Origin of the sequence: Arthrobacter sp. 9MFCol3.1 (assembly GCF_000620385.1) — a bacterium.
In the GTDB taxonomy this organism is placed as follows: Bacteria; Actinomycetota; Actinomycetes; order Actinomycetales; family Micrococcaceae; genus Arthrobacter.
This window is the reverse complement of record NZ_JIBJ01000005.1, coordinates 112,880-168,832: the sequence shown is the minus strand read 5'-3', so window position 1 is coordinate 168,832 and position 55,953 is coordinate 112,880. Positions and strand designations below refer to the sequence as shown.

Genomic DNA, 55,953 nt, shown 5'->3' with positions numbered 1-55,953 from the left:
CGATGGTCTCCCCCGCCGCGACCGGGGTCCAGCCCCGGCGGCGCATCTTTTTCCAGGTGCCGCTGCGGGCCATGAGGTCGAAGCGCCCGAGGTCCATGAGCGAGAAGTACATGCCGTTGTTGACGTGCATGGCGATGTCGATGTCCGTGGGCAGGACCCGCAGCGGCAGCGAGGAGCTGTCCCAGATGCTCAGCGGTGGGCGGCGTGAGGACGTGAACAGCAGCAGGAGGGTCCGGAACAGGAGATGCATGAATCACATGTTACCCGCGAGTAACAAGCGTGCCAAGGGGTCGTGCCGGAACCTAGCTGTGCGCTGACAGAACCGAGACGGTGGCTTTGGCGCCGGCGCCGCGAATCGTCCAGCAGTTCCCGGTGCCGATCACGTCCAGCTCCTCCAGGTCCGCCTGGTGCAGGACCAGGGCCGTGTTCTCATCCACGGCGACCGCGCGGTCCACGAGACCTTTTGCCACCGCCCCAACGGCCCGGCCGAGGGTCCCCGCCTGCGCGGCGTGCACGTCGACGGCGAAGGGCACCAGGCCCAGCCCGTCGCGGATCTCCACTTCATCCAGCCCCTCCGACCAATCCGCTGGGCAGACCTCGGTGCCGCGGATTCGGTAGCCGCCCACGATCGCCCGTACGGGCGCCACCATCGCGCCGGCTGAGAATCCCATATACGGCACACCGTCAGAGACCAGACTGCGGATGGGCTGCGCGGACAGCAGCAGGCCTTCCAGATAGCCCGGCGTCGGCCCGCCCCCGACGACGATGCCGTCGACGTCGTCGAACGCGGCGGGGTCCGCGCCCCGGTTGAAGCCGAGGAGGACCGGGACGACCTCGCAGGCTGTCCGGGACTCCAGCGGCTCCACATAGGCAGGCAGGAAATATTCCGAGCTGCCCTCATGGTCAAAGAGAACCACAGCGACGCGGGAAATCCTGCCGGGGGCGCGGCGCCGGAGTTCCTTGACGAACCGGTCAAAGACGGCAGGAACGGTCACGGTGTCGGGGCCGCCGCCAACAAGCAGGATGGTCATGCTTCAACGTACCCGGATCCGGGGCAATCGCCATCAGTGTCTGCACCAGTCTCCGCGGCGGCGCCAAAGTTCCTGTGCCGATTGACCGCCGCGGAGGCTGAGGAACATAATCGGAATCGGTACTAGTTTCACGACACGACTGCGCCGACCATGAGGCCGACGGCAGAGCATTCAACGGAAAGCGGTCGGCACTATGACTACTGCCCATCATCCTGTTGCTTCGACTGGCTGGACCGGCTGGGTCCGTTTCGCCGGAGTGATTCTGATCATCAACGGCGTTTTCAGCGGCCTTCAGGGCCTCGTCGCTCTCACCGGTCCCGACACCTACTATTTGTCGACCCCGGGAACCCTGTTCCTCTTCGATGCGAAGGGCTGGGGCTGGTGGAATGTCGCCCTCGGGGTTCTCTTGATCCTCACCGCCGTCGGGCTCTTCTCCGGTGCAACGTGGGCTCGAGTCGTCGGTGTCGTCGTTGCCGGCTTCAGCGCGGTCGTTCAACTGATGCTCATTCCGGCGCAGCCGTGGTGGTCCGTCATCGTCATCGCCATGGACGTGCTGATCATCTACGCGATCATCGCCCACGGCGAGGAACTCAAGGCTGAACAGGCACCGCCGACAACCAACCCGTAGGGCACCGACGCGATCAGGCGGCCGCGATCAGCTCCACTTCATAGCCATCTGCATTCACGAGGTAGGCGGCGAAGTGATCGGGGCCGCCCGCGTGCGGATACTTGTCCGGAAATAACTCCGCCCAACCGTGGCTCGGGCCCTCCGCCGCTATGGCGTCCACGTCTGCCCGGGTCCCCGCGCTGAACGCGAGGTGGTTCAGGCCCGGGGCTTTGCGGTCGTGCGCGGTTCCGGTGAGCGCCGGGGACTGCTCGACGACGATGTACGTCGGCCCGCGGCGCCAGCTGCACCCGTGGGCCCAGTCCTGGTAGGCCTCGTAGCCCAGCCGGACCAGCAGCCAGCCCCACTGGTCCCTGGCCCGCTGCAGGTCCGGCACCCAGAGCTCTACATGGTGCAGGGCACCAAAGTCCGCCGGCACAATTGGAACTGGTGCAACCGGACCAGGTGCAACCGGACCGGGTGTAACCGGAATTTCAGCCATCAGAACAGTATCCGCTGGAACAGGACGTGGTCCTGCCAGGATCCGGCGATCCGCAGGTACTGGGCTGCCAAACCGATCTCCTCAAAGCCAGCCCGCTTCAGGATCCGCTGGGACGCGGCGTTGTGCGGGAGGGTTGAGGCCTGCAGCCGGTGCAGTCCCAGTTCGTTGCGCGCGGTTTGGAGGGCGAACTCCACCGCGGCCGAGCCAATTCCCCGCCCCGTCATGTCCTTGTCCACCCAGTAGCCGAGGTGGGCGCTGAGGAATGGCCCCCGGACAATCCCGCTGAGGTTGATCACCCCGATGATGCGGGAACCTTCCACGAGGACCCAGGGCACGTCCGTTCCCGCGATGAACAACCCGAGCTTGGATTCAATGCTGGCCGCCTGTCCCCCGGCGGTGAAGAATTCCTCAAACCGCAGCGGTTCCCAGGGCGCCAGGTGCTCCCGGTTCCGCGAGTAGGCGTCGGCCAAGGGCCCGGCGTCGGACCTGCGCAGCACCCGCACGCCTACGGTATCCGTCAAAGCGACGGTGTTCTCGGTCATCCGCAGACTCTAACGGTCATCCCCGATCGGCTTCAATCAGCGTGCGGCAGTCACGGGAGTTTCGGTGGTGTGCGTCGCGCATGGTTCTCAAGCGCTGGCGTCGTCGTCGTCCTCGTTCGGGTCGGTGTCGCGAACGTTCACACTCTGCACGCCGGGCACATCCAGGAGGTAGGGGACGAGTTCCCGCAGCGGAAGATGACCATGGAAGCGGATGTCCATGAGGACGATCGGCTTTTGTTCATCGCCCGCCTTATTGATGCTCAGGATTGAGGAGCTGAACCCCATGTTGGTGGCGATCTCCAGCACTTGCCGCAGCACGCCCTTGTTGTCGGCATAGCCCAGGTGCAGGACCCGGTGCGCGTCAGGGGTCGGGATCTTCCTGATCACGGGAGAGACGACGTACAACGTGATGAGGTGGAAAGCGGTCAGCGAAACAGCCAGGGACAGCATTCCGGCGCCGCACGCCATGCCGACGGCGGCAGAAACCCAAATGCTGGCGGCCGTCGTCAGGCCGCGGACAACGTTCCGTCCCTTGAAAATCACCCCGGCGCCGAGGAAACCGATGCCACTGACGATTTGGGCTGCAATACGGGACGGGTCCACGGTGCCCCCGGTCTGGACGGCGGCGAAGCCGTAGGCGGAGATCAGGGTGAACGTGCACGATCCGAGCCCGACCAGGACGTGGGTACGGTAGCCGGCGACCTTTTGCCGGACCTGCCGCTCGGTGCCGATCAGGGAGCAGAGGATAAATGTCGCCAGCAGAAGCCCGATTTCCACCAGCGTGGTCGGGGTGTATAGCCCGTATGCGTCCTGCATCCCGCCCTCCGACCCGGCCCGAGAGTGGCGTCCGGTCAGTGCCGGAATGCGCCAGGAACTCTCGAATCTGATATTACCGCTGCCCCCTATTGGCGAGTAGTGGCTGTTCTGGCCCGCTCACGGGGCCAGATCCCGGCGGCGCCAGCCGGCGTATCCCAGCGCAGCGAGCGCAGCGGCCGCCACAGTGAGTCCCAGCAACGGGCCGACTGCGCCGGAATCCAAGGGCAGCAGCGGCGAATGCCGGAACGGGGAGAGCTCCATCAGCCACTCCGGGGCGTTCCACAGCACGCCGAACTCTCCCAGGGCAACAAACAGCAGCAGCAGAGCCCAGACCGTCCCCGTGAGCCGGGGCGCCCAGCCGAACACCGCCAGCACCACTGCGGTCATGACCCAGGCAGCGGGGATCTGGGCGGCAGCGGCCAGGGTGACACGGCCGAGTTGGCTGGCATCGGCCAGGACGGTGGCTGCGCCGGCCCCGACGGACACTCCGGCCAGCAGCATGAGCACGGCGACGCCGGCCAGCGCCAGGGCGAAATGGCTGGTGGCCCACCGCGGCCGGGTGGTGGCGGTGCCCAGCAGCGCCTCGACGTGGCCGTCCGTCTCCTCGTCACGGAGCCGGCTGGCCGCGGACAGTCCGTAGGCAGCGGCCAGCAGTCCCATGATGCTGATCTCCGCGGCAATGAAGGCATCCGTCATGGCCTGGGTTCCGCCCAGCATCCTGATCAGGTCCTGAGCGTTGGGCGAACTCAGCAAATCCGTGACGTTGCCGGCCAGCGATCCGATCACCACGCCGAACACCACGAAGGCGACCGCCCAGGCCGCCAACAGCCGGAACTGGAGCCGCACGGCGAGGTCCCCGACCCCGCGGAGCGAGCCGAGTGCCGGGCCGGGGCGCTCCTGGCGCAGGCCGGAGCCGAGGTCCCGGCGGGCGCGGAGGGCCAGAGCCACGGGCACGAGTGCGGCGCACAGTGCCAGTGGCAGGGCGAGCACCCACCACTGGTCCCCGGCGAAGGCCCGGATCTGCTGGTTCCAGCCGATCGGCGAAAGCCAGGACAGGGCGGAGGGCCCCGGTTCGGCGAGGTCCCCCACCGCCCGCAGCGCATAGGTCACGGCAACGACGCCGAGGCTCATTCCCGTGGCCGCCCGCGCGCTGGCCGTCAGCTGGGCGGTGACCCCGGCCACGGCGCTGAACGCCATGCCGGTGGCGGCCCAGCCCAGTCCGAACGCGATCGAGCCGGCGGCCGGAAGCCCGCCGGCTGCCAAAGACACCGCCGTGACCAGCCCCAGGACAATGCTGGCTCCGAAGCTGATGGTGAGGGCGGCCGCCAGCGGCGCGTCCCGGCCCAGCCGGCCGCCGCCCAGGAGCTCGAGCCGCCCGGACTCTTCGTCGCTACGGGTATGGCGGACGGTGATGAACACCATGAGGACGGCCAGGATGGCAGCCATGAACGCCGTGTACTTGATGAGGGACAGGGCACCGAGGGATGTGGGGTCGTAGACCCTGCCGAAGAGGGCCACGAGCGAGGCCGTGGCATTCAGGGCCGTCGCGGCCTCGACCCGGCTCCCGACATCGGGGTAGAGCTCGGCGCCGGCCACCGCGGTTGAATACGTTGTCGCGGCGAATCCGGCGATCCAGGCCGGCAACAGCCATCGGTCGCGCCGGAGCCCGAGCCTGATCAGGACTCCGGTCCCCGCCAGCGTTTCAAGCATCTGCGGTGCCCCCGCTGCTCGACCCTGCCGCGGCCACGGGCACCGCCGCGCCGTAGTGGCGCAGGAAGAGATCCTCCAGGGTGGGCGGCTGGCTGGTCAGCGCGACGAGTCCCGCGTCGGTCAGCGCCCGCATGAACGGGGCCAGGCCGGACGGTTCCACTTGGGCGCTGACGCGGTGGTTCGTGACGATCACGTCGTGGACGCCTGGCAGGGTATCCAGGCCTGCCGGTACCACCGCGAGATCGGCAGTGATGGACGTACGGGTCAGGTGCCTGAGTTCATCAAGCCGCCCGGTCTCCACCACCCGGCCTTCACGGATGATGCTCACGCGGTCCGAAAGCGCCTCGGCCTCGCTGAGGATATGGCTGCTGAGCAGTACCGTGCGGCCCTGGTTCCGCAGTTCCCGGACACAGCCGCGGAAGGCCTCCTCCATCAGGGGGTCCAGGCCGCTGGTGGGCTCGTCCAGCAGGAACAGCTCAGCGTCGGTGGCCAGCGCAGCGACCAGGGCCACCTTCTGCCGGTTGCCTTTGGAGTAGGCCCGGGACTTCTTCGTGGGATCGAGGTCGAAGAGGTCCAACAGCTGGGCCCGCCGGGCCAGGTCCTGGCCGCCCTGGAGGCGGCCGAGAAGGTCGATGACCTCCCCTCCGGTCAGGTTGGGCCACAACGCCACATCCCCCGGGACGTAGGCCAGGCGCCGGTGGAGGCTCGCGACGTCGTGCCACGGGTCCAGGCCCAGCACCCGGATGGAGCCCGCGCTGGCGCGAAGCATGCCCAGCAGCAGGCGAATCGTTGTCGACTTACCCGAACCGTTCGGTCCAAGGAAGCCGTGGACCTCGCCCGCCTCGACTGAAAAATCCAACCCGTTCAGGGCGACCACGGGCCCGAACCGCTTCACAACGCCGACCATCTCCAAGACATTCGCCATGGGGGACACGATACGCCCGGGACCGGCACTTTAGGCCCGGCCGAATGACCCCTTCGCCCGCGGGCGGCCTGTCGCGGTGCTGTCCCTCCGGCACCGGGGGACGTAGCCTAGCGGGCATGGAAGACCCCTACGATCTTGAACGGTTCGTGGCGGCCCAGGACGCCGGCGGAACCTACGGGCACGCCCTGGCGGAGTTGCGGTCGGGCATGAAGAGGAGTCACTGGATGTGGTTCGTTTTCCCCCAGCTCGCGGGCCTGGGCCGCAGCGAAACCGCCCGGAGGTACGCCATCTCCTCCCTGGCCGAGGCCCGTGCCTATTGCCGGCACGGCGTCCTTGGCCCGCGGCTGCGGGAGGCTGCCGCCGCAGTGGCCGACCTTCAGGGGCGGTCCGCGGTGCAAATTTTCGGCGGCATCGACGCCCGGAAGCTGCACTCGTCCATGACGCTGTTCCGGCGCGCCGCGCCCGGCGAACCCGTGTTCCGGGACGTCCTGGACCGCTACTTCGATGGCCTGCCCGATCCCGCCACAGACCAGCTGCTGGAATACCAGCCGCTGGAAGGAGAACCCGGCGGTCCGGACCCGGCGGGCTAGCTGTGAGCTGCCAGCGCCGTAATCATCCGTTCCATGCGCGCGACGCCGGCAAAGCGGCCGGCGTTGTCGGTCACCAGTAGGGGGTCAAACCGGCTGGCCTGGGTCCGCGTCATGGAACGCGCCAGGGCCTCGCTGAGCGGCGTGTCCAGGTTGACCCGCATTCCCGGGCTCACCACGCCCAGGGCCGCCGCGGAGGGGTCGAGCACCGCAACGGGCCGCAAATGCTCGCCCATCAGCACCACCGACTGCAGGGCGGGGTTGTCATCAAACGCGGCCGCCGCCGTCGCAGTGGTGGCGGCCGTCGTCGCGGGTTCCACGATGTCCCGGATGATGCTCTGCTGCGTGGCCGGGGATTTGGACGCCAGACGGTGGGCAACGTCAAGATCGATCTGTTCCCACGCCGGACCGGGACGGGCCAGGCAGTACCCCTGCACCAGGGGCACGCCGAGGGCGACGAGGGCGTCCAGTTCCTCCACGCGCTCCACTCCCTCGGCCAGAATCCAGGCATCGACGCGGCTGGCGAAGGTTCCGAGCATGGAGATCAGGGCACGCTTGGCCTCGTCCCGGTCAACATCCTGGATCAGTTCACGATCGAGCTTGATCAACGAGGGCCGCAAGGCCAGGAGGTGCCGGAGCCCGGCATAGCCGGCACCGGCGTCGTCGACGGCGATCAGCGCGCCGGCGGCCCGCAGCTGGTTGAGGTCGGGCTCGAGCTCCAGATAGGAGTCGATCGGGGTCTGCTCCGTCAGCTCGACCACCAGCCCGCCGAGATTGCCCTGGCCGCGCCAGATGCCACGGATCTCCTCCGTCAGCAGCAGCTCCGGTGAGACGTTGAGGGTCAGGAAGCAGTTCGGCGGCAGGGTGGGGCGCGCCGCGAGCGCCGCCCGCAAGGCTGCGGCCTCGAGCTCGGCCGCCAGGCCATGCGTGTGCGCGGCGGCGAACCACACCTCAGGATTTTTTTCGGCGAAACCCGGGAACCGGGCGAGGGCCTCATAGCCCACCACGGTGCCGCGGGCGGTATCAACAATGGGCTGGTAGGCCGCGGAAAGGCCAACACCCCGGCAGGCGGCCGCCAGCTGCTCCTCCCAGTCCGGGCCCGGTGCGGCCCCGGCGTCGGGCGGGAGGCCGCCTGCCTCGTGAATCAACTAACGGGAACGATGGCTCTGTGGATCGACTGCACGACGTCGGCCGGCAGCTCCTCCAGCCCATGTGCGGACGCCGCGTGGGCGGCCACATTGACCAGAATTTCATCGTCGGTACTGCACACCCAGCGGGCGTCACAACCGGGAACCACATCACCACAGGCAAACGACTTCACGAATGCTCCTTCTTCTTCAACAGCGGACCGGACTACCCTACGATGGCTCCGCATCGAAAACTGAGATTTTGCTTGCAGAAACGATGCGGCGTCGGCGGCAATCCGTCGCGGCAGTGTTCGCCGGCTGCTGTTGGCTGCCGCTACGTGCCCGTCCTAGCGGCCTGCCGCCCCCGCTTCGGCAGCGACGGCGGCTGCCTCGATGCGGGCCCGGTGCACGGCCCACCCCTCGGCGGTGCGCGGCGAAAGGTTCGGATCCCCCGGACGCTGGCCTGCGCTGCCGTCGATGAGTTCGCGCAGGATGTCGGCGTGTCCAAGGTGGTGGGCGGTCTCCACGCACATGTGCACGAGGATCTGCTGCAGGGTCACGTGCTTGCGCTCGTCCGGCCACCAGGGAACCACACCGGGCGCGTCGAGCGGAAGGTCCTCGATGGTGGCATCGCTGTGGGCCGCCGAGAGCCGGTGCAGCTCAGTGATCTGCTCCCGCGTCTCGCCGGGGGCTGCCCACATGTCCGCATCCGGCTCCGCGTCGTCGGCGAACCACGGCAGCTTCAGCTCGCTGGGACGGCCGAAGACCTCGCCAAAGTAGCCGAGTTCGACGCTGGCCACGTGCTTGACCAGTCCCAGCAGGTTGGTTCCCGTGGGTGTGAGGGGCCGGCGCACGTCGTACTCGCTGAGGCCTTCGAGCTTCCCGAGGAGGTCTTGGCGCCGGCTGCGCAGGTAGGTGTGCAAGATCGCTTTGTCGTCCATGACCGGCACTATACCGAACGTGCGGGCGCTGCCTGCCGGTACGCAAGGTTTCATAAAACGTATGGAATAATTGGCGGAACGGGCCTCGGGGGGAGGCCCCGAGCGACAGGACACCCAGGGTGAATCTCGATTCCGGTGCACATCGGGTCCGGCCCGCCGCCGCAGTTCTTCTTGCCGCGGTTCTCGCGGCGGCTCTCGCCATTCTGTTGGCAGCCTGTTCTTCCGGCACGGATGCCCCGGGCGGAGTGCCGGCGGGGCGGCCGGCGGTGTCCGCCCCCGCAACATCCCCGGCGGCCGGAGGCCTCCAGGGGACGACCGAAGTGAACGGGTTCCTCCAGCCGATGCGCTACACGGCCGTCGACGGCGACACCTGGGAGGGCATCGCCGCCCACTTCCGGATGACGCCGGAGATCCTCAAGAGCTTCAACGAAGCCGAGTCTGTTGCCGCCGGAGAGATCATCGACCTCAGAGGGGTGGACGTGCCCCAGTTGGGGGCCGGCGGCAGCGTGACCGGGCACGACGGACAGGGACGGCTCCTGTACCGGGCGAGCGCCGGAGACACTCCCGCGGGCATCGCGAGCCGCTACGGCGTCCCGCTCTATGCCCTGCGGATAGCCAACCTGAACCTGTTGACGGGCGGCGAATGGATTCCGCCCGCCGGCGCCACGGTGGCCATTCCAAATCCACCGGTCGACTGAGCGGGGCCATTGAGCGGGGCCTTTGAGCGGGGGACAAAGAAAAAGCCTCCGGAACCTAATGGTTCCGGAGGCTTTCCAAGGGTGGCAGATGAGGGATTCGAACCCCCGTAGGCGTTGCCAGCTGATTTACAGTCAGCCCCCTTTGGCCGCTCGGGTAATCTGCCGAACTTCAAAAGAAGATCACTCGCGGTTTCCAGTCCCGGAACGCCTGTTTCCAGTCCGTTCCGCTTCCAGCACCCGCGGGCAAGACAACTTTACAGAACTTCCGCCGAAGAATCGAATCGGCGCTTCAGCGGGTCAAAAATGGGCCAAAAAAGGGCCAAAATCCGCGGAATTTCAGGCCTCGCCGAGAATCCGCCCCGCCAGCCTTGCCTCGAATCGGGCCGCCTGCTCGGCGGTGACCTGGTTCAACTGGACGGCACGGGCCAGGTCCGTGTGGACCCCGTCCATGCGGACTGATGCGTCGGCGGCCGGGCTCAGGATGATGGACGCCGCCAGCGCGGCGGCGGCAACGGAGCTCGCCGTCGCGGCCAGGGTGCTGGCAGCGGCGGCGGTGGTGCGGTTGACGTAGCGGACGGCTTTATGGTGCATGTTCTTGCCTTTCAGCAGCGGTTCCAACTCTTGCAACTCTGGCCAGCCCGGCTTCGTTCCCGCCGTGATTGAGCTATGAGCGGACTGTGAAACCCGGGACGCAAGGCCGGCCGCCACTTCGGGGGCATCCGTACTAGTCTGGAATGCAGACATCCCGGCCCCACGCAGGCACCCGGCAACCATCAGGAGGAAAGTCATGGCAGGCGAATCCACGTTCGACGTCGTCAGCAAGGTAGACAAGCAGGAAGTCGCCAACGCGCTGAACCAGGCGCAGAAGGAAATTGCCCAGCGCTACGACTTCAAGGGCGTCGGCGCCGAGGTCGATTTCAGCGGTGAGAAGATCCTGATGAAGGCCAACTCCGAGGAACGCGTGCTCGCGGTGCTCGATGTGCTGCAGTCCAAGCTCATCCGCCGCGGCATCTCGCTCAAATCCCTCGACACCGGCGAGCCCTACGCCTCCGGCAAGGAATTCCGGCTCGAGGCCTCCATCAAGGAGGGCATCGCCCAGGACCTCGCCAAGAAGATCAACAAGCTGATCCGGGACGAGGCCCCCAAGTCCGTCAAGTCACAGATCCAGGGCGACGAGCTCCGCGTGACGTCGAAGTCCCGTGATGACCTGCAGGAGACCATGAACCTGCTGAAGGGCTTCGACGAGGCCGACCTGCAGTTCGTGAACTTCCGCAGCTAGCGGCCCGTCCGCGGCGCAAAGTTCCGCACGACGCGCAAAAGGCTGGCGACACCGGTATTCCGGTGTCGCCAGCCTTTTTGCGTTTCACGGAATTATTCGCGCATCGCCAGACCCGCAGCCAGCTTCAGTGGAGCTGCCGGCCGGCCATCCGCTCCAGCCGCCCGATCCGTTCGGCCATCGGCGGGTGGGTGGAGAACATCTTGGCCACGCCTCCGCCTTTGAACGGATTGGCGATCATCATGTGCGAGGCGTTGACCAGCCGCTGATCCTGCGGCAGCGGGGCCAGCTGCACGCCCTGCTCGATCTTGCGCAGGGCGGAGGCGAGCGCCAGCGGATCTCCGGTCAGCGACGAGCCGTCCTCGTCGGCGTCGTACTCCCGTGTACGCGAGATGGCCATCTGGATCAGGGACGCGGCGAACGGGGCCAGCAGCGCCATGGCGATGGCGGCGAAGGGGTTCGCATTGCGGCGGTCCCCGCCGCCGAACAGCAGCATCATCTGCGCCACCGAGGTGATGACGCCGGCGACGGCGGCGGCCACCGACGCCGTCAGGATGTCCCGGTTGTAGACGTGCATCAGTTCATGGCCGAGGACGCCGCGCAGTTCGCGGGCATCCAGCAGCCGCATGATGCCTTCGGTGCAGCAGACGGCCGCGTTCTGCGGGTTCCGTCCGGTGGCGAAGGCATTCGGCGCCATGGTGGGCGAGACGTAGATGCGCGGCATCGGCTGGTTGGCCCGGCCGGACAGCTCCCGGACGATCTGGTACAGCTGGGGCGCCTCGGCCTCCGTGACGGGGTAGGCGTGCATGGCACGGATGGCGAGCTTGTCGCTGTTCCAGTACCCGTAGGCCGTGGTGGCGACGCCGATCAGGGCCATGATCCAGATCGGCGCGGCACTGCGGGTCCCCGCGGCGATGAACGCCCCCAGGCCCAGCAGGACCGCCCACAGCACGCCGAACAGCGCCGCGGTCTTCAGTCCGTTGTGATGCTTGTGCACTGGTCCTCCTGATCCGTGTACTGCAAGCTGATGCCCTGTATTTCACTGACCTACCAAGGAAAACGAACCGCTACGGTACCGGGTTCCGCGCGTCGTACCGCAGGAATCCGCACTGCTGGCGGGCCAATGTCCAGGCCACGGCGATGCACAACAGGCCGCCGAGCAGCAGGACCCAGCCCTCGTTCAAAAGTTTAGTCGCGCCGCCTGCCAGCATGTCCCCGATCCGGGGTCCGCCGGCAACCACCACCACAAACACGCCCTGCAGCCGCCCGCGCAGGTGGTCCGGGGTGGAGGCCTGCAGGATGGTGGTCCGGAACACTGCGCTCACGGAATCCGCGATGCCGGCCAGCGCGCAGCACAGGGCGGCCGGCAAAAGCCACACGCCCACGCCGTCGTCGCCGGAATGACCGGCCAGGACCACCACCAGGCCGAAGGCCGCCACCGAGCCGCCCCAGCCCATCACGGACCACACCACCGCGGCGCCCTGCCAGCGGACGCCGCCCAGAGGCCCCGAGAACAGGCCGGCCAGGAACGCCCCCACGGCCATCGAGGCCAACAGGATCCCCACCGTGGCCTCACCGCCGCCGATCATCAACGCGCCGATGGCCGGCAGGAGCGCCCGGGGCTGGGCAAAGACCATGGCCACGAGGTCGATCACGAACGTCATGCGGAGGTTGGGCCGGGTGCCAAGGAAACGGAAACCCTCCACCACGGAACGCAGCCCGGCCGGCCTCGCGTGCTCGCCCGGCGGCATGGAAGGCAGTTTCAGGAGAGCCCAGAACGCAAACGCAAAGCTGACGACGTCGATCGTGTACGTCCAGCCGAACCCGACCGACGCCACGAGCACGCCGGCCAGCAGCGGGCCGGCGGTCATGGTCAGCCCGAAAATCATCATGCTCAGGGCATTCGCCGCCGGCAGCAACTCCTTGCGCACCAGCACCGGGATGATGGCGCTGCGGGCCGGCTGGTTGATGGCCTGGGCACCGCTCTGCACCGCCACGAGCGCATAGAGCAGCCACACGTTGCCCAGCTGCAGCCATGCCTGGAGGGCCAGCGCGGCGGTGGTCAGCCAGAGGACGGACGAGGCCAGGAGGGCTACCGTGCGGCGGTCATGGGCGTCGGCGATCGAACCGCCCAGGAGGCCTCCAAAGACCAGCGGCACCAGGGCGAAGAGGCTCAGCAGCCCCACGTACAGGCTGTCCTGGGTCAGCCGGTAGACCTCCAGGCTGACCGCCACCAGGGTCAGCTGGCTGCCCAGGGCGGAGACGGCGGACCCCAGCCACAGACGGCGGAAGGCCGGACTTTCACGCAACGGCGTGATGTCCGCCAACAATGTCCCCACCGGGCAACTCTAGTGGCGAACCGGGAGTACCTTGTGACACGGCCGGACATTATTAGCCCCGCCTTATTGTGAGGCAGTCATAATAAGTGCTTGAATGAGGGTATGACGGATTCCTCGGGCACCCACGACGCATGGGCAGCCGCCCTGCGTGCCCACGGCCGCCGGGTGACCAAGCAGCGCCTGGCAGTGCTGGCCGCCGTCGAACATCACCCACATTCGCCGGCGGAGGCAATCCTTGCCGCCGCCCGGCAGGAATTGCCGGACCTGACCGCCCAGTCGGTCTATGTGGTCCTCGGTGATCTCACCGATCTGCACATGTTGCGCCGTTTTGAGCCCCCGCACTCGCCCGCGCTGTACGAGACACGGGTCGGGGACAATCACCACCATGCCGTGTGCATCAGCTGCGGCCGGGTGGAGGATGTCGAATGCGCCGTGGGCCACGCGCCCTGCCTGACCCCGCACTGGAACGCGGACGCCAAACCGATGACCATCCAGATAGCGGACGTGCTGTACCAGGGCATCTGCCAGGACTGCCAGCGCACCCAACAGCTTCCCTCCGAACGAAACTAAGAAACCCAACCCAAGGAGAACTATGACTGAGATCATCTCTGCGCCCGCCGTGTCCACGACACAGTCCGGGGCTCCCGTCACTTCCGACGCCCACTCCAAGTCCGTCGGCGCCGACGGCGCGATCATCCTGACCGATCACTACCTGATCGAGAAGCTCGCACAGTTCAACCGCGAGCGCGTCCCGGAGCGCGTCGTGCACGCCAAGGGCGGTGGCGCCTTCGGTACCTTCAGGACCACAGAGGACGTCTCGAAGTACACCAAGGCCGCACTGTTCCAGCCCGGTGTTGAGACGGACATGCTCATCCGTTTCTCCTCCGTTGCCGGCGAGGCAGGCTCCCCCGACACCTGGCGCGACCCCCGCGGTTTCGCCGTGAAGTTCTACACCACCGAGGGCAACTACGACCTCGTCGGCAACAACACTCCGGTGTTCTTCATCCGCGACGGCATCAAGTTCCCGGACTTCATCCACTCCCAGAAGCGCCTCCCCGGCAGCCACCTCCGCGACGCCGACATGCAGTGGGACTTCTGGACCCTCTCCCCCGAGTCCGCCCACCAGGTCACCTGGCTCATGGGTGACCGCGGCCTGCCGGCGTCCTGGCGTGAAATGCAGGGCTACGGCTCGCACACCTACCAGTGGATCAACGCCGAGGGCGAGCGGTTCTGGGTCAAGTACCACTTCAAGTCCAACCAGGGCGTCAAGTCCATGACCGGTGACGAGGCCGAGGCCCTCGCCGGCGCCGACGGCGACTTCTACATCCGCGACCTCCAGGAAAACATTGCCGCCGGCAACTTCCCCTCCTGGGACCTCCACGTCCAGGTCATGCCGTACGAGGACGCCAAGACGTACCGCTTCAACCCCTTCGACCTCACCAAGGTGTGGCCGCACGGGGACTACCCGCTGATCAAGGTCGGCACCATGGAGCTGAACAAGAACCCGGAGAACTACTTCGCGCAGATCGAGCAGGCCACCTTCGCGCCGTCGAACTTCGTGCCCGGCATCGCCGCATCCCCGGACAAGATGCTGCAGGCCCGCATCTTCTCCTACGCGGACGCGCACCGCTACCGCGTCGGCACCAACCACGCCCAGCTCCCGGTGAACCTGCCCAAGAGCCAGGTCAACAACTACAGCCAGGACGGCGCCGGGCGTTACCACTTCAACGCCCCGTCCGTTCCCGTGTACGCACCGAACTCCGTGGGCGGCCCGGCTGCCGTTGAGCCCGGCGTTGCAGGTGGCGGCTGGGAGAACGACGGCGAGCTCACGCTCTCCGCGCACTCCCTGCACGCCGAGGACGGCGACTTCGGCCAGGCCGGCACGCTGTACCGCGAGGTGTACAACGACGGCGAGAAGGCCCGCCTTCTGGAGACCGTCACCGGCGCCGTCAGCGGCGTCAAGAACGCCGACATCAAGGAACGCGCCATCGCGTACTGGACCAACGTCGACGCCGAATTCGGCGCCAAGCTGCGCGCCAACCTCGGTGCCGGCCAGGTTGAGTCCGACGCCGAGGCCGCCAACAAGGTCTGACAGCTGCGTCGAAGCCTGCCTGGGCGCCGGCTCGGACGGCTGCTTTGGCAGCGGTTTGGCGGCCAGTGACCGGCCTTCAGTGACCGGCCTTCGGTGACCGGCCGTCAGCGACCGGCTTTCGGTGACCGGCCTTCGGTGACCGGCCGTCAGCGACCGCTGGAGCCAACAGGACGCCCCGCCACGGATTTCCGTGGCGGGGCGTTTTGCGTTATCCACATGGGTGCTCGTGCCCCTCGCCACCGTGTGCGGCGGCTCCGTAGGATTTGGGCATGACCGCATTCGCAGGCATTCCATCCGCAGGCATTCCATTCGCAGGCATTCCAAGTGACGCCTTCCGGTTCTACGCCGATCTTGAACAGAACAACAACCGGGACTGGTGGCTGGAGCACAAGCCGGTCTACGATGCCGCGGTGAAGGGGCCGCTGACCCAGCTCCTGGCCGAGCTGGAGCCACGCTTCGGCCCGGCCAAGCTCTTTCGCCCCAACCGGGATGTCCGGTTCTCGCCGGACAAGTCACCCTATAAGACCGCGCAGGGGGCCTTCGCTGCGGTGGACGAGGGCGTGGGCTTCTATATCCAGCTCAGCGCCGACGGCCTCCTGATCGGCGGCGGCTGCCACACCCACACTCCGGCCCAGCTGGCACGCTTTCGCGGTGCCGTGGACGATCCCGACAGCGGCGATGCCCTGCAGGAGATCGTGCGGAACGTCGAGGCGGCAGGGTTCGCGGTGGAGGGCGAACTGCTGAAGACGGTGCCGCGGGGCTTCAACAAGGACCATCCGAGGGCCGAGCTGCTCAAGCACAAATCCCTCACGGCCGGGGTCAACGTGGGCCAGCCCGGCTGGCTTGCCGGGCCCGGGGCGGTTGAGGAAATAGCCCGGCGCTGGGAGGAGCTGCGTCCCCTTGTGGAATGGGAGGGCCGCTACGCCGCTCCCTGAGGTTCAACTCAGATGTGCTGGCCGTCGGTGGCGAGGCGCCTGTCGAGGTTGTTGAAGAAGACCAGCATCATCAGCTCAAAGGCCTTGCTGGCTTCCTCGGGCTGGTTGTTGACGACGAAATCGAACTGCAGCCCGTAGAACGCGGCCGTGAATAGGCGGGCGTCGGTGTCGGCGAATTCCGGCCGGATGCCCTGGATGACCAGCCAGTCCCGGGCCTTCTCGTGCAGCATCCGGAAGTGCTCCTGCGCTGTTCCGCGCGGCACCGCCGCCACAATGTCCTGCGCCGTGGCCTCAAATTCAAGCCGGGCCAGGTGCCGGTTGCGCTGCGCCATGGTCCACTGCCAGGACTCAAGCAGGAAGGCCCGCCACGCTTCCCGGTCGATGTCCCTGACGTCGGTGGCGCGGATGCTGTCGAGCCGGGATTCGATGCCGCGGATGATCTCGTTGATCAGCTGTTCGCGGTGCCCGAAGTGGTACACCAGGACGTAGCTGCTGACGCCCAGCCCGTCGGCAAGGCTCCGAAAGGTCAGCTCCGCCAAGGTCTTGTCCATGAGGTAATCGAGAATTGCCGACAGCAACTCCGCTTTGCGTTCCGGTCTTGCTGGGCGGGCCATGTGTCCATCTTAGGGAGCGCCGCCCGAACGCCGAAGTCGCCGGAGCCGTGCGACTACGCCGGAAATTTCCAGCGAATCCGCACTGCTCCGGCGACTTCGATGTGGCGGGGCCGCTCGCTGGCCGGTCAGGCGCGGGTGAACGCGTCCTCGTCGTCCTCCGCGGACTGTGCGGCCGGGTTGACTGCGCTTGCCGTGCCCGGGCCGTTCACCGAGGCGCGCGCCTCCGCGAACTTTTCGTTCAGCCGGGAGTGGCGCTGGCCGTACGCGAAGTAGATCGCAATACCGATTACGAGCCAGATGGCGAAGAAGATCCAGGTCTCCACGGCCAGGTTCGTCATGAGGTAGAGGCACAGGACGGCGGAGACGATCGGGAGCACCTTGCCGAACGGGACACGGAAGGCCGGCTTCAGGTCCGGGCGCTTCTTGCGCAGCACCAGGATGCCCAGGCTCACCATGACGAAGGCGGACAGGGTCCCGATGTTGATCATTTCCTCGAGCAGGTCCACGTTGGTCAGGCCGGCGACGAGGGCCACTCCGGCACCGCAGATGATCTGCAGGCGGGCCGGCGTCGCACGAATGGTGCTGGTCTTGGACAGGGAGCGCGGCAGCAGCCCGTCGCGGCTCATCGCGAGGACCACGCGGGAGAGGCCCATGAGGAGCACCATGATCACGGTGGTAAGGCCCACGAGGGAGCCGAAGGCGATGACCTTGGCGGCGTCGGTGTTGCCGACGGCCTCGAAGGCGGTGGTGAGGGTCGGGTTCTTGGCCTCGGCCAGCTGGGTGTAGGACACCATGCCGGTCAACGCCAGGGACACCAGGATGTAGAGCACGGTGACGATTGCCAGGCCGCCGAAGATGCCGCGGGGCAGCGTCTTCTGCGGGTTCTTGACCTCTTCGGCGGAGGTGGCGACGACGTCGAAGCCGATGAAGGCGAAGAAGACCAGGGCGGCGCCGGCGAAGATCCCGAGGGTTCCGTACTGGGCCGGGGCCGCGCCGGTCAGGAAGCCGAAGAAGGACTGCTTGAGGACATCCGCGGTTCCGGTGCCTCCGGTCGGCTCGGAGGCCGGGACGAACGGGGCGTAGTTCTCGAACTTCACGTACGTGAAGCCGACGACGATCACGAAGAGGACCACTGCGATCTTGATGAGCGTGAAGATGTTGCCGACACGGGCGGAAAGCTTGGTCCCCAGGACCAGCAGCACGGTGAAGATGGCAACAATCAGGAAGGCGCCCCAGTAGAGGTCCACGCCGCCCAGGGAAATCGACGGCGGGATGTCCACGCCCATGAGCGCAAAGACTTTGCTGAGGTAGATGCCCCAATATTTCGCGATCACGGCGCCGGCCGTGAAGAGTTCGAGGATCAGGTTCCAGCCGATGATCCACGCCAGGATCTCACCCATGGTCGCGTACGTGAAGACGTAGGCGGACCCTGCCACCGGGATGGCCGTGGCGAACTCGGCGTAGCACATGATGGCGAGCGCGCAGGTGACGGCAGCAATCGCGAAGGAGATGGTGACGGCGGGGCCGGCGAAGTTCGCGGCGGCCTTGGCACCGACCGAGAAGATCCCGGCGCCCACGGCTACCGCGACCCCCATGATCATGAGGTCCCACGTGCTTAGCGAGCGCTTCAGCTTGCGTCCGGGTTCATCGGCGTCGGACATGGACTGCTCGATGGATTTGGTCCGGAAAAGGTTCATTAGGAAAGTCCGCAATCTCGATAACTGGTTTGGAAACAGACCTATCCATTGTAGTGTCCATCCACTGGACGGCCATTTTTATCCCACATAGTGAGACGCAAAAGCGGGCCGTGCAGGTTTCCCCTGCACGGCCCGCTTGCGCGCAGCTGCTCCGTATCAGAGCATCCGGGCCGTCTAGACTGGCCAGTTTTCCATCAGGGTCGAGCGGATCAGGAACCGCTTGCCTTCCGGCGCTTCCACCGAGAAACCACTCCCCCGGCCGGGAACGACGTCGACGGTCAGGTGCGTGTGGCTCCAGTAGTTGAATTGTTCCTTGGACATCCAGAAGTCGATCGGCTGCGGCTGCAGGCCGTCGGAGATGTCGAACAGGCCCAGCTGCACGTCCGAGTCCCCGGTGATGAACTCCCCCGCCGGATAACACATGGGCGAGGAACCGTCGCAGCAACCGCCGGACTGATGAAACATCAGCGGTCCGTGCTGGAGCCAGAGCTTGCGCAGCAGCTCCACCGCTTCCGGGGTGAGCGCCACCCGGGAGAAATCCTCGCCCGGGCGGGTCACTGCCGCATGGAGCTTGGTGTCAGGCATCAGCGTCCTTCCTTGTCAGTACTTGATGACCACACGGCCGTCGATCTTGGCGTGCTTCATCTCGTCGAGGACGGCATTGACTTCGGAGAGTTCCCTCGTGGACACCGTGGGGTGGATCTTGCCCTGGGCGTAGAACTCGAGCGCTTCCTCCAGGTCCTGCCGGGTTCCGACGATAGAGCCGCGGACCGTCAGGCCCTTGAGCACAATCTCGAAGATCGGCGCCGGGAAGTCCCCCGGCGGCAGGCCATTGAACACGATCGTTCCGCCCCGCCGCGCCATCCCGATGGCCTGCCCGAACGCTGACGGGTGCACTGCCGTGACCAGGACTCCATGGCAACCTCCGGTTTCGCGCTGGATGACTTCGGCCGGATCCTCGTGCAGGGCGTTGACCGTCAGCTCGGCGCCGTGTTTCTTGGCCAGGGCGAGCTTGTCATCTGCGATGTCCACCGCCGCGACCCGCAGCCCCATCGCCACGGCGTACTGGACAGCGATATGGCCGAGTCCGCCGATCCCGGAGATGGTGACCCACTGGCCGGGCCGGGCCTCGGTCATCTTCAGGCCCTTGTAGACGGTCACACCAGCGCAGAGCACAGGAGCCACCTCCACGGGGTCCGATCCGGCCGGGATCCTGGCCGCGAAGCGGCTGTCGACCAGCATGTACTCGCCGAAGGAGCCGTCGACGCTGTAGCCGGCATTTTGCTGCGCCTCGCACAGGGTTTCCCAGCCGGTCCGGCAGTACTGGCAGTCGCCGCAGGCCGACCAGAGCCACGCATTGCCGACAAGGTCGCCAACGGCCAGGTCAGTGACGCCCTCGCCGAGGGCAACGACCTCGCCGACGCCTTCGTGGCCGGGAATGAACGGCGGGGAGGGCTTGACCGGCCAGTCTCCCTCCGCGGCGTGCAGGTCGGTGTGGCAGACCCCGGTGGTCAGTACCTTGACCAGTGCCTCACCGCGGCCCGGCACGGGAACGGGGAGGGTCTGGATCTGAAGGTCCTTGCCGAATTCGGTCACTACCGCGGCTTGCATTGTCGTCGTCGTCGTTGTCGTCGTCATAGCGAAATCCTTGCGTCATCAAACTTGGGTGTGGCTTAAGGGCATGTGCAGTGAGCCGGCGTCCCTCCGTGTAGGTGCACAAGTGGTGCGTGCGGGGCGGATCACTGCCGATCCGCCCCGCCGTGGTCAGTGCGGCTTAGAAGAAGCCGAGCTTGTTCTCGTTGTAGCTGACCAGGAGGTTCTTGGTCTGCTGGTAGTGGTCCAGCATCATCGAGTGGTTCTCGCGGCCGATGCCGGAGGACTTGTACCCGCCGAACGCGGCACCCGCCGGGTAGGCGTGGTAGTTGTTGACCCACACGCGGCCGGCCTGGATCTCCCGGCCTGCGCGGTAGGCGACGTTGCCGTTGCGGGACCAGACGCCGGCACCGAGGCCGTACAGGGTGTCGTTGGCGATGCCCATGGCGTCGTTGTAGTCGCTGAAACGGGTCACGGACACCACCGGGCCGAAGATTTCCTCCTGGAAGATCCGCATCTTGTTGTGGCCCTCGAAGATGGTCGGCTGGACGTAATAGCCGCCGGCCAGGTCTCCGGGCATTTCGGCCCGGCCGCCGCCGGTGAGCACCTTGGCGCCCTCCTGCTTGCCGATGTCGATATAGGAGAGGATCTTTTCCAGCTGGTCGTTGGAGGCCTGGGCGCCGAGCTGGGTTTCGGTGTCCAGCGGATTGCCCTGGATGATTTTCTCCACCCGGGCCACGGCGTCGGCCATGAAGGAATCGTAGATGTCGTCCTGGACCAGGGCGCGGGACGGGCAGGTGCAGACTTCGCCCTGGTTGAAGGCAAAGAGCGTGAAGCCTTCCTGGGCCTTGTCGTAGAACGCGTCATTGGAGTCGGCAACGTCGTTGAAGAAGATGTTGGGGCTCTTGCCGCCGAGCTCCAGGGTGACCGGGATCAGGTTCTGGCTGGCGTACTGGCTGATCAGACGCCCGGTGGAGGTTTCGCCGGTGAAGGCGATTTTGCGGATCCGGGGGCTGGAGGCCAGCGGCTTGCCGGCCTCGACGCCGAAACCGTTGACCACATTGAGGACACCGGCCGGCAGCAGGTCGCCGATGAGCTCCATCAGGACCATGATCGAGGACGGGGTCTGCTCGGCGGGCTTCAGGACGACGGCGTTGCCTGCGGCGAGCGCCGGGGCGAGCTTCCAGACGGCCATCAGGATCGGGAAGTTCCAGGGAATGATCTGGCCGACGACGCCGAGGGGCTCGTGGTAGTGGTAGGCGGTGGTGTCGTCGTCGAGCTGGGACAAGCGGCCTTCCTGCGCGCGGACGGCGGACGCGAAGTAGCGGAAGTGGTCGGCGGCGAGCGGAATGTCGGCGTTGAGGGTTTCGCGGATCGGCTTGCCGTTGTCCCAGGATTCGGCGACGGCGAGCATCTCGAGGTTCTCATCGATCCGGTCGGCAATCTTGTTCAGGATCGCGGCGCGCTCGGCCACGGAGGTCTTGCCCCAGGACGGTGCGACTTTGTGGGCGGCGTCCAGCGCCAATTCGATGTCCTCGGCGGTGCCGCGCGCCACCTCGCAGAAGGCCTTGCCGGTCACGGGGGTGATGTTCTCGAAGTACTGGCCCTTGACCGGGGCAACCCATTCGCCGCCGATCCAGTTTTCGTAGCGGTCCTTGAAGGTGACCTTCGAGCCCTCGGTTCCGGGCTGGGCGTAAACAGTCATTGCTAGCTCCTTTGCTGTGCAAGATGGGGGGCAGCAAGGCGCTTCCGGCCCCCGTTGCACCCAGCGTAGGCGCGCGAAGGTTGCAGTCAGGTTGCAACCGAAGTGAGCCAGGTCACTGGCGGGGCATTCCGGCAGCTCCGCGCCGGTCAGGCGCTCAGCTCGCGGTCCAGCCGTTCCAGGTCGGCGACGACGGCGGCACGCTTGGGCGAGCGCGGCGCCAGCAGCTTCAACGCGGCGCTGCGGACCTCGACGTCGTCCTTTGCTTCGGGTAGAGCGGCGTACTTCAACAGCGATTCGGCGCTGCCGTCTGTCAGCAGTGCCTCGCGCATCAGCGCGGAGACCCTGTCCCGCAGCTCCACGATGCCGGGCGCCTCGGAGCGGGGCAGCACGGCGCCGCGGTAGATTTCCAGCGCTATCCGGTGGGCGCCGCGCTGCAGGCAGTCCAGCACCTGGCCGGCGTCGGGGACCAGGTCCAGCGGCAGCCGGTAAGGGCGTGATTGCGGGACGGCGCCGGGGTTGAGCTGCTGAAGTACCTTGCGCAGCCGCACCATCTCCGCGCGCAGCGTCATGGTGGAGGCATCCCCGGGGTACAGGAGGGCGCAGAGCTCCTCGGCATTCAGCCCCGCGGGGTGGGTGCTGAGCAGGGCCAGGATCTCGCTGTGCCGGGCGGACAGGGCCACGGTGCGCCCGTCGATGCTGAGCAGCGCCTGGTCGCGGCCGAGCAGCTGGAGGCTGTTGCGGTAGAGGCTGTTGGAGCCTGGGCCTCCAGCCGTTTTCGGCCCCGAGTTCCGCCGCCGGGACGGCGCGGACTGGCCCGCGGCAGCCAACTGCAGCCGCTCCACCCGCAAATGCGCCTGGGCCGCGGCGACCGTCGCCTCTACGAGCGACAACGTATGCGGGGCCACGGCCGACTCGGTGCCGGTGATGTCCACGACCCCCAGCAGGGCACCGGAATCAGGATCGTGGAACGGCACGGCCGTGCAGCTCCACGGATGCACGGAGCGCTTGTAGTGCTCGGCGCCGGAGATCTGGATTCCCCGGCCCAGGGCCAGCGCGGTGCCGGGGGCGCTGGTGCCGACCGTCGCTTCGGACCAGTCAGCGCCCGGGACGAACATCATGCCCTCGGCCCGGCGCTGCAGGGCGGCATCCCCTTCCACCCAGAGCAGCCTGCCGACCTCGTCCCCCACGGCTACCAGCATTCCGCTGTCGTGGCTGGGCAGGACCAGGAGCTTGTGGATCACGGGCATGATGGCGGCCAGCGGATGCTGGCGCCGGTATTCTTCGAGTTCCTCGCGGTCCATGGCCAGCGGCGCCTCGGGGTTGTCCGGGTTGGCGCGCAGCTGCGCTGAACGCCGCCACGACTCCTGGATCAGGCTGCTAAGCCCGGGCAGGCGCAGGTCTTCCGGGGAAACGAGCCCCTGCGAGTCGAGTTCCTCGTGCCCGGCGCTGGCATGCTGCTGGCGCAGCGCTGCGGTGACCCCGCCTGCCGGCGGGAACAGTGCTGCGGGATGGACCAGTTTCCTCATTGAACTCCCACCGGACGGGCTCGACGGCGTGCCAGAGGCCGCCTCGTCCGGCCCAGTCTAGTTCCGAGCGGGGCGTTTGGATACGCACCGGCCTGCCGCTTCCGGCGGTCACAGCCTACCCGCGGGAAATCTCGATCATGTCCTCGCGCGGCACCACCTTGATGCGCTCCCGTTCGATCCCGTTGGCGGACTCCGCCGCGGACCACTCGGCGCCGAGGGCGAGCTCGTGGGCATCGAGCTTGATCCACCCTTCCCACGTGGTGTACTCGATGCCGCGCTCCTCGAGCAGGTCGATGATGGCCTGCGGGTCCGGGTTCTGCGCCGGCGGAAGCGTCAGCCGGTCCTCCAGCAGGAAGCCGATGGTCTCCAGCGCGTCGCCCTTGGTGTGGCCGATCAGCCCGACGGGGCCGCGCTTGATCCAGCCCGTCGCGTAGATTCCGGGCACGGCGTTCCCCTCGGCGTCGAGCACGCGGCCGCCTTCATTCGGGACGACGCCGCGGCGGGCATCGTATTCCAGCTCATCCAGCGGCGACCCGTGGTAGCCGATCGCGCGGTAGACGGCCTGGACCGGGTAGTCGAGGAACTCACCGGTGCCCTTGACGTTCCCGGTGCCGTCCAGCTGCATGCGTTCGAACTTGATGCCGGCGACCTTGCCGGGGTTCGCGGCGTCGTCTGTTGTTCCATAGATTTCGACGGGACTGTGCAGGAAGTGCAGGTGCAGCCGGCGCGAGGACGGTTCCTCGGCCTCGGCGTGCTCCTCGACGAGCCAGTTCGTCAGGGTGTTCACCATGGTCCGGATCTGGTTGTTGCTGCGAATGGCCTCGTCCGAGGCCTCGTCGAAATCGAAGTCCTCCGGATACAGGACGATGTCCACGTCCTTGGCGTGGCTGAGTTCGCGCAGCTCCAGCGGCGTGAACTTCACCTGGGCCGGGCCGCGGCGGCCAAACACGTGGACGTCGGTGACCGGCGAATCCTTGAGCGCCCGGTAGACGTTGTCCGGGATTTCGGTGACCAGGAGTTCATCGGCGTGCTTGACCAGCATGCGGGCCACGTCGAGGGCCACGTTGCCGTTGCCGATCACGGCGATCTCCTTGGCCTCCAGCGGCCAGTCGCGCGGCACGTCCGGGTGGCCGTCGTACCAGGAGACGAAGTCGGCCCCGCCGAAGGAACCCTCCAGGCCGATCCCGGGAATATCCAGGTCCGCGTCCTTGATGGCGCCGGTGGAGAAGATGACGGCGTCATAGAACGCACGGAAGTCATGCAGCGTCAGGTCCCGGCCATAAGTGACGTTGCCGAGGAACCGGATGTCGCCGCGGTCCAGGACCTTGTGGAGCGCGTTGACAATCCCCTTGATCCGCGGATGGTCAGGAGCCACCCCGTAGCGGATGAGGCCGTAGGGCGCCGGATATGCCTCGAAGAGGTCGATGCTGACCTGGAAGTCGCCGTCCTTGACCTCATTGGACTTCGTCAGGATGTCCGCGGCGTAGACGCCGGCCGGGCCGGCGCCGACAATCGCGACACGGAGGGGACGAGAGGATGTGGATTCGGCCGAGTTGGACACCGGGAGCCCTTCTGAGTCTTAGGGACAGCGCCAGTAGATACAGCGCGCAGGCCCCTATTCTAAATGTGCCCCGCCCGCTCGTGCTCCGATTGGCAGGAATAGGCGCCGCGCAGGTGGTGTTATTGGTCTTGTGCCTAAGCCCGAAGGATCCTTCTCCCCCGTCCCACTGACAGCGCCGCCCGGCCCAGCAGTTGAAGCCGGGCCGGCGCCGGGCCGGCCGGCCGGACCGGCACCGGTGGACAAGGACACGACGGCGGGAATCCTGTTCGGTATCGGCGCCTACGGGCTCTGGGGGCTGCTGCCCCTGTACTTCTACGTTCTGCAGCCGGCCGGCGCGGTCGAAATCGTCGCCAACCGGGTGGTCTGGTCGCTCCTGTTCTGCGTCCTGCTCATCACCGTCACGCGGTCCTGGCGGGTCTTGGCTGCTGCTTTCCGGGACCGCACGGTGATTGGGCCGCTGTCCATCGCCGCTGCCCTGATCGCGGTGAACTGGCTGACGTACACCTACGGCGTGACCACCGGCCAGGCCGTCGAGGCCTCCCTGGGCTACTTCATCAACCCGCTGGTCTCTGTATTGCTGGGGGTCTTCGTCCTGAAGGAGAAGCTGCGGCCGCTCCAGTGGGCCGCCGTTGGCATCGGCTTCGTGGCCGTCGGGGTGCTGACGGTCTCCTACGGCAAGCTCCCCTGGATCGCGCTGACGCTCGCGCTGAGCTTTGGCCTGTACGGATTCGTCAAGAAGCGCGTGGGCCCGCGTGCGGAGGCGATCACGAGCCTCACCGTGGAGACGATCGTGCTGGCGCCCGTAGCTGCCGCGACCATGATCTTCCTCGCGGTCAGCGGGGCGGCAACTCTGGCTGCCAACGGTGCGGGACATTTCTGGCTGTTGGTGGCATCAGGGGTCATCACGGCGGTGCCGCTGCTGTTCTTCGGCGCGTCAGCCCGCCGTCTGCCGATGACCACGATCGGCCTGCTGCAGTACTTCGCGCCCGTCCTGCAGTTCATTGTGGCGCTCGTGGTGTTCAAGGAAACCATGACACCGGACCGCTGGGCCGGTTTCGGCGTCGTGTGGCTGGCGCTGCTGGTGCTGACCGTGGACATGCTGCACACGGCCCGGAAGAACTCCGTGACCCGGAAACGGGCCCGCGCCGCCGTCTAGCCCTGCCGCCGCGCGGGTCAGCGGCCTGCGCACCTCTGCCGCTGTGCGTTAGTGTCATCATGAAGGGGACACGTTGGGGCGAAATTGAGGATTGCTGGTGCCACAAGAGGATCGTGAAACTCCGGGCGGGCGCGACATCTCGTCCCTGGACTTCGACAGCAGCGGCATCTTGCGCCTTCAGTGGGCCCGCGGCGTGGCCATTGATGCCCCCAGCGCCCAGCTGGCCATGGATCGCGTCAATGAGTTGTGCGGCGGCCGGCCCACGCCGTTGCTGATCGACATGGCCACCACGGAGTCCGTCAGCCGGGCCGCCCGGGCCGTGTTTGCCAAACGCTGCGACGCCTCGGCAATCGCGCTCCTCGGCTCATCCGCCGTGGACCGGGTCCTCGCCAACTTCTTCCTCGGCGTCAATTCCGCGCCGGTTCCAACACGCTTTTTCACCAACGGCGATGAGGCGGTCCGCTGGCTGACCTCGCAGGGCCATGACGGGGCGTGATGATGACCGCCGCCTCGAGGAACTCGTGGACGGCATCGTCGTACTGTCCTCGGGTGATCTGTCGAACCGGCTGCCGGTCTCACCGGCCCGGGACGGGATTGACGCAGTCACCACCGGCATCAACCTGCTGGCCGAAGAGCTCCAGAGCATGTACGAGGACCTGGAAGTCCGGGTCGCCGAGCGGACCGCGCTCCTCGAGGCGGCCAAAGCCGAACTCCGGCGCGTCATCGACACAGATGAGCTGACGGGCCTGGCCAGCCGCTCGCTCCTGCAGGAAAAAGTGGCCGCAGCCGTCGCCGGGGCCGGCGCGGGACGCCAGCCGGCGCTGATCCTGCTGGATCTTGATTCCTTCCGGCTCATCAACGACAGTCTCGGCCACGCCGCGGGCGATGCCGTGCTGCGCGAGACGGCCCTGCGGCTCAGCGCGGCGGCCGGACCCGGCCACGTGATCGCACGCCTCAGCGGCGATGAATTCGCGGTGCTCGTCGCGGACCAGGACACGGAGGCGGTGCTGCAGACCGCGGCCCGGCTCGGTGAATCACTGAAGGACAGGATCGTCGCCGGCGGAGTGGCGGTCACCCTCACGGCGGGTATCGGTGTCCGGCTGGGGGAACCGGGCCTGCGGGGCGAGGAACTCATCCGCGATGCCGACATCGCCATGCACGAGGCCAAGAAACGCGGACGGGACACGCTCCTGGTGTTTTCCGCGGCCATGCACGAGGCCGCCAAGCAGCGGGTCCACCAGGTGGCGGAGCTGCGGACGGCGCTGGCGATGGATCAGCTCGAGCTGGAGTACCAGCCCATCATGGACCTGCGCACCGGAGCGATTGCCGGTGCCGAGGCCTTGATCCGTTGGCGCCACCCCGCCCTGGGCCTGCTGGGCCCGGATACCTTCCTCGACGCCGCCGACGACGCCGGGCTCACCGTGGAAATCGGCCACTGGGTGCTCCGGAACGCCATCGCGCAAACCGGCCGCTGGAAGTCCCTTCCGGGGCTCACCGCGGACTTCAGCACGCACATCAACCTCTCCCCCGCGGACCTGCACCACGTCGATCTGGCGCCCTATGTCGAAGGCCTGCTGGCCGAGCACGGCGTCGATCCCTGCCATGTCTCGATTGAAATCACCGAAACCGCGATCATGCGCGGCGGCCCGGAAGTGGCCGCCACCATGCAGTCGCTCAATGACCTCGGCGTCCGGATCGAGATCGACGACTTCGGCACCGGCTATTCCTCCATCAGCTACCTGCGCACGCTCCCGGCCGCGCAGGCGAAGATCGATAAGTCCCTGCTCGACGGGCTGACTACGGACCGGCAGCAGGAAACGTTCGTCGCCGCTATCCTGCAGCTGATCCATTCGGCCGGGCTGGGTGCCGTCGCCGAAGGCATCGAGGACAGGGAGCAAGCAGACAGGCTGCGGCAGCTGAACTGCGAATTCGGCCAGGGGTACTTCTTCAGCCGGCCGCTCCCGGTGGCGGACATGACGGACCTGCTCGCGCACAGAAACGGCGCGGTCGCGTGAGCGGACCCGTTCCGGCGGGCACACGCGAGACAGGTCCACGCAAAACAGGCACACGGAAGGCAGGCACACGCGTGCACAGGGCGGCAGACACTATCCGGCTCGCAGCCAGGGTCGCCGCACTCTCCCTGCACCGTCCCAGCCCCCCGGACCGGCGCTGGGATGCCTTCTGGCGCGGCGTGTCACAGGGATCCCTCAGGGAACCGATCATCTGGGACGCCGCCCCGGGCGCCGGGAACGAAGAGATCCGGCACCACCTGCAGGCGATGGCCGGTGCGATGGACACCAGTCTTCCGGTGATCGATCTCGGCTGCGGGAACGGCACCATCACGCGACGGCTCACCGGCATCTTCCCCTCGGTCCTGGGCGTCGACGTCTCACCCCAGGCCGTGGCAGCCGCGCATTCCGCGCAGCCGCCGGTCCCCGGCCTCAGTTTCCGGAGCCTGGATGCGACACAGCCGGCCGCGGCGGCTGCGCTGGCACGCGAACTCGGCGACGCCAACGTCTTTGTCCGCGGCGTTCTCCATGTCCTCAGCCGGCGACGGCAGGCGCGCCTCGCCGGCTCCATCGAGGCCCTCCTTGGCACCCGGGGCAGGATCTACCTCGTCGAGACGAACGTCCCGGGCGGCGCCCTGAGCTACCTGCGGGAACTGGGCGCCACCGGTAGACGGATCCCGGGACCGCTCCGCCAGGCCATTGCCGCCCTGCCGAAACCAGGCCACTTCGGCCCCGGGCAACGCTCGCGCGTGTTTCCCCCGGACCGCTGGACCCTTATCGCGGAGGGCCCCACCGTCCTGGAGACCGTGCCGATGGAGGCCGGCGGACCGCCCTGCAGCATTCCCGCGTACTGGGCGGTCCTGGCCCCGGGGCCTCAAACCTCCGGGAGGGAGTCCACGCGCTGGTAGTCGCGCGGGACCACGATCATGGGAACGGGGAGCGCCCGCAGCACCTTGAAGGCCGTGCTGCCGATGAACAGCTTGTACTTCTCCGCCAGGCGGGAGGACCCGACGATCATCACCTCGCCGTCGTCCCATTCCAGGTCGTCGATCGCTTCCTCGATCGTGCGCCCGTGGGCGACCTCCACACTGACGTGGTGGCCCTCCGGGAGGCGCTGCGCCGCGGCGGCCAGGATGGTGTTGGCGTGGATGTGGGCAGCGTTGACGTTTTCCCCGCCGTCCCCCTCGACGTCCAGTTCCACGAGGGAAACCAGCCGCAGCGGCACCCCGCGGCGCTCGGCGGATTCGATCGCGACGTCGATCGCCGCCTCCGCTCCGACCCGCTGGCCCACGGCGAGGGTCAGGCGCGTGACGGCTTCGGTGCGGCGGTAGCCGCGCGGCGCCAGGGCCACCGGGACCGGGGCCGCGTGCAGCAGGGCGTTGGCCACGTTGCCCACGGTATGGCGCTTGAACAGGCCGCTGCTGGCGGCACCCACAACGATCAGGCCGGCCCTGTACTCGAGTGCGGCCTCGATGAGGCCAGCCGCGAAAGATTCCGCCTGGCGGACATGGAAGTGTGCCTCCAGTCCTTCAGGGACCAGTTCCATTCCCTGGCGTTCCGCCGAGCGGATTTTCTGCTCCGCGGCGCTGACTTGGTTTCCCTCCGGATTCATCGCCACATAAGGCGTGTGCCGATCCACCACATAGACCAGGTCGAGATGGGCTCCCTGTGCCCGAGCCATGGCCGAGGCCAGGGCAACGGCGTCCGCACCGCGTTCGGTGGGTGTATAGCCGACTACGTATCGCATGTATGAACCCCTTTTGGGTCTGGGGCAGATGCCAGCTGCGCCCCGGGGGTTCCGGGCGACGTCGGCCGGTCTGCGTTCCTGCAGTGGATAGGAACGACTCTAGTCCAGCGGGCCCTCAAAGGTGGTGACTTATGACCCTGAACAGCACAATCTTCCGGGCCTACGCTGGGGTGGTCGAGGGGAGCGCATCATGGACGCCATTCGCAACCGCAGGACCCGGTCGCGGACCGCGGGGCTGGGAACCCTGACGCTCCTGCTGGTCATGACAGCCTGCACGCCGCCGGCACCGCAGCCCTCCGCCGGCAGCCAGCCGGCGTCGCAGTCCCCGACCGCCTCCGCCAGCCCGACCGCCAGCCCGTTGCCGTCCGCAACCGGGGATGCCGACGAAACGGCACCGCCGCAACCGGGCGACAAGGTGATCTCCTCCACGGTCACGCACGACTGGTCGGTGCCGGGGCCGACCACCCCGTTCCACACCGACCATGAGAATCCCGTGCCCATTGCGCCGCCGCCGGCGGCGCCGCTGCCGACGCTGTCCGCCATCGGCGCGGGCCAGCACCCCTCCGATGCCCCGCCGTATGACCAGTTGAGCTTCCGGTTCGCCGGCGGGTTCCCCAGCTACGACGTCGAAATGGTCCCCGATCTCGTCGACGACGGCAGCGGCCAGCCCATCCCGATGCCCGGCACGGGAACCCTCCTCGAGGTGACGTTCCGTGGGGCCCAGGCGCACACCGCGGACGGCACGGCCAGCACCGTGACCAGTGCGCCGCCACCGGCAATCGGATACACGGCACTCACCAGCTACGCGCCCGCCGGGGACTTTGAGGGCGTGCTGAGCTACGGAATCGGCGTCGGACGTCCGATGGGAACCGTTCCGGAGACCAAGGTACGCGTCATTGAGGTGGAGAAGATTGAGCAGGGCCAGCACCTGTACGTGGTGGCGATCCAGCTGGACGCGACCGCCTGGAAGTAGGGCCGGGTGCGGGGCCGAAACAGAAATCAGGACGGAAACAGCGGAGGAGCCGCGGACAAGATGTCCGCGGCTCCTCCGCTGAGTCGCCCGCTTTCGGGTAGCGCCGGGCATGCCGGGCCTCCCGCGTCTGCCGGGAAAGGATCGCCTTCCCGGCAGCTCATGGGGCCTTAGCCCATGGTGCCTGGAGTCAGGCGTTGGCCTTGATGGCCGCGGCCAGGACCCCGAGGCCGTCCAGCAGCAGCTCGTCGCTGATGACCAGCGGCGGCAGCAGCCGGATGACGTTGCCGTAGGTGCCGCAGGTGAGGATGATGACACCCTCCTTGAGGCAGGCTGCGGCGACGGCCTTGGTCAGTTCCGGGTTCGGCTCCTTGGAACCGGCCTGGACGAGTTCAATGGCCAGCATGGCGCCGCGGCCGCGGATGTCGCCGATCACGGAACTCTCAGCAAGCTCGGCGGCGAGTTCGCGCAGCTTGCCGAGGGCAATCTCTTCGATGTGCTTGGCGCGGCCGTTGAGGTCGTACTGTTCCATCGAGCCGATCGAGGCCAGCGCTGCAGCGCAGGCCACCGGGTTGCCGCCGTAGGTGCCGCCGAGGCCGCCCGGGTGGACGGCGTCGAGCAGGTCGGCGCGGCCCGTGATGGCGGAGAGCGGCATGCCGCCGGCGATGCCCTTGGCCATGGTGATGATGTCCGGGACAACACCTTCGTGGTTCACGGCGAACCACTCGCCGGTGCGGCAGAAGCCGGACTGGACCTCGTCGGCGATGAACACGATGCCCTTGTCCTTGGCCCAGTCCGCCAGCGCGGGCAGGAACCCGTCGGCGGGGACAATGAAGCCGCCCTCGCCCTGGATGGGTTCGATGATGATCGCGGCAACCTGCTCGCCGCCAATCTGCTTCTCGATCATGGTGATGGCGCGCTTGGCGGCCTCGGCACCGGTGATCTCCGGGTTTTCCTCGCGGAACGGGTAGCTCATCGGCATGCGGTAGACCTCGGGGGCGAACGGGCCGAAGTTGGTCTTGTACGGCATGGCCTTGGCGGTCAGCGCCATGGTCAGGTTGGTGCGGCCGTGGTAGGCGTGGTCGAACGCGACGACGGCGTCCCGGCCGGTGGCCAGGCGGGCCACCTTGACGGCGTTTTCAACGGCCTCGGCGCCGGAGTTGAACAGCACCGTGCGCTTTTCGTGGTCGCCCGGAGTGAGGCGGTTCAGCTGCTCGGCGACGGCCACATAGCCCTCGTACGGGGTGACCATGAAGCAGGTGTGGGTGAAGTGCTCCACGGCTTCCTTCACGGCGCCGACGACGGCGGGGTCCGAGGCGCCGACGCTCGTCACCGCGATGCCGGAACCGAGGTCGATGAAGGAGTTGCCGTCGACGTCGTGGATGATGCCGCCGTCGGCGTCCGCCACGAAGACCGGGACGCTGGAGGCGACACCGGCGGCGACCACGGCCTTGCGGCGCTCGGTCAGGGCGACGGACTTGGGGCCCGGGAAGTCGGCCTGGACGCGGCGTTTCTGTTCGAGCCGGTAGGTGATGTCATGTGCCGTGGTGGTCATGGGAAAGCCTTTCTAAGCGTGCGGTTGAGCGCGCGAGTTATGCGTCAGGTTGAGTTAGCAGCGTTATGCGGCCGCGGTATGCGTCTGCGTTATGCGTCCAACGCAGACATGACGTGCTTGATGCGGGTGTAGTCCTCGACGCCGTACATGGACAGGTCCTTGCCGTAGCCGGACTGCTTGAAGCCACCGTGCGGCATTTCGGCCGTGAGCAGGATGTGGGTGTTGATCCAGACGGCACCGAAGTCGAGGTCCCGGCTCAGGCGCATGGCGGTGCCGTGGTTGGACGTCCAGACGCTGGAGGCCAGGGCGTAGTCGACGTCGTTCGCCAGCTCCACTGCCTCGTCCTCGGTGCTGAACTTCTGCACCGTGATGACCGGGCCGAAGGTTTCCTTCTGGACGATGTCATCGCTCTGCTTGGCGCCCGTGACAATGGTGGGTTCGAAGAAGAAGCCCTTCTCGCCCGCGCGGTGGCCGCCGGTCTCGATCTTGCAGTTGGCAGGCAGGTGCTCGACAACAGACGTGACCGCGTTGAAGTGGTTGACGTTGTTCAGCGGGCCGAAGTAGTTGTCTTCGTCGTTCTGCGAACCCGTGTGCAGGGTCTTGGTGTGTTCCACCATGGCGGCGACGACGTCGTCGTGCACCGAATCCTGGACCAGGACCCGGGTGATCGCCGTGCAGTCCTGGCCGGCGTTGAAAAAGGCGAACTCGGCAATCGCCGCGGCGCTCTTCTTGATGTCGGCGTCGGCGAACACAATGGCGGGGGCCTTGCCGCCGAGTTCCAGGTGGGCGCGCTTGAGTCCCTTGGCGGCGCCCGAGGCGACGGCGATGCCCGCGCGGACGGAACCGGTGATGGAGACCAGGCCGGGGACCTTGTGCTCCACCATCATGGCGCCGGTCTCGCCGGTGCCCAGGACCACGTTCACGACGCCGGCCGGGAAGATCTCACCGGCGAGCCGGGCCAGCACCAGGGTGGATTCCGGGGTGGTGTCCGAGGGCTTGAGGACCACGGTGTTGCCGGCGGCCAGGGCCGGCCCGATCTTCCAGATGGCCATGAGGAACGGGTAGTTCCACGGGGCCACCTGCGCAACGACGCCGATCGGCTCGCGGCGCACGTAGGAGGTGTGGCCTTCGAAGTACTCGCCGGCGGACTTGCCTTCCATGATGCGGGCCGCACCGGCGAAGAAGCGCAGCTGGTCGGCGCCGGCGGCCACTTCCTCAGAGGCGATCAGCGACCGGACCTGGCCGGTGTTGCGGTGCTGGGCCTCGACGAGCTCGTCGCTGTTGGCCTCAACGGCATCCGCGAGCTTGAGCAGCATGAGCTGCCGCTGCCCGGGCGTGGTGTGCTTCCAGGTCTTGAAGGCGTCCTTGGCGGCCGTCATGGCGGCGTCGACGTCGGCCTGCACCGAAATCGGCGCCTGCGCCACCACGTCACCGTTGGTGGGGTTCACGATGGGCAGCAATCCTGTGCCGGCGGGCGTGACAAACTCGCCGTTGATGAAGTTTTGCAAGGTTTGAACCACGGTGTACAACCTCTTTCTTACTGCCAATGACGGATGTGTGACTGGTCACGAGCCTATGCCAGCACGGCAACGCAGGGAATAGGCACCTGCACACCATCCCCGCGGAACTTTAGTGCGCTTGACCAGCACCCGGCTATCCTGAATCCATGGCCATTTCACTCGCTGCCCTGCTGGGAGTTCCGTCCCTGAATCTCACCAAGGCCGGACTCGCCGAAACCACCTGGCACCAGGACATTCTTTGGGTGGCCGTCACCGAACAGGAGGATCCGCAGCGGTTCCTCAATGGCGGCGAACTGATCCTGACAACCGGGATGCGGCTCAAGAGCGCCGCGGAGCAGCGCCGGTTTGTGCGTCAGGTCCAGCGGGCAGGTGCGGTGGGCATCGGGTTCGGGGTCGGCCTGACGCACGACGCCGTTCCGCCGGCCCTGATCGCCGAGGCCAACCGGTGGGGGCTGCCGGTGGTGGAAGTGCCGTACGAGACACCTTTCATCGCGATCGGAAAGCTCGTGGCCGACGCCCAGTCCGCGGACCACCTGGTCAAGCTCGAGCGGCTCATCGCCGGGCACCAGATCCTGGCCCGCGCGCTGCTGACCGGCGGCGGCCTCGCCGAGCTCCTGAAACACCTGGGGTCGATGCTGCGCACCGAGATCGTCCTGACCCAGTTCACCGCCCAGCTGTACAACAGCGTCGCCGGCCACCCGGCGCCCAAGGCCGAGGGCTGGGCGTCCTACCCCATCCCCACGGGTCGCCGCGACGCCTGCACCCTGTGGGTGAAGCAGCCGTTCGAGGACACGGGCATCGTGGGCTACGCCCAGAACCTGATCAGCGTTGAACTCAACAACATGGTCAAGCAACGGCAGGCGCAGCGGGCGCTGGCCGGCCAGGTCCTCGACGACGTCATCCACGGCACGCTGGAGGCGTCCGAAGCCACCCGGCGCCTGGCCGGCGTCGGCATCAACAGCACCCGCAAGAACGTGGTCCTGCTCGCCGAATCGGCCGCCCACCAGAAACAGCTGGGCAGCTCTTCGCTGCCCCAGCCGCTTGCGGCGGCGGTCGGCTCCGTCGTCGGGAAGGACCTCGTGGTGGTGGTGCCCGACGACGGCAGTGGCGCCAGCGCCCTTGCCCGCAGCCTCAGCGACCACCTCGCCGAGGCCGGGATCCATGCCACGATCGGCATAGGCGGGGCGTACACCAAGCCCAACGGCCTGCGCTGGAGCTATTTCGAGGCCCGCGACGCGGCCAGCCACGGGCTGCCGGTCAACGAGCCCGAGCGCCTGAGCCTGACCTCGCTGCTGCTGGCCAGCGAGGACGTTCCGCTGGCGGACATGGCCAACGAATCGCTGAACCCGCTGCGCGCCTTCGACGCGGCGCACGGGGCCGAACTCATGGCCACACTGGAAAGCTACCTCGGCAACAACGGCTCGGTGGCGGCCGTCGCCGAGGAACTGACCCTGCACCGCAACACGGTCCGTTACCGGTTGGCACAGATCACCGAACTCACCGGATACGACCCCGCACAGACAGCGGACCGGGTGCAGCTCTGGCTTGCGCTCGCGGTGCAGCGGCTCAGCGCCCGGCACCCGCGCTGACCACCAAGCAACGCGGGGTCACTTAGCGCCCATTCCGGGCCGCACAATGGGCGCTAAGTGACCCCGCGTTGCATTTTGTGGGTTGTCACTTGCCGAGATATTCGCCACTAAAGGCTGAGTCTCAAACATCAAACGTCTAACCTTTAGCTATGGCTAGCAGCACGGCGGTTTCCGCACCTTCCCAGACAGCTCCACCCGGCGCGGTCCGCCCGCGCGGCGTGATCGTCGCCGGCGTCGTGGCGCTCGTGCTCATCGGACTCAACCTGCGCGCCGGCATCACCGGCGCCGCCGCGCTCTTCCACGACCTGCAGGCTGTCCTGGGTTACGGCCCGCTGATCGCAGCCCTGCTCCCCTCAATCCCCACGCTGTGTTTCGCGGTGGCTGGCGCTGCCACGTCCTGGCTTACCCGTCAGCTGGGGCTGGAAAAAGCCATCCTGCTCTCCCTCGTGATGCTGGCGGCCGGGCTGCTGCTCCGCGGCGTCCCGTCCACCGGAATGCTGCTGGCCGGCACCGTGGCAGGGATGTCCGGGCTGGCCATCTGCAACGTGGCCATGCCCTCCTTCATCCGGGTGCACTTCGCGGACCGCACGTCCCTCATGACCGCCGTCTACACCCTGACCATGACCACGGGCGCCACCGCCACCGCCGTGCTGATCGTTCCGGCGGCCCAGGCCCTGGGCTCGCCCTCGGCGGGCGTCGGCGCGATCGGATTCCTGGCCCTGGGCGCCTGCGTCGGCTTCCTCCCGATCGCGGTACACGCCCACCGCAACGCTTCCGCCGGCAAGGCTGCCCGGGTTTCGCCATGGCCCCTGCTGCGGACCCGCACGGGCGCGCTGATCACCCTCGGCTTCACGGTGCAGGCGCTCCTGGCCTACGCCGTGCTCAGCTGGTTCCCCTACATGCTGGCCACCATGGGCCTCACCGCCTCCGACAGCGGGCTCATGTTCGGGCTCATGCAGCTCGTCTCCGTCCCCGCCGGCATGGTGCTGGTGGCCATCGGCTCACGCCCCCGGATGTTGCGGACGGCGTTCTACCTTGCCACCGTGACCATGGCTCTGGGCATCCTGGCCATGCTGGTCCTGCCCCCTGCCTGGTCTCCACTGACCGCTGTGCTGGTCGGCTTCGGCCTCGGCATCTTCCCGCTGGTCATGGTGATGATCAGCCGCAGCGGCCGCAGCACGGCCGAGACCACCGCGCTCTCCACCGTGGCCCAGTCCGCCGGGTATCTGCTGGCGACGCTCGGGCCGTTCGGCATGGGCCTGTTGCACAGCGCCACCAATTCCTGGACGCTGCCCCTGGCCCTGCTGCTGGCCGTGGCCCTCGGCCAGATCGCGGTCGGCCACCTCCTCTCGGCGGGACCGAAGGAGCTGCGGGCCCGGGAACTGGCGGCCAACAAGCTGCGGGCGGCCACCCCGCACTCCTCGGAAGGAACCCGGCGATGACCCTCACGGCTTCGCACCGGCCGCCGCTGGCGGAGGAAATCACGGCCAAGCTGCGGGCTCTGATCCACTCGGGCGAGTGGCCGCTGCAGCAGCGCATCCCGGCCGAACCTGAGCTGATGGCCGCGTTCGGGGTCTCCCGTGGCACCCTGCGCGAGGCCATCAAGGCACTCGCCCACAGCGGAATGCTCGAGGTCCGCCGCGGGGACGGCACCTACGTCCGCGCGACGAGCGAGATCGCAGGCGCCACGCAGCGGATGTATCAGGACCACTCCCAAGAGCACATCCTCGAGGTCCGTGTCGGGCTGGACACCCAGGCGGCCCGGCTCGCTGCACGCCACGCGACGGCCGACGACCTCACCGCCCTGCGCGGTTTGCTCACCGCCCGCCGTGCCGCCTGGCTGGCCGAGGACTACGCCGCGTGGGCCCGGGCAGACTGGGACTTCCATGCGCGCGTGGCGCAGGCGTCCGCCAACCCGCTGCTGCATGAGCTGTATGTCAGCTTCGGCAGCGTATTCCACAATGACCTGCTCCGCCAGCAGCGGCGGGGAGGCTTCAACGGCCTGCCGCAGGAGGGCCACGACGAACTCGTGGCCGCGATTGCCGCCCGCGACGAGGCGGCCGCCGTCGAGAGTGTCACCCGGAACCTGAATTCCTGCGCGGAATGGCTCCAGGAGTAGCCCAAGGGATTCCCAAGGTGAACAGAAGATGCTCTGTCTCAGTGGCGGCCGCCACCCGCGCACCGGCCTCCCGGCCGGGCGGGTTCCCGCCATCATCGGCGTCAGCGCCGAGTCCAGACGGCCGGCCCCTGCGCCCAGCAGCAGGGGCCGGCTCGACTGGGCCACCCGGTTCCGCGGACGCCCATTAGGGTCTTAGTGCCGTAGACCGGACCCCAGCCCCGGTCAACACTAAGAGTGGCAGGACGCCGCACGAGGGTGCCCGCGACAAGTGCCGTTGCGCCCTGGTCCCCGGGCCGAGGTGCCGGTCTCGTTGGATGACAGTCTCGCCGGTGTCGCAGCGTGTGGTTTACCTCAGCAAGTACGTCGCGAGGAGGTCGATGGTGGGCAAGAAGAAGAAAAAGACCAAGGGCTCCGACGCAGAGGACGAGCGCGCCGGGAAGAAGATGCCGCGCAAGGAGTACGAAGCGCAGATGGCCGTCCTGCAGGGTGAACTGGTCGCCATGCAGGAGTGGGTGAAGTCCACCGGAGCCAAGATCTGCATCGTCTTCGAAGGCCGCGACACGGCCGGCAAGGGCGGCACCATCAAGCGCATCGTCGAGCGGGTGAGCCCCCGGGTGTTCCGCGTGGTGGCGCTCCCCACACCGACCGAGCGGGAGAAGTCGCAGATGTACCTCCAGCGCTACATGTCGCACTTCCCGGCGGCGGGCGAGGTGGTCATCTTCGATCGCAGCTGGTACAACCGTGCGGGCGTGGAGCGGGTGATGGGTTTCTGCACCCCGGAGCAGACCCAGAGGTTCCTCGACATGACTCCGATGGTGGAGAAGGCGATGGTCGACTCCGGCATCATCCTGCTCAAGTACTGGCTCGAGGTCAGCGCGGACGAGCAGACCAGGCGGCTCGAGAGCCGCATGGACGATCCCCGCAAGACCTGGAAACTCTCCCCGATGGACCTGAAGTCCTACAAGCGGTGGTATGACTACTCCCGGGCCCGGGACGCCATGTTCGAGGCGACCGACACCGCCTGGGCGCCGTGGTACGTCGCGCACAATGACATCAAGAAGCGCGGCCGGCTCAACGTCATCAGCCATATCCTCAGCCAGGTGCCCTACGAGCCGTACCCGGGGCTCGACGTCGAACTCCCCAAGCGCCAGAAGGCTGGCGGTTACACCGAGCCGGCACTGCCCGTGCGGCACATCCCCACCCCGTTCTAGCACCGCACCCGGCGATGAGGAGGAAGTCATGAGCGACGATCCCGGAGCAGTAGCTGGGGTGGCCCCGGCGGAGGCGGACGCGAGCTGGTACGCGCTGGCGCCGGCGGAAGTGGCGGCCGAGCTGAAGGTGGATCCGGCTGGCGGGTTGAGCACGGGAGAGGCGCAGCAGCGGCTGCAGGAGTACGGCCCGAACGCCCTGGCCGCCGCAAAGCAGGAGCCGGTGTGGAAACGGTTCTTCAAGCACTATCAGGACTACATGCAGATCGTCCTTGTGGTCGCCGCCCTGGTCAGCTTGCTGATCGCGGAATACGGAACCGCCATTGGTCTGGCCCTGCTGACGCTGTTCAACGCGTGGCTGGGATACCACCAGGAGGGCAAGGCCGAGGAAGCCGCCGCCTCCCTGGGGCAGATGATGAAGGCCATGGCCAAGGTGCGCCGCGACGGTGACGTTGTGGAGCTCCCCGCCGAACAGATCGTCCCCGGCGACATCGTGGTGGTCGACGCCGGTGACCGAGTCCCCGCGGACGGCCGGATCATCCTGGCGGCAACCCTCCAGATCGAGGAGGGCGCCCTGACCGGAGAGAGCGTCGCCGTCGAGAAGGACACGGCGACCATCGGCCGGCACGACGTCGGCATCGGCGACCGCCTGAACATGGCGTTCATGAACACGAACGTGACGCGGGGCCACGGCGAAATCCTCGTCACCACCACCGGCATGGGGTCGGAGGTCGGCCACATCGCCCACATGCTGTCCGGACAGAAGGCGGAGAAGACCCCGCTGACGAAGCAGGTGGACCGGCTCACCATCTTCATCATTGTCGCGGCCCTCTTCGCGTTTATCGCCATCGTCGTAATGGGCCTGGCCTCGGGCGAGTCCTTCGCGGTGCTCTTCGGAATCGGTGTGGCGCTGGCCGTCGGCTCCATCCCGGACGCGCTGCCCGCCGTCGTCACCACCATCCTGTCCGTCGGGTCGGTCAATATGGCCAAGAAGAACGCCATCATGAAGGTTCTCCCTGCGGTCGAGACCCTGGGCTCCACGTCGGCCATCAATTCGGACAAGACCGGCACCCTGACCCTGAACCAGATGACGGTTCGCGAGATCACCACAGTGCAGCACCACTACACCGTCAGCGGTGAGGGCTACAGCTTCGACGGCCAGATTCAACGGACCACCGGCGACGCCGAGCGGGATTTGGACTACGTGATGTACTCCTGCGCCCTGTGCAACGACTCCGATATCAACGACGGCGAGGTGGTCGGGGACCCCACCGAGGCGGCACTGTACGTGCTCGCGCAGAAGGGCGGCGTGGACGTCAGGGAATTCCGCCGGAACAACCCGCGTGTGGCGTCGGTACCGTTCGATTCCGATTACAAGTTCATGGCCACGTTCCACCGGATGCCGGGGGCCGATGGCAGGCCCGTGATCCGGGCCTACGTGAAGGGGGCACCCGACGTCCTCCTGAGCAGGTCCTCTTTCGGCCGGATGCCGGGCGGCCGCTCCGAGCGTCTCACCGACGAAATGCGGGGCAAGGTGCTTGCCGAGAACGATCGCATTGCCAGCCAGGGCAGGCGGGTGCTCGCCCTGGCGCAGCGCGAGTTCGATCCGGCGACGTTCCAGCCTTCGGGTGACCTGATGGCGCTGATGCAGGACCTGGAGATTTCGGCGCTGATCGGCGAGGTGGATCCGCCGCGCGCCGAGGCGGTGGCCGCCATCGCCAAGGCAAAGCACGCCGGCATCCGGGTCCGGATGATCACGGGCGACCACGCCGTCACGGCTGCGGCAATCGCCGAGGAACTGGGCATCAGGGGCCGCGCGGTGACCGGGGCCGAGTTCGCGGCCATGAGCGACGCGGAGGCCGACAGCCAGGTGGACGGGATCGGCGTGATTGCCCGTGTCGCCCCCGAACACAAGGTCAGGCTGGTCGAGGTGCTCAAGCGCAAGGGCAACATCGTCGCCATGACCGGCGACGGCGTCAACGATGCCCCGGCGATCGCGGCGGCCGACATCGGGATCGCGATGGGCATCACCGGCACCGACGTCGCCAAGGGCGCGGCCAAGATGATCCTGGCTGACGACAACTTTGCCACCATCGTCGCGGCGGTCGAAGAGGGCCGGCTCGTGTACGACAACCTGCAGAAGTTCATCCGGATCCAGGTCGCCAACCTGTTCATGTTCATTCTGGCGTTCATCGGGTCCTCGGCGTTCGCCATCGCAGGCACGGCCCTGCTCAGTCCGGCCCAGGTGCTGTGGATCCACATGGCGATCGTCGCCCCGATCGGGGCGGTGATGGGCCTGGATCTCGCGACGCCGGGCATCATGGACCGCAAGCCCCGGCCCTTCAATCAGCCGATCCTCGTCCGGTCGATGATGGTGCGCCTGTTCGTCGTCGGGCTTTTCATGGCGGCCGCGACGCTGATCCTCGTGCAGATCGGCAAGACCACCTACGGGTCACTGGAGGTCGGCCAGACCATGGCCGTGGTGGGGCTGGGGCTGATGAACATCTTCGTGGCGCTCAATCTGCGTTACCCGACCGAGAGCGCCTTCGGGCCCGCCACGGTGTCCAACCCGAAGCTGCTTTGGGCGTTCGCGTGGGCCGTCCTCGGCTCGATGCTGATCACCCAGATGAGGGTGATGCAGGACCTGTTCGGCACCGAGCCGCTCACCGGCCAGCAGTGGCTGCTCTGCCTGGTGCCGGGCGTGGTGCTGCTGTTCCTCGGTGAACTGTTCAAGATCATCCTGCGGGCCCGGGAATCGAAGAGCCGGGCCGCAGTCTCGGCTCCCCCTGTTCCGGCGTGAGTGCCCTGTTCCGGTGTGAGCGGACCTGCCACTGGTAAGGGCCGGAACGCGATGTTCCGGCCCGTACCAGTGGCATTTACCGGGTTGCGCCGGGTTGTGCCGGAGCTAGCGGACGAGGCCCTTCAGGACGTTCTTGGGGCGCTGCATCTCGCCGTGCTTGGCGCCGAGAACAATCACCCAGCCGGCGAACACGGGGATGGCCCACTGAAGCATCTTGAGCTGCTGCTGCGCGGAACGGAGTTCCTCGGAGGCGCCCGGCTTCGGCTCGGTGGCACCCTTGGCGCCCTCGGCGGCCAGTTTTTCGACCTTGGCTCCCTGCAGGCCCGCGTACAGGGTCACAGCGGCACCGGCGAGGGTGACGACGGACTTGTAGACGCTCAGCCGCGTGACGCTGTCCTGCTTGGCCATGCGGCCCTTGTTCTCCCACATGACAGCGAGGCCCGAAAGGAAATGCGCCCCAAACGCCGCCGTCTGGTACGGCGCCCACTTCTTCCAGCCCAGGCTTGAGAGGCGGGTACGTTCCGCCGGGTCCTTGGCTTCAGCAGTAGCACCGTTGAGCCCAATGGCGCCCATCAGGGAACCGCCGAACCAGGCGGCTGCCGTCAGGTCGTGAATGGATCGGGCAACAAGATTACCTGCCATGTTGAGCTTCCTATCGTCTGTCTTCGAATCCGAATCGCAGGGGCAGCAAGGCTGCCGGCCCGCGGCATGTCCACGAGCGGGGCCATGACCCGGCTATGGTAAGCACACTTACCAAAAACGCGGTAGTCCACGGGGCTGCCGCTTCGCCGCGCGTAGAATCGGCGGGTAGGCACACCACCGCAGGCACACCAGCACACCACCGGCACGCCGCCGGGGCACCGCCGGGGCACCGCCGGGGCACAACACCGTTCCACCGGACCAGATGAGGTTTGGCAGCATCAACGTGGCAGAAGAAAAGTCCGGGATCGAAGCCGCCATCGGCGACGCCGTCGACACTGCGGAGGCGGCGTCGAACAGTACCGTGCTCGACGTCGTCGCACGTTCGGGATTCGCCGTCATGGCAGTGCTTCATATCGTGATCGGATCCATCGCCGTCGCCCTGGTCCTGGGCGCGCCGGGCCAGGCCGAACCCACCGGCGCCATCGAACAACTCGCCGCCAACCCCTGGGGGCCGGCCGTGATGTGGGCGGCCTGCATCGCCTGCGCGGGCCTCGCGCTCTGGCAGCTGAGCGAGGCGACGCTCCGGGGCCGCCACCTGCCGCGCCGGGAACAGCTGGGCAAACTCATTTCCTCCGGCTTCCTTGCCATTGCGTACGGGAGCGTCGGGCTGAGCTTCGCGGGCTTCGGGCTCGGCCAGCGCGGCGATTCGGGCGACTCGACGCGGGATTTCAGCACCGCGCTGGTCCAGTCACCGTTCGGGGTCCCGGCCCTGGTCGGCCTCGGGCTCACCATCATGGGAATCGGCGTGTATTTCATCGTCAAGGGCTTCGGGAAGAAGTTCAAGGAGGAACTGCAGCATTTCGAAGGGACCCGCCGCGGCAAGCTGATCAGCGTGCTCGGCGTCACCGGCCACGTGTCGAAAGGGCTGGCCCTGATCCTGACCGGGCTGCTCTTCGTCATCGCCGCGGCGACTAACAACCCCGGCTCCTCCACCGGCCTGGACGGCAGCCTCAAGGCGCTCAGGGACCACCCCTTCGGCCCGTACCTGCTCCTGGCGATCGGGGCGGGGTTCATTGCCTACGGCGTGTTCGCGCTGGTCCGGGCGCGCTTCGGCCGGATGTAGCCGCAGGTCCGGGTGGAGATTTTCTTGTTGGCATCCGCCCGCGGGACTATCGTGGACATACCCCGGGCCGGGCTGGGACGGCCACCGGCGGCAGGTCTCGCAGAGGTATGTCATGAGTTACGTTCCGGTGAGCCGACGCACCCTCCGACGGCACCGTGAATCTGAGCGGTCCACGCGGCGGCTCGTTGCCGCCTTGTCCGCCGCGGCCGCTGCGGCCTGGCTGCTGTCCGTCACGTTGTCCACCGCGGTCCATGTCGACACCTTTGTCCACCATGTGGCCGTCGTGCTGCACGTGCTGTCGATGGTGGTGGCCTTTGGCGCCGTCGTCCTGGTGGACTGGCACGGTTTCCTGTGGCTGATCGGCAGACGCGACCTGGCCGAAACTATCAGGCTCGATGGTGCGGCGACACCGCTGATCTGGGGCGGCCTGGCCGGCATGCTGGCCACGGGCGTGTTCCTGAACCCGCACCTGAACAACCCGATGACGGACCTCAAGCTCGCCGCCGTCCTTGTGCTCAGCCTGAACGGGATCATGCTCATTCCGCTCATGCGGCGGCTGGCCAGGCTGACGCCCGATGCCTCGTTCAAGGACCTGGCCGTCGGGCAACGGGTCCATCTGCTGCTGTGCCTGGTGATCTCGCAGCTGTGCTGGTGGACGGCGATCGTCATCGGGTTCATCAACGCCGAGTTCTGAGGTGCTGCCAACGCCGCCGGGGTACTAGCCCGCGGCCTTCCGCAGCGGCACCACGTCGCCTTCCTGGTACAGCAGGGCGCGGATCTCGGACTCGGCGGAATCCAGCCGCCTCGGGTCGATCGTCTCCCCCGCCGCGAAGTGGTCCAGCAGCCGTGGATCCACGTAGCTTTTCCGGGCGATTGACGGCGTGTTGCCCAGGACCGCGGCCGCGTCCTGCATGGCCTGGCTCACCGCGCTCTTCCGGGCCGAGACTTTCGCCTGCGGGCCGCTCTGCGCCAGGCTGACCGCTGCCGCCGCCGTCCCACGAAGGGTGCGGAAATCCTTCGCGGTGAAGTCCTCCCCCGTGCGCTCCTTGACGTACTCGTTGATGTCCGCGCTCGACACCGGATGCCACTTGCGGCCGTCCTTGTAGGCCAGCAGCCGGGCGTTGCCGCCGCGGCGCTTGAGCTGGCGCACGACGGCGGCAAGGTCGGCGTCGTCGATCCGTGACTCCCAGGTCTTGCCGCTCTTGGCCGGGAAGCTGAGCCGGAGTTCGTTCTTGCGCACCTTGACGTGGGCGCAGAGCAGGGTGGCGAGGCCGTGGCTGCCGTTTTCGTTGGTGTAGCGCTCCGAGCCGACGCGCAGCGATCCGCTGTCGAGCATCCGGAAGGCGGCCGCCAGCACGCGTTCCCGGGTCAGGCCTTCAGAGCGCAGGTCCATGGTCACCAGGCGGCGTGCGGTCGGCAGGGTCTCGGCCAGCTGGAGCGAACGGTCGAACTTCAGCCGGTCCTTCCGTTCCCGCCAGCTCGGATGGTAGATGTACTGCCGCCGGCCCACCGCGTCGACGCCCGTGGCTTGGATGTGCCCGTTGTCGTACGGGGCGATCCAGACGTCCGTCCAGGCCGGCGGGATCCCGATGCCCTCGAGCCGTTCCCGCACGGGGCCCGGCGGCAGGGTGGAGCCGTCCAGGTCCTTGTAGCTGAACCCGGTGCCGGTGGGAACCCTGCGGTATCCGCGGCCGGACGCGTTGCTGTGGCGGAGCCTCACTGGCCCGATCCTGTGCCGGGGGTCTGCATGCGCTGCTCATTCATGACGGTAAGCCTACTGACTACCCGGCGGGTTTGCGCCGTTAACACACAACGCGGGGTCATTTCGCGCCCGTCCCGGAGGGGATTATGGGCGCGAAGTGACCCCGCGTTGCAGTTGCGAGGCGGGCGTTTAGACCTCTGCGGCCACTCCGCCGCGGGAAATTTCCACCATGTCCTCGCGCGGGACCACCTTGATGCGTTCGCGCTGGACGGCGACGCCGTGCGACCCGCCGGCGGCGGTGGCCTTTTCCCCGAGGGCGCGTTCGTGCTCGTCCAGGGCCAGCCAGCCTTCCCAGCTGGTGTACTCGACGCCGCGGCCCGCCAGGAGCTCGACGATCGCCTCGGGAGCAGGCGACGCGGCCACCGGCAGGTTCTCGCGGTCCTCGAGCAGGTAGGTCACGGTTTCGAGGGCGTCACCCTTGGTGTGGCCGATCAGTCCCACCGGCCCGCGCTTGATCCAGCCGGTCGCGTAGAGCCCCGGCACGTGGCTGCCGGCGGCGTCCAGAACGCGGCCACCGTCGTTCGGGACGACTCCCTTGCTGTGGTCGAACTCGACCTCGGGGAGGGCGGAGCCGAAGTATCCGATGGCGCGGTACACGGCCTGGACCGGGTAGTCGACAAACTCGCCGGTCCCGCGGGCGTTGCCGGTACCGTCCAGTTCGGTGCGCTCGAACTTGATCCCGGCGACGCGGCCGTGGGTCCCGGCGTCGTCTGTTTTTTCTCCGTAGATCTCGACAGGGCTGTGCAGGAAGTGCAGGTGCAGCCGGCGGGACGCGGTGAGCTCGGAGAGGTCCTCGGGCTGCTCGGCGATCCAGTTGGTGAGGGTGCCCACCATGGTCTTGGTCTGGTTGTTGCTCTGGATCTGCCGGTCCGATTCGGCGTCGAACTCGAAGTCCTCGGCGTAGAGGATGATGTCCACGTCCTTGGAGTGGGAGAGTTCGCGCAGTTCCAGGGGCGTGAACTTGACCTGGGCCGGCCCGCGCCGGCCGAACACGTGCACGTCCGTGACCGGCGAGGACTTCAGGCCGGCGTAGACGTTGTCCGGGATTTCGGACACCAGGAGGTCGTCGGCGTGCTTGGAGAGCATGCGGGCCACGTCGAGGGCCACGTTGCCGTTGCCGATCACGGCGATCTCCTTGGCCTCCAGCGGCCATTCGCGGGACACATCGGGGTGCCCGTCGTACCAGGACACGAAGTCGGCGCCGCCGTACGAGCCCTCGAGCTCGATGCCGGGGATGTTGAGGTCCGCATCCTTGATGGCGCCCGTGGCGAAGATGATGGCGTCGTAGTGGGCGCGGAGGTCATCGATGGACAAGTCCGTGCCGTAGTCCACGTTGCCGAAGAACCGGATGTCGCCGCGGTCCAGGACCTTGTGCAGGGCGTTGACGATGCCCTTGATGCGGGGGTGGTCGGGGGCCACGCCATAGCGGATCAGGCCGTAGGGTGCCGGGTAGCGGTCGAAGAGGTCGATGCTGACAGTGAGCTCGCCGCTCTTGACGGCCTCGCTCTTGGTCAGAATGTCCGCGGCGTAGACGCCGGCGGGACCGGAGCCGACGACGGCGACGCGCAGCGGGCGGGCGGCGGTTCCTACGGGGGTGCTAGTTGACACGGCTGTGTTCCTTTTTTCTTCTGCATCCGTTGCTCCACAAACGCCCTTTTGGGGCTTGATAACGGCAGTTATGGAGCAATCGACGGGTGTTAGGGGGTCAGTACGCGGGTCTTGGTGGTGCGGGGAGCGTTCGGGGAGGTGGTGCTGTAGTCCGCGGTCTTGAAGTGCGACGGCGCGAACGGGCTGACGCGGACCACGTCGCCGATCACGATCACGGCGGGGTTCGCTACGCCTGCGGCCTCCGCCTGGTCCGCGATGGTCCCGAGGGTTCCGATGGTCACCCGCTGGTTTGGCAGGTATCCATTCTCTACGATGCCAACAGGCGTCTGAAGAGGCAAACCGGCGCGGGCCAGGGAGGCCGCGGAATCGCGCAGCTGGCCCACACCCATGAGCAGGATCACAGTGTGGTCGGCACGGGCCGGAACTTCTGCGAGTTCCTCGTGGCCGGTAACCACGCTGAAGCCTTTGGCGAGCCCGCGGTGCGTGACCGGGATGCCGGCGGCGGCTGGGACGGAAATGGCCGACGTGACGCCGGAAACCACTTCAACCTCGACGCCGTGCTGCCGGCAGAATTCGGCTTCCTCGCCGCCGCGGCCCAGCACATAGGGGTCGCCGCCCTTGAGCCGGACCACGCGGTGGCCCTGCAGGGCTTCCTCGACCAGGATCCGGTTGATCTCGGACTGTGGCACCGGATGGTGGCCGGGGGTCTTGCCGACCTCCACCACGCGGACGTCGGGGGCCAGTTCGGCCAGGAGTCCACGCGGGCCGAGCCGGTCCGCCACCACGACGTCAGCCTGGCCAAGGAGCCGGCGGCCGCGGACGGTGATGAGTCCGGTGTCGCCGGGGCCGCCGCCCACGAGGGCCACGGATCCGGGAGTTGCCCCCCTCCCGGAAAGACGGTGCCGGCGCAGCGGCAGGTCTCCGGTGGCCAGGGCGGTGGCGACGGCGTCCCGCAGGGCCATGGCGCGGCGCGGGTCTCCACCGGCGTTGACGGCGATCTTGACGTCGTCCACCACGGCGACGGCGGGCGTCCAGGCGGCGGACGCTTCGTGGTCGGAGGCGTTAACGCACCAGATGCGCTGCGCCTCGGCGTCCGCAGAGACCTGGGCGTCCACGGCGGCGTCGCCGGTGGCGGTCTGGACAAACCAGACACCGTCGACGTCGGAGGGGCGGTACGGGCGGGGCTCCCAGTTCAGGAGGCCGGCGTCGGCGAGTTCAGCCATCGCCGGGCAGGCGACCGGTGCCACGACGGTGACGCGGGCTCCGGCGTCGAGCAGGCCCCTGGTGCGCCGGGTGGCCACCGGTCCGGCGCCGACCACCAGCACGGGACGGCCGAGGAGGCGCAGCGCCGTGGGGTAAATGTCCTGAATTGCCATGCATCGACGATAGGGCGGCGTCACATAGCGGAACAACGGTGCGGCAACACCAGTTCACGCAAGGTAACGCCGCGTCACATAATTGCGGGCTCCCGTGGGCTCATCCGGGCTCAACTGGTCAGGCTGGGAGCACAGGCCGGGGCCTACTTCACGGCGATGAGCTCGATGAGTTTGATGTCGGGATCCTTGGCGAGCAGGGCGGGACCGTGTTCGCCAAGTGCGGCAGGAATGGCCCCGTTGAGGTGGGCCTGCCGGTCCTCCTCGGTATCGAAGGTGTCGAAGATGCCGAAGGTGTTCTCGTTGACGCGGAAGGCATACCAGGTTCGCGTTCCGGGCTCGTTGAACACGATCTCCCGCCCTCCGTTCAGGAAGTCCCAGACGTCCTGTTCCTTCCCCGCTTTGGCTTCGACCAGGGCCAGCACGCCAAATTTTGCTGCCACAGCGACCTCCTAGGAATCGGGCTTTGCATCAGCCGCGGAAGGGGCCGCAACCCGGCCTCTAGGCGCGAGTGTAGGCCTGTGCCCGTGCCCGGGCAAGGAGTCATCGCAAAAGCAACGCGGGGTCACTTACGGCCGATAAACCCAAGGGATATCGGCCGTAAGTGACCCCGCGTTGTCTTGGTGGGGCTGGGTGGTGGGGCCTAGCGGGTGCTGCCGGCCAGGAGGCCCCGGCGGCGGAGCAGCCGCTTTTCAATCGGGGCGAACACGAGCAGTTCGATCAGGATTCCGACGGCGAGGATCAGCAGGATCGCGGACATGACGATGGTCATATCGGACAGGACGCGGCCCTGGTCCAGCATGGAGCCCAGGCCGAAGCCGATGGTGCCGCCGACGGCGATGATTTCCGCCGCCATGAGCGAGCGCCACGAGAACGCCCAGCCCTGCTTGAGGCCACCGAGGTACCCGGGCAGGGCAGCCGGCAGGATGATCTGCAGGGCCAGCTGGAGCCGGGACGCACCCAGGACCTTTCCGACGCTGCGGTACTGCGGCGGAATCTGGTCCACACCGGAGATCAGGCCATTGATGATCGAGGGAATGGCACCCATGAACACCACGAAATACACGGTGGCGTCCGTGATCCCAAACCAGAGAATGGCGGCCGGCACCCACGCCACCGACGGCAGGACCTGCAGCCCGGAGATCAGCGGTCCGAACGCGCGGCGCAGCGGTGCCACCTGGGCCAGCACGAGGCCCACCGGCGTCGCGATCACCACGCTGATCAAGAAGCCCACGACGCCGCGCTGCAGCGAGGTCCAGACGGCCTCTTGAAGCTTGCCCTCGCTCCACAAGGTTCCGACCTGGCCTACGACATCCAGGGGGCCGGGCACGACGTCGCGCCGCTTGAAGCCGAGGGAGACGTACAACTGCCACAGGATAATCAGCACCGCGAGCGCAGCCACCGGCAACAGGATCCGGCTCCAGTCGATGCGGACCTTGCGGATGGAGTCTGACTGCAGGGAATCGAGGCCCGCTTCGAGCTCGCGGAGATCTTCCTTGCCGGTGGAGGACCGGGTCAGCGCTGCGTGGACTTTGCGGGTCTCGGCCGGGGCGTCCGCCACGGGTAGCTGGTTACTTGGCATGGCGGCGGATCTCCTCGCGTAGCCGGGCGGTGATTTCGCCGGTGAGCTGGCCGGCCAGTCCGGCGTCGGTGCGGTGCTCTTCGCTGACGTGCCATTCCCGCACCACGCGGCCGGGCCGGGAGGACAGCAGCAGCACGCGCTGGCCAAGCCGGACGGCCTCGCGGACGTTGTGGGTGACGAAGACGATGGTCCGGCCGGTTTCCTTCCAGATGCGTTCCAGCTCGTCATGGAGCAGGTCCCGCGTGATGGCGTCCAGGGCCGCGAACGGCTCGTCCATGAGGAGCAACTGGCGGTCCTGGGCCAGCGACCGGGCCAGGGACACGCGCTGGCGCATCCCGCCGGAAAGTTCGTGGGGACGTTTGTCCCCCGCCCCGCCCAGGTGCACCAGGTCCAGCAACTCCCCCGCCCTGACCCGGCGGTCAGCCTTCCCGACGCCGCGGAGCTTAAGGGCCAGCTCGATGTTTTCCCGCGCGGTCAGCCAGGGAAACAGTGCCGCGTCCTGGAACATGAAGGCGGCGCCGTCGCTGGGCACTTCCAGGGCCCCCGACGTCGGGGCCTCCAGTCCCGCCATGATGTTGAGCAGGGTGGACTTGCCGCAGCCGGAGGCACCGAGCAGGGCGACGAACTCGCCCTGCCCGATGGTGGCGTTGACGTCGTCCAGCACCGGGGCGCCGGCGCCGAAGCGCTTGCCCAGGTGTTCCAGTACGACTGGCATGGTCTGGTCCTTACTGTTGTGGCGGGTGGCTGGAGGCCAGGGAGCTACTCTTTGCCGAGCCCTTCGGCGGAGATCTTCTTGCCGGCCGCACTCTCGCCCAGAACACTGTTGAGCGCCGTGAGGTCGAAGATGCCGTTGATGTCGGCCTGCTTGGTGGTGCCGGCGTCGACGCCGTCCTGGAGCAGTTTCTTGTACGTCCCGGCGAGCGGGTCGGTGGTGAAGACAATGTTCTTCAGGGACCGGTCGATGACGTCGGCCGGCAGCGCCTTGCCGGCGGCTGCCTTGAGTCCGTCATTGAGGACAGTGGCTTTCTCGGCGGCGGGCGCCGCGTTGAGCCAGTCCACGGATTCGACATGGCCCTTCAGCAGCGCCTGCACGGTGGCAGGGTGCTCGGCCGCGAACGTCTTGTTGACGATCAGGACGGTGGTGACGAACTCGCCCTTCTCCCACAGGTCCTTCTCGTCGACCAGGACCTTCGCGCCGGCCTGGAGCACCAGGCGGGAGGCCCAGGGCTCGGGCAGCCACGCGCCGTCGAGCTTGCCGTCCTGGAACAGCTTGAGGGTCTGCGCGTTCTCGGTCGGGTTGATCGAGACGTCGCCGCTGCCGTCCGTGGAGGTCTTGAACCCCTGCTTGCCGAGCCAGGCGCGGAGGGCCACGTCCTGGGTGCCGCCGAGCTGCGGCGACGCGAGCGTCTTGCCCTTGAGGTCGGCGGCCGAGTTGATGCCGGGTTTGACCACCAGCTGCGCTCCGCCGGACGTTGCGCCGGCAATGATGCTGATGGATTGGCCGTTGCTCTTGACGTAGGAGTTGATGGCGGGGTTGGGCCCGATGTAGGTGGCGTCGATGGCGCCGGCGTTGAGGGCCTCGATCGCGGCCGGGCCGGCGTTGAACACCTGTGTACTGAGCTTGGTCGCCCCGAGGTCGTTGGCGATGAACCCCTTGTTGACGCCCACCAGGGCCGGGGCGTGGGTGATGTTGCCGAAGTAGCCGAGCTTGAGCTCGGTGGCCGGGCCGGCGTCCGCTGCGGCCGCTGCCGGGGCGGTTTCCGGGCTGCGGGACAGCGAGGATGCCACGGCGGCGCCGGCGCCGATCAGGAGCACGAGCCCCGCGACGAGGGCGATCTCCAGGGTGCGCTTGCGTTTGGGTTTGCCGGTCTCGCCGGCGACGATCCGGGTGGTGCCGGGCTGCGTGCCGGGCCCGGGGTTTTCGGGGGTGTGTGACATGGGTGAAGTCCTGTTCTGGGGGTGTGCGGAAGGGCCGGGCGGATGGTCAGCGCCGGCGACATCGCCCCTGGAAGTCCCTGCGGGGGAGGCCGGGGAACCGTTCCTGTGTCTTCATTCATTCACCATAGGGAGAGTCATATTCGGGGTTCAACGGCCCGGAAACCGGGGGTCACGCGGGTTCACGCAGCGTCACATTCGGCCCCAAATGAGGGCAGCTTGTTTCCCGGACCACCGCCAATGGCGGCCGACCGGGAAACAAGCTGCGCCCGTGTGACACGTGGCCTAGATCGAGTAGCGCTCGTCCTCGTGGTCGCCGGGGTGGTCGTTGACCAGGCCTGCGGCGAGGGTGTTGCCGTCGAGCGGGTCGATCACGAGGAACGCCCCGGTGCGGCGGTGGTGCAGGTAGTTCTCCAGCGGAAGCGGGGCGGCGAGCCGAAGCTGGGCGTGCCCGATGTCGTTCAGCTCCAGGGTGGTGGTCGGCTCCAGGCCGAAGCTGGCGAGGTCCAGCTTGCCCGTCACGTTCCGGACCAGGGCCTGGACGGTGCGGGTGCCGTGCTTCACCAGGACCTTGGCGCCCTCCCGGAGCGGTTTGGGCGAGAGCCAGCACAGCGCGGCGTAGAGGTCTGCGCTGCTCTCCGGTATTTTGCCACCGGCGGTCCCCGCCGCCGCGATCGTGTCACCGCGGGCGACGTCGAACTCATCTGCGAGGCGAAGGGCCACGGACTGCGGTGCTGCCGCCTCGGCGAGCTCGCGGCCAGCGAAGTCGATCCCGGCGACGGTGGTGGTGCGCGGCTCCTGGCCCGGGGTCAGGATGCTGACCTGGTCCCCCACCTTGACCGAGCCTTCGGTGATCTGGCCGGCATAGGCACGGTAGTCGCGGTACGCCTCCGGATCGAGGCCGCCGGCAATGGCATCCGGAGCCAGCGCGCCCTGCGGCCGGACCACCAGCTGGACCGGGAAACGGAAGCTCTCCAGGTGGCTTTCGAGTTCGTCCGCGGCCGGCAGCGTCTCGAGGACTTCCAGCAGCGCCGGGCCGTCGTACCACGGGGTGCGCTCCGAGGCATCGACCACGTTGTCGCCGTCGAGCGCGGACACGGGGATGACCCGGAGGTCCGCCACGCCATCGGAACCGAGCCCGAGTTCGCGCCCGACCTGCTGGACATCCGCCTCGATCGCGCGGAACACGTCCTCGCTGAAGTCCACGAGGTCGATCTTGTTCACGGCGACGATCACGTGCGCCACCCGCAGCAGCTGCAGCACGGACAGGTGCCGGCGGGTCTGCTCCAGGACACCCTTGCGGGCATCGATGAGCACGACGACGGCGTCCGCGGTGGACGCGCCAGTCACCGTGTTCTTGGTGTACTGCACGTGCCCGGGGCAGTCCGCGAGGATGAAGCTGCGCCGGTCCGTGGCGAAGTAGCGGTAGGCGACGTCGATCGTGATGCCCTGCTCGCGTTCCGCGCGCAGGCCGTCGGTCAGCAGCGCCAGGTCGATCGCTTGTGTGCCGGTGGCCCCTTCACCGCCGAACCCGCGGTCCGCGGAGGTGCGGGCCACGGCGTCGAGCTGGTCGGCGAGGATCGCCTTCGAGTCGTGCAGGAGCCGGCCAACCAGGGTGGACTTGCCGTCGTCGACGGAGCCTGCGGTGGCGAAGCGGAACAGCGTGGTGGGCAGCGCCGCGGAGACCAGGTCCGGGCCCGGGAGAAACGTTTCCGTGCTCATTAGAAATAGCCGTCCTTCTTGCGGTCTTCCATGGCGGCCTCGGAGATGCGGTCATCGGCCCGGGTGGCGCCACGTTCGGTGATGGTGGAGGCGGCAACCTCAATGACGACGTCGCGCACCGTGGCGGCGTCCGATTCCACGGCGCCGGTGCAGGACATGTCGCCGACGGTCCGGTAGCGGACGGTCTTGGTGATGACTTCCTCGTGTTCGCGCGGCTGGGAGACCTCGCCGACGGCACGCCACATGCCGTCGCGGGCAAAGACTTCGCGGCGGTGGGCGTAGTACAGGCCCGGCAGCTCGATGTTCTCGCGCTCGATGTAGCGCCACACGTCCAGTTCGGTCCAGTTGCTGATCGGGAACGCGCGGACGTGCTGGCCCACGGTGTGCCGGCCGTTGTACAGGTTCCACAGCTCGGGCCGCTGGTTGCGGGGGTCCCACTGGCCGAACTCGTCGCGCAGGCTCAGGATCCGTTCCTTGGCCCGGGCCTTGTCCTCGTCCCGGCGGCCGCCGCCGAAGACGGCGTCGAACTTGTTGCGCTGGATCGCATCCAGCAGCGGCACGGTCTGCAGCGGGTTCCTGGTGCCGTCGGCACGCTCGGCCAGCTCACCGGAGTCGATGAATTCCTGGACGGAGCCGACGACCAGCTTCAGGCCCAGCCGCTCCACGGTGCGGTCGCGGAAGTCGATGACCTCGGGAAAGTTGTGCCCGGTGTCCACATGCAGCACCGGGAACGGCACCTTGCCCGGCCAGAAGGCCTTCGTGGCCAGGTGCAGCATCACCACGGAATCCTTGCCGCCGGAGAACAGCAGGGCAGGCTTCTCGAACTCGGCGACCACCTCGCGGATGATGTGGATGGCCTCGGACTCAAGGGTGTCCAGGCTGGAGAGTCGTGTGGCTGCGACGCCGATTGCCGCCCCCGCCCCTGCGCCGCGCGGCTCCGACAGGCCCGATGCCACTCCTGGGGCGGCAACCGGCGTCTCAGCTGCGTCGTGGTCCAGCACCGACAGCTCCAGGTCCTCGTTGGTGATTTGAGTTCTCATACGTGTAGTCCGCATTCTGTCTTGTCGGTTCCTGCCCAGCGTCCGGCGCGGGGGTCGTCGCCGGGCGCCACTTTGCGGGTGCAAGGCTGGCAGCCAATGGACGGGTAGCCCTGTGAAAGCAGCGGGTTGACGGGAAGAAGATTGTCGTCGGAGTACTGCACCAGCTGGTCGAAAGACCACGCCGCCACCGGGTTGACCTTGACCAGGCCGTTGGCCTCGTCCCAGGTGACCAGCGGCGTGTTGGTGCGGGTGGGGGCCTCGTCGCGGCGGACCCCGGTGAACCAGAGCTCGTAGCCGGCCAGGGTGCGGCGCAGCGGCGCCACTTTACGCAGGGCGCAGCACTGCGCGGGGTCGCGGGCGAAGAGGTCCTTGCCCAGGAGCCGGTCCTGCTGCTCCACGGTGTTCTCCGGCAGCACGTCCACGACGTTGACGCGCAGGTTGGCTGCCACCTCGTCGCGTGTCGCGTGCGTCTCCGGGAAGTGGTAGCCGGTCTCCAGGAACAGGACGTCGACGCCGGGAAGCTGGTCCGCGACCAGCGCCGGGAGGACCGCATCCGCCATGGAGCAGGCGACGGCGACCGTCGGCAGATCGAAATTGCGGGCCACCCAGGCAATGACGTCGCGGGCCGGGGCGTCCCAGCCGAGCTCGGCGGCACCGGCCTCGGCGAGGGCCTTGAGCTCATCGTGGGTGCGGAGGACTGCGGTCACTGAAGATCACCCTCGTCCGCGGCGAAGGCCCACTCGGCGAAGCTTTGGCCCTCGGAGCGGTCGGCGACGAACTTGCGGACCACGCGTTCAACGTAGTCGGGCAGTTCTCCGGCCGTGACCTTGAGGCCCCGGACGGTGCGGCCCAGGCCTGCCTCCTCGCGGCTGTCGGACGCGAGCCCGCCGCCGAGGTGGACCTGGAAGCCGGGGGTGGGGTCGCCGTCGGGCGTTGGCAGCATCATGCCCTTGAGGCCGATGTCCGCCGTCTGGATCCGGGCGCAGGAGTTGGGGCAGCCGTTGATGTGCAGGGACAGCGCCTGGGGCAGCTGCTTGCTCTCGGCGAGGTCGGCCAGGCGGCGTTCCAGTTCGGCGACCGCCGTCGCCGCGGTCACCTTCGTTTCCACGATGGCGAGCTTGCAGAACTCGATGCCGGTGCAGGCGATGGTGCCGCGCCGGAACACGGACGGGCGGGCGGACAGGCCCAGCGCGTCGAGCTCGGCCACGAGCGGGTCCACCTCGTCCTTGGGCACGTCGAGGACCACGAGCTTCTGGTGCGGGGTGGTGCGCAGGCGCTGCGAGCCGCGGGCCTCCAGGGTGTCCGCGAGCTTGACCAGCTGGCTGCCGGAGAGGCGGCCGGCCAGCGGGGTGGCGCCGATAAAGAACTTGCCGTCCTTTTGTTCGTGGACGCCGATGTGGTCGCCGGGTGTGGAGGGCTTCGGGGCGGCCGGGCCGTCGGCGAGCTTGTAGCCGAGGTATTCGTCCTCGAGGACCTGGCGGAACTTCACCGGTCCCCAATCGGCCAGCAGGAACTTCAGGCGGGCCTTGGTGCGCATGCGCCGGTAGCCGTAGTCGCGGAAGATGCTGGTGACGCCGAGCCACACGTCGGCGGCCTGGTCCGGCCGGACGAAGGCGCCGAGGCGCTTGCCCAGCATGGGGTTGGTGGAGAGCGCGCCGCCCACCCAGAGGTC

Annotated in this window: 54 protein-coding genes and 1 tRNA gene (2 of these 55 only partly in view); 19 read left to right on the top strand and 36 right to left on the bottom strand. The window is 67.6% G+C overall.

The features are described from left to right. Both C560_RS0105995 and C560_RS0105990 read right to left on the bottom strand, forming a co-directional pair. A protein-coding gene (locus C560_RS0105995; RefSeq protein ID WP_026537515.1) for an acyl-CoA thioesterase crosses the window boundary here: on the bottom strand, positions 1–250 show its 5' portion. 296 nt of this gene lie to the left of the window's left edge; 250 of the gene's 546 nt are visible here — the first part of the coding sequence; it begins with the start codon at positions 248–250; its stop codon lies off the left edge, out of view. Between the two features lie 52 nt (positions 251–302). Beyond that, entirely contained in the window at positions 303–1,031 is a 729-nt protein-coding gene (locus tag C560_RS0105990) for a Type 1 glutamine amidotransferase-like domain-containing protein (RefSeq protein ID WP_026537514.1), read from the bottom strand. 193 nt (positions 1,032–1,224) lie between these two features. Between C560_RS0105990 and C560_RS0105985 the strand changes: the two genes are divergently transcribed. Next, positions 1,225–1,659 (top strand): DUF7144 family membrane protein, encoded by a 435-nt coding sequence (locus tag C560_RS0105985; protein WP_043422659.1) that lies wholly within the window; start codon positions 1,225–1,227, stop codon positions 1,657–1,659. 13 nt (positions 1,660–1,672) lie between these two features. Here the strand turns inward: C560_RS0105985 and C560_RS0105980 are convergent, their stop codons facing one another. The 5 genes from C560_RS0105980 to C560_RS0105960 form a co-directional block, all read right to left on the bottom strand. After that, entirely contained in the window at positions 1,673–2,137 is a 465-nt protein-coding gene (locus C560_RS0105980; protein WP_331280264.1) for a VOC family protein, read from the bottom strand. After that, the gene (locus C560_RS0105975) at positions 2,137–2,679 is read right to left on the bottom strand and encodes a GNAT family N-acetyltransferase (RefSeq protein ID WP_026537512.1); all 543 of its coding nucleotides are present in this window, start codon (positions 2,677–2,679) and stop codon (positions 2,137–2,139) included. The genes C560_RS0105980 and C560_RS0105975 overlap by 1 nt, the downstream gene beginning before the upstream one ends. A gap of 87 nt (positions 2,680–2,766) precedes the next feature. Then, the gene (locus tag C560_RS0105970) at positions 2,767–3,495 is read right to left on the bottom strand and encodes an MgtC/SapB family protein (protein WP_018773578.1); all 729 of its coding nucleotides are present in this window, start codon (positions 3,493–3,495) and stop codon (positions 2,767–2,769) included. 117 nt (positions 3,496–3,612) lie between these two features. Further along, the gene (locus C560_RS0105965) at positions 3,613–5,205 is read right to left on the bottom strand and encodes an ABC transporter permease (RefSeq protein ID WP_026537511.1); all 1,593 of its coding nucleotides are present in this window, start codon (positions 5,203–5,205) and stop codon (positions 3,613–3,615) included. Next, positions 5,198–6,130, bottom strand: coding sequence for an ABC transporter ATP-binding protein (locus tag C560_RS0105960; RefSeq protein WP_026537510.1), 933 nt, complete (start codon positions 6,128–6,130; stop codon positions 5,198–5,200). The genes C560_RS0105965 and C560_RS0105960 overlap by 8 nt, the downstream gene beginning before the upstream one ends. Positions 6,131–6,246: 116 nt before the next feature. On the opposite strand from C560_RS0105960, the gene C560_RS21350 reads away from it, so the two are divergent. Next, positions 6,247–6,720, top strand: coding sequence for a DUF1810 domain-containing protein (locus tag C560_RS21350; RefSeq protein ID WP_043422658.1), 474 nt, complete (start codon positions 6,247–6,249; stop codon positions 6,718–6,720). Here C560_RS21350 and C560_RS0105950 read toward each other — a convergent pair. The 3 genes from C560_RS0105950 to C560_RS0105940 all read right to left on the bottom strand — a co-directional run bounded on the left by C560_RS0105950 (position 6,717) and on the right by C560_RS0105940 (position 8,785). Further along, entirely contained in the window at positions 6,717–7,865 is a 1,149-nt protein-coding gene (locus C560_RS0105950) for an EAL domain-containing protein (RefSeq protein ID WP_026537509.1), read from the bottom strand. The two genes, C560_RS21350 and C560_RS0105950, sit on opposite strands and share 4 nt — an antisense overlap. Next, complete coding sequence (locus C560_RS22955) at positions 7,862–8,038, bottom strand: DUF1059 domain-containing protein (protein ID WP_079550056.1); 177 nt, start codon at positions 8,036–8,038, stop codon at positions 7,862–7,864. Before C560_RS22955 ends, C560_RS0105950 begins: the two co-directional genes overlap by 4 nt. A gap of 153 nt (positions 8,039–8,191) precedes the next feature. Beyond that, a complete protein-coding gene (locus C560_RS0105940; protein WP_026537508.1) occupies positions 8,192–8,785 on the bottom strand; it encodes a DinB family protein in 594 nt (197 codons plus the stop codon). 320 nt (positions 8,786–9,105) lie between these two features. Between C560_RS0105940 and C560_RS0105935 the strand changes: the two genes are divergently transcribed. After that, positions 9,106–9,483, top strand: coding sequence for a LysM peptidoglycan-binding domain-containing protein (locus C560_RS0105935; RefSeq protein ID WP_155855747.1), 378 nt, complete (start codon positions 9,106–9,108; stop codon positions 9,481–9,483). An 82-nt stretch (positions 9,484–9,565) separates the two neighbouring features. On the opposite strand, the gene C560_RS0105930 is transcribed toward C560_RS0105935, so the two are convergent. Together C560_RS0105930 and C560_RS0105925 are read right to left on the bottom strand one after the other, a co-directional pair. Then, positions 9,566–9,647, bottom strand: a tRNA-Tyr gene (locus tag C560_RS0105930). A 172-nt stretch (positions 9,648–9,819) separates the two neighbouring features. Beyond that, a complete protein-coding gene (locus C560_RS0105925) occupies positions 9,820–10,074 on the bottom strand; it encodes a hypothetical protein (RefSeq protein ID WP_026537506.1) in 255 nt (84 codons plus the stop codon). A gap of 196 nt (positions 10,075–10,270) precedes the next feature. Here C560_RS0105925 and C560_RS0105920 point away from each other — a divergent pair, with 196 nt between their 5' ends. Continuing rightward, complete coding sequence (locus C560_RS0105920; protein WP_018773569.1) at positions 10,271–10,762, top strand: YajQ family cyclic di-GMP-binding protein; 492 nt, start codon at positions 10,271–10,273, stop codon at positions 10,760–10,762. Positions 10,763–10,886: 124 nt separating this feature from the next. On the opposite strand, the gene htpX is transcribed toward C560_RS0105920, so the two are convergent. Together htpX and C560_RS0105910 are read right to left on the bottom strand one after the other, a co-directional pair. Beyond that, entirely contained in the window at positions 10,887–11,756 is an 870-nt protein-coding gene (htpX, locus tag C560_RS0105915; protein ID WP_026537505.1) for a zinc metalloprotease HtpX, read from the bottom strand. Between the two features lie 70 nt (positions 11,757–11,826). Beyond that, entirely contained in the window at positions 11,827–13,098 is a 1,272-nt protein-coding gene (locus tag C560_RS0105910; protein ID WP_026537504.1) for an MFS transporter, read from the bottom strand. A gap of 102 nt (positions 13,099–13,200) precedes the next feature. On the opposite strand from C560_RS0105910, the gene C560_RS0105905 reads away from it, so the two are divergent. The 3 genes from C560_RS0105905 (at position 13,201) to C560_RS0105895 (ending at position 16,125) form a co-directional block, all read left to right on the top strand. Next, on the top strand, positions 13,201–13,668 hold the full coding sequence (locus C560_RS0105905) for a Fur family transcriptional regulator (protein ID WP_026537503.1): 468 nt from the start codon (positions 13,201–13,203) through the stop codon (positions 13,666–13,668). Positions 13,669–13,690: 22 nt separating this feature from the next. Continuing rightward, positions 13,691–15,190 (top strand): catalase, encoded by a 1,500-nt coding sequence (locus C560_RS0105900; protein WP_026537502.1) that lies wholly within the window; start codon positions 13,691–13,693, stop codon positions 15,188–15,190. A 269-nt stretch (positions 15,191–15,459) separates the two neighbouring features. After that, the gene (locus C560_RS0105895) at positions 15,460–16,125 is read left to right on the top strand and encodes a DUF2461 domain-containing protein (RefSeq protein ID WP_051533032.1); all 666 of its coding nucleotides are present in this window, start codon (positions 15,460–15,462) and stop codon (positions 16,123–16,125) included. Positions 16,126–16,133: 8 nt separating this feature from the next. On the opposite strand, the gene C560_RS0105890 is transcribed toward C560_RS0105895, so the two are convergent. The 7 genes from C560_RS0105890 to C560_RS0105860 form a co-directional block, all read right to left on the bottom strand. Then, positions 16,134–16,739, bottom strand: a complete 606-nt coding sequence (locus tag C560_RS0105890; RefSeq protein WP_026537500.1) for a TetR/AcrR family transcriptional regulator — start codon at positions 16,737–16,739, stop codon at positions 16,134–16,136. 125 nt (positions 16,740–16,864) lie between these two features. Then, positions 16,865–18,436: an amino acid permease gene (locus C560_RS0105885; protein WP_026537499.1), complete on the bottom strand. Its 1,572-nt coding sequence runs from the start codon at positions 18,434–18,436 to the stop codon at positions 16,865–16,867. A gap of 174 nt (positions 18,437–18,610) precedes the next feature. Then, positions 18,611–19,021 carry a DUF779 domain-containing protein gene (locus C560_RS0105880; protein WP_018773561.1) on the bottom strand — a complete coding sequence of 137 codons (411 nt, stop codon included), beginning with the start codon at positions 19,019–19,021 and terminating at the stop codon, positions 18,611–18,613. A 15-nt stretch (positions 19,022–19,036) separates the two neighbouring features. Further along, positions 19,037–20,047 carry an alcohol dehydrogenase AdhP gene (gene adhP, locus C560_RS0105875; protein ID WP_026537498.1) on the bottom strand — a complete coding sequence of 337 codons (1,011 nt, stop codon included), beginning with the start codon at positions 20,045–20,047 and terminating at the stop codon, positions 19,037–19,039. Between the two features lie 163 nt (positions 20,048–20,210). After that, positions 20,211–21,734, bottom strand: a complete 1,524-nt coding sequence (exaC, locus tag C560_RS0105870) for an acetaldehyde dehydrogenase ExaC (protein ID WP_026537497.1) — start codon at positions 21,732–21,734, stop codon at positions 20,211–20,213. 146 nt (positions 21,735–21,880) lie between these two features. Beyond that, the gene (locus C560_RS0105865) at positions 21,881–23,260 is read right to left on the bottom strand and encodes a GAF domain-containing protein (RefSeq protein ID WP_026537496.1); all 1,380 of its coding nucleotides are present in this window, start codon (positions 23,258–23,260) and stop codon (positions 21,881–21,883) included. Between the two features lie 115 nt (positions 23,261–23,375). Next, complete coding sequence (locus C560_RS0105860) at positions 23,376–24,821, bottom strand: FAD-dependent oxidoreductase (protein ID WP_026537495.1); 1,446 nt, start codon at positions 24,819–24,821, stop codon at positions 23,376–23,378. A 130-nt stretch (positions 24,822–24,951) separates the two neighbouring features. Between C560_RS0105860 and rarD the strand changes: the two genes are divergently transcribed. The 4 genes from rarD (at position 24,952) to C560_RS21345 (ending at position 28,894) form a co-directional block, all read left to right on the top strand. Continuing rightward, positions 24,952–25,977, top strand: a complete 1,026-nt coding sequence (gene rarD / locus C560_RS0105855; protein WP_026537494.1) for an EamA family transporter RarD — start codon at positions 24,952–24,954, stop codon at positions 25,975–25,977. 91 nt (positions 25,978–26,068) lie between these two features. Beyond that, on the top strand, positions 26,069–26,473 hold the full coding sequence (locus tag C560_RS0105850; protein ID WP_018775176.1) for a DUF7793 family protein: 405 nt from the start codon (positions 26,069–26,071) through the stop codon (positions 26,471–26,473). Then, a complete protein-coding gene (locus tag C560_RS0105845) occupies positions 26,460–27,992 on the top strand; it encodes a putative bifunctional diguanylate cyclase/phosphodiesterase (protein ID WP_026537493.1) in 1,533 nt (510 codons plus the stop codon). Before C560_RS0105850 ends, C560_RS0105845 begins: the two co-directional genes overlap by 14 nt. A 71-nt stretch (positions 27,993–28,063) precedes the next feature. After that, positions 28,064–28,894 carry a class I SAM-dependent methyltransferase gene (locus C560_RS21345; RefSeq protein ID WP_051533031.1) on the top strand — a complete coding sequence of 277 codons (831 nt, stop codon included), beginning with the start codon at positions 28,064–28,066 and terminating at the stop codon, positions 28,892–28,894. Here the strand turns inward: C560_RS21345 and C560_RS0105835 are convergent. Further along, positions 28,861–29,733: a universal stress protein gene (locus C560_RS0105835; protein ID WP_043422655.1), complete on the bottom strand. Its 873-nt coding sequence runs from the start codon at positions 29,731–29,733 to the stop codon at positions 28,861–28,863. The two genes, C560_RS21345 and C560_RS0105835, sit on opposite strands and share 34 nt — an antisense overlap. A gap of 190 nt (positions 29,734–29,923) precedes the next feature. Here C560_RS0105835 and C560_RS22615 point away from each other — a divergent pair, with 190 nt between their 5' ends. Further along, the gene (locus tag C560_RS22615) at positions 29,924–30,706 is read left to right on the top strand and encodes an AMIN-like domain-containing (lipo)protein (protein WP_051533030.1); all 783 of its coding nucleotides are present in this window, start codon (positions 29,924–29,926) and stop codon (positions 30,704–30,706) included. Between the two features lie 187 nt (positions 30,707–30,893). Here C560_RS22615 and gabT read toward each other — a convergent pair whose 3' ends face one another. Then, complete coding sequence (gene gabT, locus C560_RS0105825) at positions 30,894–32,258, bottom strand: 4-aminobutyrate--2-oxoglutarate transaminase (RefSeq protein ID WP_026537491.1); 1,365 nt, start codon at positions 32,256–32,258, stop codon at positions 30,894–30,896. Positions 32,259–32,347: 89 nt separating this feature from the next. Continuing rightward, positions 32,348–33,778, bottom strand: a complete 1,431-nt coding sequence (locus C560_RS0105820; RefSeq protein WP_026266730.1) for a gamma-aminobutyraldehyde dehydrogenase — start codon at positions 33,776–33,778, stop codon at positions 32,348–32,350. Positions 33,779–33,924: 146 nt separating this feature from the next. Here C560_RS0105820 and C560_RS0105815 point away from each other — a divergent pair, with 146 nt between their 5' ends. The 5 genes from C560_RS0105815 (at position 33,925) to C560_RS0105795 (ending at position 41,494) form a co-directional block, all read left to right on the top strand. After that, positions 33,925–35,367, top strand: a complete 1,443-nt coding sequence (locus tag C560_RS0105815) for a PucR family transcriptional regulator (protein ID WP_018775169.1) — start codon at positions 33,925–33,927, stop codon at positions 35,365–35,367. A 149-nt stretch (positions 35,368–35,516) separates the two neighbouring features. Continuing rightward, a complete protein-coding gene (locus C560_RS0105810; protein ID WP_043422654.1) occupies positions 35,517–36,809 on the top strand; it encodes an MFS transporter in 1,293 nt (430 codons plus the stop codon). Further along, positions 36,806–37,486, top strand: coding sequence for a FadR/GntR family transcriptional regulator (locus C560_RS0105805; protein ID WP_026537489.1), 681 nt, complete (start codon positions 36,806–36,808; stop codon positions 37,484–37,486). The genes C560_RS0105810 and C560_RS0105805 overlap by 4 nt, the downstream gene beginning before the upstream one ends. A gap of 329 nt (positions 37,487–37,815) precedes the next feature. Further along, positions 37,816–38,697, top strand: coding sequence for a polyphosphate kinase 2 (ppk2, locus tag C560_RS0105800; RefSeq protein WP_231494280.1), 882 nt, complete (start codon positions 37,816–37,818; stop codon positions 38,695–38,697). Positions 38,698–38,725: 28 nt separating this feature from the next. Further along, positions 38,726–41,494, top strand: coding sequence for a cation-translocating P-type ATPase (locus C560_RS0105795; RefSeq protein ID WP_043422652.1), 2,769 nt, complete (start codon positions 38,726–38,728; stop codon positions 41,492–41,494). A gap of 105 nt (positions 41,495–41,599) precedes the next feature. Here the strand turns inward: C560_RS0105795 and C560_RS0105790 are convergent, their stop codons facing one another. Then, entirely contained in the window at positions 41,600–42,136 is a 537-nt protein-coding gene (locus C560_RS0105790) for a hypothetical protein (RefSeq protein ID WP_026537486.1), read from the bottom strand. Between the two features lie 262 nt (positions 42,137–42,398). Here C560_RS0105790 and C560_RS0105785 point away from each other — a divergent pair, with 262 nt between their 5' ends. Then, positions 42,399–43,259 carry a DUF1206 domain-containing protein gene (locus C560_RS0105785; protein ID WP_051533029.1) on the top strand — a complete coding sequence of 287 codons (861 nt, stop codon included), beginning with the start codon at positions 42,399–42,401 and terminating at the stop codon, positions 43,257–43,259. A gap of 112 nt (positions 43,260–43,371) precedes the next feature. Next, entirely contained in the window at positions 43,372–43,953 is a 582-nt protein-coding gene (locus C560_RS0105780; RefSeq protein WP_026537484.1) for a hypothetical protein, read from the top strand. 24 nt (positions 43,954–43,977) lie between these two features. On the opposite strand, the gene C560_RS0105775 is transcribed toward C560_RS0105780, so the two are convergent. From C560_RS0105775 to C560_RS0105725, 11 genes are all read right to left on the bottom strand, one after another. Then, on the bottom strand, positions 43,978–44,979 hold the full coding sequence (locus tag C560_RS0105775) for a DNA topoisomerase IB (protein ID WP_026537483.1): 1,002 nt from the start codon (positions 44,977–44,979) through the stop codon (positions 43,978–43,980). A gap of 171 nt (positions 44,980–45,150) precedes the next feature. Further along, a complete protein-coding gene (locus C560_RS0105770; protein ID WP_026537482.1) occupies positions 45,151–46,629 on the bottom strand; it encodes an FAD-dependent oxidoreductase in 1,479 nt (492 codons plus the stop codon). Positions 46,630–46,718: 89 nt separating this feature from the next. Next, the gene (cobA, locus tag C560_RS0105765) at positions 46,719–48,005 is read right to left on the bottom strand and encodes a uroporphyrinogen-III C-methyltransferase (RefSeq protein WP_026537481.1); all 1,287 of its coding nucleotides are present in this window, start codon (positions 48,003–48,005) and stop codon (positions 46,719–46,721) included. A 143-nt stretch (positions 48,006–48,148) separates the two neighbouring features. After that, positions 48,149–48,445 carry a putative quinol monooxygenase gene (locus tag C560_RS0105760; RefSeq protein ID WP_026537480.1) on the bottom strand — a complete coding sequence of 99 codons (297 nt, stop codon included), beginning with the start codon at positions 48,443–48,445 and terminating at the stop codon, positions 48,149–48,151. A 200-nt stretch (positions 48,446–48,645) separates the two neighbouring features. Then, entirely contained in the window at positions 48,646–49,584 is a 939-nt protein-coding gene (locus tag C560_RS0105755; protein WP_026537479.1) for an ABC transporter permease, read from the bottom strand. After that, entirely contained in the window at positions 49,574–50,299 is a 726-nt protein-coding gene (locus tag C560_RS0105750; protein ID WP_018775157.1) for an ABC transporter ATP-binding protein, read from the bottom strand. Before C560_RS0105750 ends, C560_RS0105755 begins: the two co-directional genes overlap by 11 nt. A 44-nt stretch (positions 50,300–50,343) precedes the next feature. After that, a complete protein-coding gene (locus tag C560_RS0105745) occupies positions 50,344–51,522 on the bottom strand; it encodes an ABC transporter substrate-binding protein (RefSeq protein ID WP_026537478.1) in 1,179 nt (392 codons plus the stop codon). A gap of 282 nt (positions 51,523–51,804) precedes the next feature. Further along, positions 51,805–53,241 carry a sulfate adenylyltransferase subunit 1 gene (locus tag C560_RS0105740; protein WP_026537477.1) on the bottom strand — a complete coding sequence of 479 codons (1,437 nt, stop codon included), beginning with the start codon at positions 53,239–53,241 and terminating at the stop codon, positions 51,805–51,807. Next, positions 53,241–54,281: a sulfate adenylyltransferase subunit CysD gene (gene cysD / locus C560_RS0105735; protein WP_231494279.1), complete on the bottom strand. Its 1,041-nt coding sequence runs from the start codon at positions 54,279–54,281 to the stop codon at positions 53,241–53,243. The genes C560_RS0105740 and cysD overlap by 1 nt, the downstream gene beginning before the upstream one ends. Continuing rightward, positions 54,278–54,988, bottom strand: coding sequence for a phosphoadenylyl-sulfate reductase (locus C560_RS0105730; RefSeq protein ID WP_026537475.1), 711 nt, complete (start codon positions 54,986–54,988; stop codon positions 54,278–54,280). The genes cysD and C560_RS0105730 overlap by 4 nt, the downstream gene beginning before the upstream one ends. Further along, positions 54,985–55,953: the 3' portion of a nitrite/sulfite reductase gene (locus C560_RS0105725; protein ID WP_026537474.1), read on the bottom strand. The gene runs 777 nt beyond the window's last position; the window shows 969 of its 1,746 coding nt (coding positions 778–1,746); the start codon falls outside the window, past its right edge; the stop codon is at positions 54,985–54,987. The genes C560_RS0105730 and C560_RS0105725 overlap by 4 nt, the downstream gene beginning before the upstream one ends.

Excerpts from the sequence above, each read along its gene's own strand:
- C560_RS0105990 (WP_026537514.1), bottom strand. The coding sequence starts at position 1,031 with ATGACCATCCTGCTTGTTGGCGGCGGCCCCGACACCGTGACCGTTCCT.
- C560_RS0105985 (WP_043422659.1), top strand. The coding sequence starts at position 1,225 with ATGACTACTGCCCATCATCCTGTTGCTTCGACTGGCTGGACCGGCTGG.
- C560_RS0105980 (WP_331280264.1), bottom strand. The coding sequence starts at position 2,137 with ATGGCTGAAATTCCGGTTACACCCGGTCCGGTTGCACCTGGTCCGGTT.
- C560_RS0105975 (WP_026537512.1), bottom strand. The coding sequence starts at position 2,679 with ATGACCGAGAACACCGTCGCTTTGACGGATACCGTAGGCGTGCGGGTG.
- C560_RS0105970 (WP_018773578.1), bottom strand. The coding sequence starts at position 3,495 with ATGCAGGACGCATACGGGCTATACACCCCGACCACGCTGGTGGAAATC.
- C560_RS0105965 (WP_026537511.1), bottom strand. The coding sequence starts at position 5,205 with ATGCTTGAAACGCTGGCGGGGACCGGAGTCCTGATCAGGCTCGGGCTC.
- C560_RS0105960 (WP_026537510.1), bottom strand. The coding sequence starts at position 6,130 with ATGGCGAATGTCTTGGAGATGGTCGGCGTTGTGAAGCGGTTCGGGCCC.
- C560_RS21350 (WP_043422658.1), top strand. The coding sequence starts at position 6,247 with ATGGAAGACCCCTACGATCTTGAACGGTTCGTGGCGGCCCAGGACGCC.
- C560_RS0105940 (WP_026537508.1), bottom strand. The coding sequence starts at position 8,785 with ATGGACGACAAAGCGATCTTGCACACCTACCTGCGCAGCCGGCGCCAA.
- C560_RS0105925 (WP_026537506.1), bottom strand. The coding sequence starts at position 10,074 with ATGCACCATAAAGCCGTCCGCTACGTCAACCGCACCACCGCCGCCGCT.
- C560_RS0105920 (WP_018773569.1), top strand. The coding sequence starts at position 10,271 with ATGGCAGGCGAATCCACGTTCGACGTCGTCAGCAAGGTAGACAAGCAG.
- C560_RS0105905 (WP_026537503.1), top strand. The coding sequence starts at position 13,201 with ATGACGGATTCCTCGGGCACCCACGACGCATGGGCAGCCGCCCTGCGT.
- C560_RS0105900 (WP_026537502.1), top strand. The coding sequence starts at position 13,691 with ATGACTGAGATCATCTCTGCGCCCGCCGTGTCCACGACACAGTCCGGG.
- C560_RS0105895 (WP_051533032.1), top strand. The coding sequence starts at position 15,460 with ATGACCGCATTCGCAGGCATTCCATCCGCAGGCATTCCATTCGCAGGC.
- C560_RS0105890 (WP_026537500.1), bottom strand. The coding sequence starts at position 16,739 with ATGGCCCGCCCAGCAAGACCGGAACGCAAAGCGGAGTTGCTGTCGGCA.
- C560_RS0105885 (WP_026537499.1), bottom strand. The coding sequence starts at position 18,436 with ATGAACCTTTTCCGGACCAAATCCATCGAGCAGTCCATGTCCGACGCC.
- C560_RS0105880 (WP_018773561.1), bottom strand. The coding sequence starts at position 19,021 with ATGCCTGACACCAAGCTCCATGCGGCAGTGACCCGCCCGGGCGAGGAT.
- adhP (WP_026537498.1), bottom strand. The coding sequence starts at position 20,047 with ATGCAAGCCGCGGTAGTGACCGAATTCGGCAAGGACCTTCAGATCCAG.
- exaC (WP_026537497.1), bottom strand. The coding sequence starts at position 21,734 with ATGACTGTTTACGCCCAGCCCGGAACCGAGGGCTCGAAGGTCACCTTC.
- C560_RS0105865 (WP_026537496.1), bottom strand. The coding sequence starts at position 23,260 with ATGAGGAAACTGGTCCATCCCGCAGCACTGTTCCCGCCGGCAGGCGGG.
- C560_RS0105845 (WP_026537493.1), top strand. The coding sequence starts at position 26,460 with ATGACGGGGCGTGATGATGACCGCCGCCTCGAGGAACTCGTGGACGGC.
- C560_RS0105835 (WP_043422655.1), bottom strand. The coding sequence starts at position 29,733 with ATGCGATACGTAGTCGGCTATACACCCACCGAACGCGGTGCGGACGCC.
- C560_RS22615 (WP_051533030.1), top strand. The coding sequence starts at position 29,924 with ATGGACGCCATTCGCAACCGCAGGACCCGGTCGCGGACCGCGGGGCTG.
- gabT (WP_026537491.1), bottom strand. The coding sequence starts at position 32,258 with ATGACCACCACGGCACATGACATCACCTACCGGCTCGAACAGAAACGC.
- C560_RS0105815 (WP_018775169.1), top strand. The coding sequence starts at position 33,925 with ATGGCCATTTCACTCGCTGCCCTGCTGGGAGTTCCGTCCCTGAATCTC.
- C560_RS0105810 (WP_043422654.1), top strand. The coding sequence starts at position 35,517 with ATGGCTAGCAGCACGGCGGTTTCCGCACCTTCCCAGACAGCTCCACCC.
- C560_RS0105805 (WP_026537489.1), top strand. The coding sequence starts at position 36,806 with ATGACCCTCACGGCTTCGCACCGGCCGCCGCTGGCGGAGGAAATCACG.
- C560_RS0105795 (WP_043422652.1), top strand. The coding sequence starts at position 38,726 with ATGAGCGACGATCCCGGAGCAGTAGCTGGGGTGGCCCCGGCGGAGGCG.
- C560_RS0105790 (WP_026537486.1), bottom strand. The coding sequence starts at position 42,136 with ATGGCAGGTAATCTTGTTGCCCGATCCATTCACGACCTGACGGCAGCC.
- C560_RS0105785 (WP_051533029.1), top strand. The coding sequence starts at position 42,399 with ATGAGGTTTGGCAGCATCAACGTGGCAGAAGAAAAGTCCGGGATCGAA.
- C560_RS0105780 (WP_026537484.1), top strand. The coding sequence starts at position 43,372 with ATGAGTTACGTTCCGGTGAGCCGACGCACCCTCCGACGGCACCGTGAA.
- cobA (WP_026537481.1), bottom strand. The coding sequence starts at position 48,005 with ATGGCAATTCAGGACATTTACCCCACGGCGCTGCGCCTCCTCGGCCGT.
- C560_RS0105755 (WP_026537479.1), bottom strand. The coding sequence starts at position 49,584 with ATGCCAAGTAACCAGCTACCCGTGGCGGACGCCCCGGCCGAGACCCGC.
- C560_RS0105750 (WP_018775157.1), bottom strand. The coding sequence starts at position 50,299 with ATGCCAGTCGTACTGGAACACCTGGGCAAGCGCTTCGGCGCCGGCGCC.
- C560_RS0105745 (WP_026537478.1), bottom strand. The coding sequence starts at position 51,522 with ATGTCACACACCCCCGAAAACCCCGGGCCCGGCACGCAGCCCGGCACC.
- C560_RS0105740 (WP_026537477.1), bottom strand. The coding sequence starts at position 53,241 with ATGAGCACGGAAACGTTTCTCCCGGGCCCGGACCTGGTCTCCGCGGCG.
- cysD (WP_231494279.1), bottom strand. The coding sequence starts at position 54,281 with ATGAGAACTCAAATCACCAACGAGGACCTGGAGCTGTCGGTGCTGGAC.